This window comes from Arthrobacter sp. 8AJ, assembly GCF_902506025.1.
Taxonomy (GTDB): domain Bacteria; phylum Actinomycetota; class Actinomycetes; order Actinomycetales; family Micrococcaceae; genus Arthrobacter.
This window is the reverse complement of sequence record NZ_LR733289.1, coordinates 3,176,819-3,231,871: the sequence shown is the minus strand read 5'-3', so window position 1 is coordinate 3,231,871 and position 55,053 is coordinate 3,176,819. Positions and strand designations below refer to the sequence as shown.

Here is a 55,053-nt window from a genome sequence, read left to right as displayed (position 1 = left end):
GAACTGGTTCGCACTGTGCTGACCCAGGCTGGATTTGAGGTAACCGTCGCCAGCGGCGGCGCCGAGGGCGTCCTGATGGCCAAGAGCCTTAATCCCGATGTCATTACCCTGGACCTGGGGTTGCCCGACATCGACGGCTTTGAAGTCTCCCGGCAGATCCGCGAGTTCTCGGATGCGTACATCGTGATGCTGACGGCGCGCACCGAGGAACTGGACACCCTGATCGGGCTCGAATCGGGGGCCGATGACTACCTCACCAAGCCGTTCCGCCCGCGGGAACTCCGCGCGCGGGTTGCGGCCATGATGCGCCGGCCGCGGTCCGTTCCTGACCCGCACGAAGTTTCGGTGGATGCCTCCGCGGACAGCGCGGCCCATCCGGAGCGCGGAAACTTCACCCACAACGGCCTGGAGCTCAGCTACGCGTCCCGCACTGTCACCGTTGACGGCAAGGAGATGAACCTGACCCGTACGGAGTTCGAACTCCTCTACGCGCTCCTGGAAGCAGGACGGACGGTCAGGACCAAGTCCGACCTGGTGCGGCGGCTCCGCGACGAGGATTACGACGTCGGCAGCTACATCAGCGAAGCAGACGAACGTTCCGTGGAGGTCCACATGGGGAACCTGCGCAAAAAGCTGGGCGACTCACCGCAGCAGCCACGGTGGCTGCAAACCGTTCGCGGGGTGGGTTACCGTTTGGCCCCGGGGCAGCACTGAGCCTGCAGCCGGTGCATGGTCTGCCTGCTGCACTGGGTGATGGGCCGCAGGTAGGTGGCGGCCAGCCTGGGCAGCGCCACCGCCATGTCAGCGTGGCGAGCCTCGGCCCGGATCTCGTTCTCCAGCTCCAAAGCCAGTCCGGCCAGGCGCTCTGCTCCCACCATCTGGCTTGACGTCTTCAGGCTCAGGACCGCGTCCATGGAGCCCTCCAGGTCCCCCGTGGTCAGGGCCAGCCGCAACCGGCCCAGCCGCTGGGGCAGGTACTCGATGAAGTTCCCCACGAAGACGCGGCTGTAGCCTTCCTCCTCCTCGAGTTCATCCCGCAGCCGGTCCAGGACGGACTGGTCTACCAGCGGCCTGGGGGCATCATCTGATGTGCTCATGACACTCCTTTCTGCTGGTTTTGTAGACTCGGGAATCTGGGCGCTGAGCCCGGAACGCTTGCTCTTTTTCAGGTTAGGACTGTTCCCAGGACCTCGCAGAAGACTCGGCAAGAATTGTGGTTTTCTTGATCGGAGTGCGGATTTTTGCCCATAAAATCAAGGCCAGTGCTTTCTGCATTGACGCCACCGGCGGCCGCGGCCGCCTCTCAATCTGGGGATAGATTGCCGTGTTCCGAATGCTTAGGTCCTTATTTGTCGCGCTCATAATCGGGGTTGGATTGGCGGTTTCCGTCATCCAGCCGGCCAGCGCAGCAGCCACGTCACCGCAAGTTTCGCTCAATCCCACCTCCGGACCGGCCGGTTCCGCCGTGACGGTCGCCGGAACCGGGTTCAGGGCCTCCACCACAGGCACCGTGATCGTCGGGTCCACCACGTTCGCGTTCCAAACAACCTCGACGGGTGCGTTCAGCACAGGCATCACCATTCCGGCGGCGGCTACCGGGAACCTCACCATCACCGCCAAGACGTCGTCCATCAAGGCATCCGCCACATTCGTGGTCCAGGCGGCTCCGGCTCCGGCTCCGGCGCCCGCACCGGCGCCGGCCATCAGTTCCGCCGCCCTGCGTTTTGGAGCGGCAACGCCGGGGGGACCCCTGGCCAGTTCGGAACTGGACGAGGTTGCCACCGTGTCCGGGGAAATCCCTTCCATCGTGATGAGTTACAAGGATTTCCTGCAGCCCCCGCCCATCACTGAGCTGGACGCTGTCCGCTCCCGCGGAGCCACGCCCCTGGTTACCTGGGAGCCGTGGGCATGGGGAGGTGGCGTCAACCAGCCGGCGTATTCGCTGGCCCGGATTACTGCCGGGGACTTCGACGGGTACATCAGCCAGTGGGGCCAGTCCCTCGCGGCATGGGGCAAACCGGTCATGCTGCGCTTCGCCCACGAGATGAACGGCAACTGGTATCCCTGGGCCGAAGGCGTGAACGGTAACCAGGCCGGAGATTACGTAGCCGCCTGGCGGCACGTGCACGACGTCGTTGCCGGCACGGGCGCCGCGAACGTCCAGTGGGTCTGGTCGCCCAACGTGCCGTACTGGGGCTCCACTGACCTGGCAGGCCTGTACCCGGGCCCGGGCTACGCGGACATCGTGGCCCTGGACGGCTACAACTGGGGCACCTCGCAAACCTGGAGCAGCTGGGTTTCCCCCGTGGACCTCCTCGGCCCCGGCATCTCCCAGCTCCGCACCCTGGCCCCCGGGAAACCCGTGCTGGTCGCGGAAACGGCGTCCAGCGAACTGGGCGGTTCCAAAGCGACCTGGAATACGGACCTGGTGTCCTACCTTGCCGCCCAGCCGGACGTGATGGGCTTTGTCTGGTTCCATATGCAAAAGGAAACAGACTGGCGCATCAACAGCAGTGACTCGTCGGCGTCGGCGTTCAAGTCCGCCCTGTTGGCTCGAAGAAGCTAGGGGATAGGGGATAGCTGCTCCGAAACTGTCAATGGCGGCTGCCTGATCGCCGGCAACCCGTTTATCCTGCCGCGCCAGGATCAAGGACAGTGGCCGGAGCAGCGAAAGATTGCCTCAAGATTGGCTGTTTACAGGCCTTCAGGCGCCGGCTTCGAGGAAGTGCACCAACTGGGCTTCGAGTGCTGATCGATCCTTCAGTTCGCACTCCCAGACCGTCAGCACTTCCCAGCCGGCGTCTTCCAGCTTCCGGCGCTGGCCGGCGTCGCGTTCCCGGGTCCGGCTCCGTTTCGCTGCCCAGAACTCGGCGTTGGCCTTCGGGGCGTGCTTGCCAACCCTGCAGTCGTGGAAATGCCAGAAGCAGCCGTTGACGAAGATCACCTTGTGCCGGGCGGCGAAGACGAGGTCAGGATTGCCTGGCAGCCTGGTGCTGCCGGACCTGCCGTGCAGCCGGTACCGGTAGCCCCTGGCGTGCAGGAGCTGCCGCACCAGCAGCTCGGGTTTGGTGTTCTTCCCACGGATCCGGGACATGTTCCAGCTGCGCTGCGCAGGAGTGAGTTTGTCTGCAGTGGGCTTGGCAGCGCTGGAGTCGTCCGGCATCCTTCCAGTCTAGGAGGGCCTAGATCTCCCGTTCCGGCTGTTCGCCGAACACGAAGTGCCGGCCGCTGACGGAGGTTGGGTCGATCTCCACGTAGAAGTCCTTGAGCGTGGGGACCCAGGTCTTCAGGCCCAGTTCTTCGATGGCAGCGAGCTCGTCCGAGTTGCTGAGGACCCTTGCCGTCCCCCGGAGGACAACGGACCAGGCCTCCTGCGACAGGATGCCGTCGGTTTCGAACAGCACCTTGGCGTTGATTGTGAGTTGCGCCAGTTTGTTTCCAGGTGCCGTGCGCAGGTAGAGCTTCCGGTTGGAGGTCACGTAATTCACCGGGAAGATGTCCGGTTCCCCTGCGACGGAAACCACCAGCCGGCCATGCTGCGTTGCCGCCAGAAGCCGCCACGACTGCTCATCTTCGAGTTCCAGGACAGGATTGCCGTCCGCGTGTTCAAACATCATGCGGCCATTCTTCTACGTGGAGTAGAAAAGCGCCAGAGGCTTTGTGCCCCATTTCCTCCGCTTTATGACAGCACAGTCAAGGCTTAACAGTTCGGAAACAGGTCTGTGACCGGGCTGTATTTCCCGCTGGATAGCGTCGCACGCAAGGCCATGACGGCTGAAGGCAAACGAAAGCGACGCACCCAATGGGCAACGACACAGACACAACGCAACTGCTGGAACCGGCGGCACCCGCTGGTGCCGCCGTCGTCGGACGTTCTCCGGCAATCCCTACGGCCGGCAACACTGCCGCCCTCAACGCCACCAAGGAAAGCCTGGAGGACTACACGCTGCGGTTTGCGCCGCGGTCCTACCGCAAGTGGAGTGCGGGCGTGGTGGCCACGAGTGCGCTGGGCGGCATCGCCTACCTGGCGGACTTCTCGATAGGGGCGAACATCGGCATCTCCTACGGGACGGTCAACGCGATCCTGGGGATCCTGGTGGCGGCCGTGGTCATCTTCGCCACCGGCTTTCCTTTGGCGTACTACGCCGCGCGCTACAACATCGACCTGGACCTGATCACCCGGGGCTCCGGCTTTGGATACTACGGGTCGGTGGTCACCAACGTCATCTTTGCCACGTTCACTTTCATCTTTTTTGCGCTGGAGGGCTCCATCATGGCGCAGGGGCTGGAGCTGGGGCTCGGCATTCCGCAGTGGCTGGGATACGCCGCGTCCACGGTGATCATCATCCCGCTGGTCATTTACGGCATGAACACGCTGGCCAAGCTCCAGGTGTGGACCACCCCGCTCTGGCTGCTCCTCATGGTGGTACCTGTGGGATACCTGCTGGTCTCGCACCCGGAGAGCATCGACAGCTTCTTCGCCTACACCGGAGCAACGGGCGACGGCGGGCCCAACCTTGCGTCCGTGATGCTCGCCGCCGGGGTGTGCCTGTCCTTGATGGCGCAGATTGCCGAGCAGATCGACTACCTCCGGTTCATGCCGCCGCGCACCGAGGCCAACCGGAGCGCCTGGTGGCGCGCAGTGATCCTGGCCGGCCCGGGTTGGGTGATCTTCGGGGCCATCAAGCAGATCGTGGGCCTGTTCATCGCCATCTACCTGATCGCCACGCTGGATCCTGCCGCCTCCGCCACGGCCAATGAGCCCGTGCACCAGTTCCTGGGCGTGTACCAGGAGATGATGCCCGCGTGGCTGGCCATGACGCTGGCCGTGGTGCTGGTGGTCATCTCGCAGATCAAGATCAACGTCACCAACGCCTACTCCGGCTCGCTGGCCTGGACCAACTCCTTCACGCGCATCACCAAGACCTACCCGGGCCGGATGGTGTTCGTGGTGGTGAACCTGCTGATCGCACTGGTCCTGATGGAAGCGAATATGTTCGATTTCCTCAACACCATCCTCGGGTTCTACGCCAACTGCGCCATGGCGTGGGTTGTCACCGTGGCGTCCGACATTGCCATCAACAAGTACCTGCTCAAGATTTCACCCAAGGTGCCTGAGTTCCGCCGCGGCATGCTGTACGCCGTGAACCCTGTTGGCTTCGTGTCCATGCTGGTCTCCGCAGGGGTTTCGATTGCCGTGTTCTTCGGGGCATTTGGGACTGCGATCCAGCCGTACTCGCCCATCTTCGCGGTGGGGCTGGCGCTGGTCCTGCCACCGGCGCTCGCGGTCCTGACCCGCGGCCGCTACTACCTCCGCCGGACCGACGACGGGATCGACCTGCCCATGTTCGACGCCGACGGGAACCCCAGCGACGCCAAGCTCCTGTGCCACGTGACGGGGTTGGAGTTCGAACGGCCGGACATGGTGCGGTCCGCACAGGACGCGTCCGACGGCGGCCCGCAGTATGTTTCGTCGCTCGCCTTGTCCACGGACAAGACGGGGGAGTTGGTCCTGCCCGCACAGAAGTAGGGTTTTGTTTTCTTGATTCTTTATTGACAGGGAGCCGGTGCACTTTATGCACCGGCTCCCTTTACGACTTTTTGCCGGCCGGACCGGTGGTAGAACGGTGGGCGGTGCCTGTGGATAAGTTTGATCGCCACATTGTGACGTGGGCTACCCTTAAGGCACTGTTCGGAGCAAGCCGTCTTGAAACTACTGGGGGAATAGCGGCCCATGACATCACAGAACTCCTTTACGTCCCGCGCTGTGCCGTCGGGAGCAGCAGCCCTTGTTATTGGTTTGGCGCTCGCTTTGTCCGGCTGTAACTCCGGAGGGTCGCCGGGGCCGGGCGGCACTTCGTCCCAGGTAGCGGAGGAAAAACCTACTGCCAGCGCCACGGCCACTCCCACCCCAACGCCGAATGCCGTCTACAAGCCTGCCGACGCCTCCGGACCCGCCCAGAACGTTCCCGTGCCCGTGCTGCCCGAGGTAGCTAAGACGGAGACGAAGGAAGGGCTCGAGGCGTTCGCTAAGTACTGGTTCCAGCTCCTCAGCTATGGATACGAAACCGGGGATACAAAGCCCGTATCCGCGCTCACCAGTCCGGCGTGCACCATGTGCGAACGAGCAAAGCAGGTTCAACAAGGCTGGCATCAAGAGGGGCGGTGGTTGGTCGGTGGCAGGGTGACAACGCCATCCGTTAACACGACATTTGTCGTGGCGCCTGATGGTAACTACCAAGTCGCCGTGCAGGTGTCGCAGGAAGCGCTGAGCTACTACAACGCAGACAAGTCCCTCGATAGTACTGATCCCAAGCCTGCAGACTCGGGCAGCCTGATGTTGGTCGTGTTCCGCGAGGGGTCATGGTTCGTCCAAACTGTTGAGCCGATCGTCGGTTGACGATATGAAAGTCCTGTTCCAATTTTGCGTGCTGGGCTTTCTACTGGGGTCCTTCCTCGTACCGGCCGCAGCAAGTGCGGCTACAGAGCACGGCAACGCGCCCATAATCGGTCGCGAAAACGATGGTTCATCCCCGCCGAAAATGGGAAGCGCACCACCGAAGGGTCATTGGAATTCCGGAGGAGCGGACGTCTCTGGATGGCAATTAGATCTTGGGACAGGCGACTTTTCGAGGCCTGAACCCGGCACCGTGAGTACCGACCCCAACGAATACAAGTACGAACTTCAGTGTCATCTTGGCGGAGGCGACTTCGATACGCCCTGCCTCGCCCGTCAGCTCGACTGCAAAGACCGTGAGGACGGCGCCAAGGGCATTCCGGTCATGTGGCTGTCGCGGCCCCGGGGTGTGCCGGGGGCTGTTTGGGCGCATCACTCGGGCCCCACCTGCCTTTACGATCCGAAGCCCGAGGACCTCCTGCCCAGGATCGCCGCGGATATCCAGCGGCAGTTCCAGAACCTCCCTGTCAGTGCCGGGGCGGTCGTGGCCCAGCCCAGCCCCAACACCCTCCGGGGCGCTGAGACGAATTTCTACGCGGAAGCGGCTGAACAGCAGTTCGACATCACCATGTTCGGCCAGAAAGTCCACGTGGTGGCCACTCCGGTGCAGTACACGTGGAACTACGGAGATGGCACAGTCTTCGGCCCGCAGCCTTCCATGGGCGGCCCGTTGCCGCAGGACCGGTGGGGCGAAAAGACCCGCACCAGCCACGCGTATGCCTCCACAGGCGATTTCCAGGTTGTCCTGACCACCTCGTTCCAGGGTACGTACTCGGTGAACGCCGGGCCGCCGCTGCCGATCCCCGGTCAAGGCCAGTTCAACGCACCACCGCAAACCATCAGTGTGTGGCGTTCGCTCACCCGCAACTACGCCGACGACTGCAACGCCAATCCGCAGGGCCAGGGCTGCCCCGGTGTCGGAGGATAGCGCGGGGACCGAGGGAAAGCCTGTGATCCCCGTCGCACTGGCGGAAGTCCGGAATAGTTGCACGCGCCCCACAGTTGGCAAAGACAGTACGTCTTAAGCCTTCGAAAGGAACTGCGCATGCTGTTTTCCCCACTCACCCTCGGCGAACTTGAACTTCCCAACCGCCTGGTGATGGCACCCCTCACCCGCCTCCGCGCAGGTGAGAAAGGCATCCCCGGACCGCTCCTGGCCGAGCACTACCGCCAGCGCGCCTCCCTGGGCCTGATCGTCAGCGAGGGCACGTACCCCACCCCGGCCGGCCAGGCCTACCCGGGCCAGCCCGGTATCGTCACCGAAGAACAGGTTGCCGGGTGGAAGACGGTTACCGAAGCCGTCCACGCCGAAGGCGGACGCATGTTCGCACAGATCATGCATGGCGGCCGCGTTTCCCACTCCGACATCACCGGTGGGCTGCCTATCGTCGCTCCCAGCGCCGTAGCCATCGACGGCGTGGTCCGGACACCGGCCGGCAAGCAGCCGTACCCCGTGCCGCACGCCCTCACCACGGACGAACTCCCCATGGTCATCCAGGAATTCGTCAACGCTTCGCTGAACGCCATCGAGGCAGGGTTCGACGGCGTGGAACTGCACGCGGCCAACGGCTACCTCCTGCACGAGTTCCTGGCGCCGAACTCCAACGTCCGGACGGACAGCTACGGCGGTTCACCGGAAAACCGCGCCCGCTTCGTCATCGAAACCATCAACGCCGTGGTGGCAGCCCTTGGCGCGAACCGCGTGGGTGTGCGCATTTCCCCCGAGCACAACGTGCAGGGCATCGCCGAGATGGACGCAGCGGACGTTCGTGCCACCTACGAGGTCCTCGTGGACAGCATCGCACCGCTCAACCTGGCATACCTGAGCATCCTGCACCACGAGCCCACCGGCGAACTTGTCCAGGACCTTCGTGCACGCTTCGGCGGAACCTTCCTGGTGAACACCGGCTTCGGCGTGATCACCACGCGCGAAGAAGCCGTGAACCTGGTGGCGGAAGGCCACGCAGACGCCGTTGTGGTGGGACGCCCCGCCATCGCCAACCCGGACCTTGCCCGGCGCTGGAAGGAAAGCCTCCCGCTCAACGAGCCCGACGCCTCCACGTTCTACGCGGAGGGCGCCACCGGTTACACGGATTACCCGCTGTACCAGGGCTAAACGGCGGCCCACCGGCCAACCCGGATGAAACAACGACGGCGGCACCCATCATGGGTGCCGCCGTCGTTGGCTGTCAGGGGTGCTGGTCCCCGACAGCGGCGCCGGAGGCCATCCGACGACCCCCGGCTGAAGACTTGTGTGGCCCGCCGGACTCCACTGGAAGCCGGCGGTGATCAGATGCTACTCCATCGAATGGACTCTTACCAGAGCCAGTTTTGCCACCTGGGAAGTTAGCTACAGAACGGCCTCGCGGCCTGTGCCTTCCTTCATCAGCAGGCGCCCATCCTCGATCGAAACCAGCACGCTCTTGGGTTTTCCGCTGACCTTGGTAATGGCTTTCAACCCCCGATTCGTGACCTCAACTCCCACCTGTGCGCCCTTTGCCGGCAACTCCACAGACACCTCGGATGCGATGCCGAGCAGCGGATTGGTCGAGATCCCCAGGTCCCGCCGCACCTCCTTGCCGTTGACTGTCACGGTGACGTTAGCCTCATCGAATCCCTCCTGAAACACCACAAGCAGTTCCCGCATGATGGCCTCTTCCTCGAGCATGGGCGCCAGTAACGGCATGTCCACTACAGCACTTTGCCGGGCCCAGCGGAATACCCTCCCGTCCCCTGCTGAATCCCCATCCGCACGGCGTCCGGTGGAGCCCTGCAGCGCGGTAAGGCAAGATGTTCTGGTGACTCAACTGCCTGCACCTTCCGCTGCCTCCGCCCCCTCCCGCGCATCGGAGGACGATGCGATCTTCGCCCAGATCGCTGCCGAATTGGGGGTCACGGCCTGGCAGGTAAAGGCCGCGGTTGGATTGCTCGACGGCGGGGCAACGGTTCCGTTCATCGCCCGGTACCGCAAGGAAGCCACCGGCACGCTGGACGACACCCAGCTCCGTGACCTCGACGAACGCCTGCGCTACCTCCGCGAACTGGCAGACCGCCGTCGCGCAGTCCTCGAAGCGGTCGAGGCGCAGGGCCAGTTGACGCCTGAACTGCGCAAGGCGATCCTGGCCGCGGACACCAAATCGCGGCTCGAAGACATCTACCTCCCGTTCAAGTCCAAGCGCCGGACCAAGGCCCAGATTGCCCGGGAGGCCGGGCTGGAGCCGCTCGCCGATGCGCTGCTGAAGCGGCCGGACCTGGACCCCGAACACGAGGCGGGGAAGTACCTCAACAGTGACCACGCCATCGGTGACCCCGCCGCCGCGCTCGCCGGTGCCCGGGCCATCCTTGTGGAGCGCGTGGCCCAGGACCCTGACCTCGCCGCAACCCTCCGGGACAGGATGTGGACGCAGGGCCGGATGGTCTCCCGCGTCAAAAAGGGCAAGGAAGCCGAAGGCCAGAAGTTCGCCGATTACTTCGAGTTCGCGCAGGCACCGGACCGGATGCCGTCCCACCGTGTGCTCGCGCTGTTCCGCGGGGAGAAGGACGGCGTCCTTGAGCTGGACCTCGCCGAAGCCGACCCATCGGACGACGACGCCCTGACCGCCGCCCGCGCCCGCTACGAGTCCGCAGTTGCCAGGTTCCTCGGGGTCGCCGACCGTGGCCGTCCCGCCGACGCATGGCTGATGCAGACAGCCCAGGTGGCCTGGCGTTCACGCGTGCTGGCCCGCCTCACGTCCGACCTTCGCACCAGGTTGTTCGCCGCAGCGGAGGACGAAGCGGTCCGGGTGTTCGCCGCCAACCTCAGGGACGTCCTGCTTGCCGCCCCCGCCGGAAACCGTGCCACGCTGGGCCTCGACCCGGGACTGCGGACCGGGGTGAAAGTCGCCGTAGTGGACGGCACCGGGAAGGTGGTGGCCACCGAGACCGTTTACCCGCACGCCCCGGCGCGGAAATGGGACGAAGCGCTGGCCACCTTGGTGCGTTTGGCGCGGCAGCACGCCGTCGAACTTGTGGCCATCGGCAACGGGACCGCCTCACGCGAAACGGACAAACTCGCTGCCGAACTGATCAAGCTGCTTCCCGAGGTGGACCGGAAACCCCAGAAAATCGTGGTGTCCGAGGCCGGCGCGTCAGTCTATTCCGCCTCCGCGCTCGCCGCCGCTGAACTGCCGGGAATGGACGTTTCGCTTCGCGGCGCCGTGTCCATTGCCCGCCGCCTGCAGGATCCCCTCGCCGAACTCGTCAAGATCGATCCCAAGTCCATCGGCGTAGGCCAATACCAGCATGATGTGACTGCCTCGAAACTGGACCGGAGCCTGGACGCGGTGGTGGAGGACTGCGTGAACGCAGTCGGTGTTGACGTCAACACTGCCTCGCCTGCGCTGCTGAGCCGGGTTGCCGGCGTTGGGCCCCTGTTGAGCGAAAACATCGTGGCGTACCGGAACGAGCACGGACCCTTCAACAAGCGGACCGACCTCAAGAAAGTGCCGCGGTTGGGCGCCAAGGCGTTCGAGCAGTGCGCAGGATTCCTCAGGATCACCGGCGGGGCCGAGCCGCTGGACGCATCAAGCGTGCACCCGGAGTCCTACGCCGTGGCAAGGAAGATCCTCGTGGCCGCCGGTTCCGCCCCGGCTTCCTCCCTGGACCCGCAGAAGTTCGTCGACGGCACGTTCGGCCTGCCCACCGTCAAGGACATCCTCGCTGAACTGGACAAACCCGGGCGTGACCCCAGGCCCGCCTTTGCCGCCGCCACGTTCTCGGAAGGCGTCGAGAAGATCTCGGATCTGGTGCCGGGCATGATCCTCGAAGGAACGGTAACCAACGTCGCGGCCTTTGGGGCGTTCGTGGATGTTGGAGTCCACCAGGACGGCCTGGTCCACGTTTCCGCCCTGTCTAACCGCTTTGTGTCCGATCCGCGCGAGGTGGTGAAGTCCGGCCAGGTGGTCCGGGTGAAGGTACTTGAGGCTGACCCGGAACGGAAGCGGATTTCGCTCACGTTGAGGCTCGACGACGAACCCGCCGGCGGCGGCGCAAGTTCAGGCCGGCGCGATTCAGGGTCCGGCCGGCGCGATTCCGGGAGCCGAAAGACCGAGCGTGCCGGGCGTCCGGACCGCCAACAGCAGGCGAAGCAGGGATCGGGCACGTCCGGTGGGAGTGTCAGGTCCAGCCCCGCACCCCAACCTGTCAACACGGCCATGGCCGAGGCACTTCGGAAGGCCGGCCTGGGCAAGTAGTTTCCACCGGGTCTTTGGCGGTACCGAGGTCTTTAGCCGGCATGCTCCAGTGTGCGCGGCCTGCCGAACCTTGTCCGGACTCCCGGGGAGTAAAGGACGGACTCTGGCGGACCGCTGACACTGATCCCGGCGGCTCTTACCAGCCCATCACTGAGCTGGTGGACCTCAGCGCCGAAGAGCGGCCACTCGTGGTGCGTGTTTGGAACGTAGATGGTTCTGCCGTAGAAGCGGCCATGCATGCCGTATCTGGCGGTCAGGAAGATGGATAAAGGGTCGGCTGCCGCGGCGTGCAGCTTGGGGATGACCCCAAAGGTGCTGCGGGCGGCAGTGGCGCCCAGCCGGCGTACGGAGTAACCAACGGCAGATCCATTCTGGCCGCCGGGTATTCCGGCCGTGCCGGTGGCGTGCTGCCGTCCACCGCCGTACCCCGGAAAGAGTGACCATTGCCGGATGCGCGACCACACGTAGGGAATCCCGGCAGCGCGGGTCGCCAGGACAACGGGCAGCCGGTCTGCGTCCAGGCTCAGGAACACCACTCCGCGGGTGCCGTCCGGCTCGCGGGAGTAAAGCCGGACGTTCACCTCGTTGAAGCTCCCCAGATACGGGATGCCGGGGCCTCGCCCAAGCGCTGCCTGCTCCATGCGAAAGCCGATCAGGCCAACCCATGAACTGCCGTCGAACACATCGGGTTGAACCCCGTCCGGCATGAACGCCGCGGCAGTGGCCTCCGGAATGCGCCAGTGAAGGAAGACGGCATCAAGCCACCGCTGGTCGGAAAATACCGGCCTTGGAAGTGCCGGCGGCCGCGGCCACACTCCCGCGGCATATAGGTTTCCGGTCAAGGTCCTCCCACTCCTTCGCTCGGTTTGGGTGACGAAGCTCCTGGCTTCCGCCCCGCAGCTCTCAGTTCAGCGGGCGTGTGTCTTCGGGAAGCTGGCCACCGGCGAGAAGCTTCGCAGCGGTGTCAGCCAGGGCAGTCAGCGCCACCCTCTGGGTCCAGGGACCATACGAAATACGGGCCACGCCCAGTTCCTGCAGCGTCGCCGGCGGCAGGGACCCGGGCACATTGATGACCGAGACCTTGTTCCAGCCGATGCCTTCCACCAGGGCAGTAACCGTGGGCTCGTCCAAAAGGCCGGGGACGAAGACCGTGGTGGCGCCGACGTCCAGGAAGGCCTTGCCGCGCGCGATGGCATCCGCAAGAACGTCTTCGGGGTCCCGGTCCTTGCCCTTGAGGAAGGCGTCGGTCCGCGCGTTCAGGACGAAGTCGATTCCCTCTGCAGCGCCGGCATGCACAACGGCTGCCATCTGGTTCACCGCGTCCTCGAGCGGGCGCATCTGGTCCTCGATATTGGCACCAACGATTCCGACTCCGATGGCCTTGCGGGTTGTCTCCCCAGGGTTCCCGTAGCCGGACTCAAGGTCAGCGCTGACCGGCAGGTGGGTAGCAGCCGCGATGCGGCCCACAAAGCTGACCATCTCGTCGACGGGAATGTTCTCGCCGTCCTCGTAGCCCAGCGTCGCGGCGATCGAGTGACTTGCCGTTGCCAGGGCAGTGGTGCCCGGGATGTCCGTGATCACTTTGGCCGTGATGGCATCCCAGACGTTGACCACCTGCAGGATCTCAGGGGCCTGGTGGAGGTGGAGAAGTTCGGAGGCTTTTGCGCTGCTGTTTTCGGTCATGGGTGAAGCCTAACGGACTGTCTTTGGACACTCTTCGCGTGGTGGGTGGGGTGGCGGGGTGGTTTGAAGTAGTGGTTTTGTTGGGGTGTTTGGGCTGGAGTGCCGGGGGTGGTGGTGATGGTCCATTGTTCTTTGTGGACGAGGTGGTGGTGGTGGCTGCAGAGCAGGACGCCGTTGTTGGTGGTGGTGGGCCCGCCGTGGGACCAGTAGGTGATGTGGTGGGCTTCGCACCAGGGTGCGGGGATGGTGCAGTTTGGGGAAGGCACAGCCTTGGTCGCGGGCGGTGAGGGCGGTGCGTTGGGCGGGGGTGAAGAGGCGGGTTTTGCGGCCGAGGTCGAGGATTTCGCCGGTGGTGCCCAGGAGGGCGGGGATGATGTCGGCGTCGCAGGCGATTTTGCGGAGCGTGGCGGCGGGGACGGGTCCGGTGAAGGCGAAGGTCCCGGTCCCTGTTTCCACGCTGTGGTCTTTTCCTGCCGAGGTGGCGGGCGTGACGGGGTTGGTGGGGAAGAGGTCTTCGTAGTTGATGGTGGCAATGATGTGGGGTCGATTGCCGCCGGTTATGGGCAGGGTGTTGGTGGCGAGCGCGGTTTTGGCGGCGGTGATGAGGCCGTCGAGTTGTTTCTGGGCGCGGGTGCGCCGGTCCAGGTCGGGAAGCGGGGTGTGCTCGGATATGCCCTGTTCTGCGGTGTGGTTCGCCGCCGGGGTCTCGGAACTGCCTGGACGGCCTGGATTGCCTGAACTGCCTCGGCTGGCTGGACTCGTTGCTGTGCCGGTGGTGGTGCGGGGGTTGGTGGCGGTGTTCATGACGGTGAGGAGGTGTTCGTATTGGTCGGTGGTGGCGAAAATCTCGAGGTGGTGGAGGCCGTGGCGGGGCTTGCGGATGAAGGCGCCCTGGGTGTGGCGGAGGGCTTCTTCGGTGGGTTCGCTCCCGTCGGCGTCGATGGTGTCGGTCCAGCGTTGGGCGAGGCGGGTCAGGAAGTCAGGGTCGGTGGTGGTGGCTGTTGTGGTGAGGTGGTGTTCGATCGCGTCCAGGGTCTCGGCGGTGGTGTGGTGCTGGAGCCGGTCGAGGGTTGCCGTGATGATGGCCGCAGCATGCGAGGACACGGCAGGTCCGTACCCCGGGGACGTGATCCCGGTGTCGGAGTCGGTGTCGGTGGCCCCTGTGGTGGTGGGGGTGATTGCGGCGGCGAGATGGGGCCGGGCTGGTGGGAGTGGTTCGCCGGTAAGGCTGGTGGCTGGGAGGACGTGGTGGGCGAGGGCGAGGCGGCGGCGGGCTTCCCTGATGGGGATGTGCAGGCGCAGGCGGAGGAACTCTGCGGTGTTCCGGCACCCGTCGTCGGCCGGTGACACCACCGGGTGGCCGGGACCGGCGGGCGGATTGGGCCAGTTGGCGTCGGTCTCAACCATGGCGGCGGACCGGGCGGCACGGGTCGTGGCTGCGGCGTCGGTGGTGGCCTGGGTGCGGGTCCGGTCCACCGCCCCGGCGCCCAGGAGCTGCAGGTACTCCACGCTCCGGGCGAGGTCCTCCGCGCGGGCGGCGAACTCGGCGGCCTCGAGATAGGAGGCAGACGCCAGAACATCCGGGGCGGCCACGGCAATGGCCGCGATCCGGACCGCCATCCCAGCCAGGAGGTCCTGGTGGGCAGGGCCTGTGGCCCGGTGCTGTGAAGCCTCCCCTGGGACCGCATGAAGGTGGGCCGGGCGCGGCAGCCAGCTGCCGGCGTCGTACGCTTTCCCGCCGTACGCCGCACCTAGATGCTCCCCAATGGCCTCCATAACCACACTCTGCCAGCCACCCCTGACAATGAAGAGACCCAAAGACCCCTATGTGGAAAACGTGGGCGGCGGACCTCAGCTCGCGGCGGCGGTTGACCCGGCACGGGCCGCTGAGGGTTCCTTCTGCCACGGCCAGCGCCCGGTGATTTCCAGCTCCAGGGAAAAGCTGAGGAACGTCCTGATCAGCACGATGATGGCCAGCACCCCGACGCTGGCGAACGTAGGCGTGACGGCAACGGTGCGGATGATGTCGGCAGCGACGAGCAGTTCCAGCCCCAGCAGAATGGATCTGCCCAGCAACTGCCGGTAGGAGCGGTAGAAACTCAGCTTTTCAGCACCTGGCGGAAGAAGCCGGGGCTGATGGCCACGGATCGCCAGCGGGAGGGAGACCACCGCGCCGATCACCATCACAGCAACTCCGGCGAAGTCGACCAGCTGCCCAACCGTCTCAATAATCTGCCGGAATTCCATGCCCTGCCTCAACTCAGGCCAAGGCCCGCTGGGCGGGCCGTGGCAGTGGTCAGGGGACGGCGGACGCACTCACGGATGGCGGACGCCGTTCCCCGCTATAACGTCCTTGTACCCTTCCCGGAATGTCGGAAACGTGAAGGAAAATCCCGCGCTGCGGAGGAGACCGTTACTGCAGCGCTTGTTTCCCCCGCGGGCAGGTCCTGCGTCACCCACCTTGGGCTCAGGGAAACCAAGTTCAGCTGCCAGGAATCGCAACACCGCGCCGAGGTCGGCCGGCTCATTGTCCACGCCGATGTATACGGGGCCCGGTACAGCTGCCATCCCGGCAAGGTGCACGATGGCAGCCGCGGCGTCATCGCGATGGATCCGGTTGGTGTAGCGCACGTCTTCAGGGATCACGGCAGAGCCCGTCTTCACCTGGTCAATCAGGCGCGTCCGGCCCGGCCCGTAGATGCCTCCCAGCCTGAGTGAGACGCCGGCCGTGCGGGTCCCCGAGAGCCTGGCCTGCAGGAGCCCCTCGGCTTCCAACAACACCCGGCCGGAAAACCCGCCCGGCTCCGCGGTGGTGGCCTCATCCACCCAGCCCCCACCCGCGTCCCCGTATACGGCAGTGGAGGACACAAAGATGATCCGCTCCGGCGACACCTGGTCACGCTCCAGGGTATCAAGGACATTTTCCACCCCGCGTACATACGCAGCGCGGTATGCCTCCTCGGTAGGAGAGTCAGCAGCAACAGCGATGACGACGGCGGTGGTGTCCGCGGGGACGGGCGGCAGGTCTTTCGATCCCAAGTCAGCCGCGGCACCTTCGATGGCCGCCGGCAGCTTGGCGGGGGAGCGGCGCCAGCCCACAACCCGGTGGCCCAGGGCAGCAAACCGCAGGCCCGCCTCGGTGCCCAGGTCCCCACACCCCGCCAACAGAACCGTCATGGCCTACGGTGCCTCTACCGGGAAGAACACGCGGGGATCCTGCAGCAGGGCAGGGTACGCGAATGCCGAGCGGTCAATGATCTCCGTGACTTCGAAATTCCTGCCGAAACGGCCGTCATCGAGAGTAAGGGGGCGCCCAACCACCTGTCCGACGGCGAACCTGGCCCCGTTCTCGAACGGAACAGCAACCGGCGTTTTTCCCGGAAGGGTCCGGAAGGCCTCCTCCTGCGCCAGCCGCTTACGGGTGGGCTTCTTCATCTGCGGCCTGGGCGCCGCCTTCTTGGGGGCCCGGGAAGGCCGACGGGAGCCATCCTCCACGTAGACGGGAGAGTAGCCGTCGTCCCCGGCCGCCGCGGCGGCAGCAGCATTCCGGTTCACGGGCGGAAGCGCCACGGTGGTAAGGGGCTGGGGGTCGACGTCGTCGTGCGGCTCCCGCAGGATCCACAGAATGTCCCCTTCCGGCTCCTGCGGCAGGAACTCGTGCCGCGGCTCCGGCCAGACGTAGTCCATATCCGGGACCGCGTCCGGGAAAACGCGGGTATAGAACTTGGGCTCCTTGTGCACCAGCTTGGAACGGTGGCTCAAGTGGAAGTCGGGGTCCCCGAGCCACGGCGGCATCACGATTTTGGCGGCGTAGTCAGGGTGGGCTGCCTGCGGCGCGAACTCCGCGATGTTCGCGCGGGTGTTGTCCGGGTGGCCGCGCTCGATCCATTCGTCCGCCATGGCCAGGCCATACATGGTGAGGGCGGGAACGTGGCCCATCCACATCCGGATAGCGGGATGGGTCTGCCAGCCGTACTCCGGAATCACCAGGGCGCGAAGGGTTTGCAGCGCTTCAACCCGCTGCTTGCCCAGCCGTGCGGTGTCCAGGGCTTTGGCGCTTTCGCGGAAGTCAGGGTACGGGAGGAAGGTTTGCATCTATTCAGTCTGACGGCATGCGCCGGATGTTCCAATTACAGTGCGCAGGACCACTTGAGGCAGTGCGACCTGTCCAAATAATGGACGCCTGCATACGGCTTTCAGGTTAAACCACTAAGATCACCGCAACCACCCCCGCGTTTTGGAAGCTCTCTCATGACATCTACACCTGACAAAGCCGTCGACCACGCCCGCACCGCGCTGCCCCGCTACGGGCAGATGCTGGGCCCGGAAGCCCAGGGAATCCTGGTTCTGGACGAGTTCATTATCGATCCCGCCGCCGCGCGCAAGGATCAGCACCGGTTCCGCGATGGCATGGCTGCCGTCGCCAGGACCGTCCGCCGCATCGCCGCCCTCCGGGTGGTCATCGCGCTCGTGGCCATTGGAAACCTGCCCCTGTTCCTGCTCTCAAGCGGCTGGTGGATCTACGGCGTATCGCTGACCCTCGTGGTTGCAGTGCACACCGCCGTGACACTGCTCAACCGGCACGAGCCGCGGCTCAAGCAACGCTCCGCGCTGGAACTGCACATGCACCGGGAACGCAGCGCCAACTACCGGCAGTTGCGCGACGCGGTGAAGTACATGATCGACACCCCCAGCCGGATGAACGAGCACCTCTACCTGGAGCTGCTGGCCGTCAAGCGGGTTGCCCTGAATCTGGCACATGGCACCGTCGCTCTGCTGGACACCAGCGACGAGTCCGCCTGGAAGGTGCGGATCGTCCGCGAGCTCCCCGCCAGCTGACCGTCCGGTCCCTGCCGCCCAGGGCGGCAGGGGCTGACTGATTAAAGTACGACGCCGGCACATCCCTTATGGGGGTGTGCCGGCGTCGTTCTTTGGTCAACGGAATTTGTCTATCGCCGACCTGTCTATGGCGCCTGTGAAAGGGCGCGGCGGCCGCAGCCGCTGGTGGAACGTCCCCAGATATTAGGCGGGGAGCTGGATGACCTGTCCCTCGAACACGAGGTTCGGATCCGAAATGGTGTCCAGGTTTGCGTCGGCAAGGTGCTGCCAGCCGCCCTGGATGCCGAGCTTCTGGGCCACGATGCTCAAGGTGTCCCCGGCCTGCAGGGTGTAGGTCTCGCCGCTGAGGGGAACCGAGGTTGCATGCCGCGGCGCAGGTGCCTGCTTGACCGGAGCGCTTTGGACCGGAGCGCTCTGAACCTTGGTGCTCTGCACGGGGGCACTCTGAACGGGGGCACTCTGGACCGGTGCTCCGCCGCCGCCGCTCAGTCCGAGCTGCGACGAGCAGGACGGCCAGGCGCCCCAGCCCTGGGATGCCTGGACCCGCTCGGCGACAGCGATCTGCTGTTCACGGCTGGCGTTCTCCGGGGAACCGGTTCCGCCATAGGCTGACCAAGTGCTGGAGGTGAACTGCAGGCCGCCGGAGAAGCCGTTGCCCGTGTTGGTGGACCAGTTCCCGCCGCTCTCGCACTGGGCGAGTGCATCCCAGGTGGACGTGGGGGTCGCTGCGTTGGCCGCCGTGGCTGAGAGGGCCAAACCTGCCGCGGAGACGGCGGCCAGGGTGACTCCGCGGCGTGCGGCAGTACGGAATTTGGTGTTTTTCATGATGGTGATGCTCCTGAAGGCCACCAGCGCTGGTTCCGTCCCCGGAGATCGTCGCGCCACTGCCCGCCCCTGACGAATAGAGGTCACTATCGGTGGCTGCCGCTGGGCAGTTCTGGTGAAGGCAGCACCGGGCAATCAAGAAGCCCGCCGAACGGGCATGCATTTCACGCTAAGACATCGTTTGGGTGTTATCAAATCGAGATTCCAGCGGGCGTGTTGAGTGTGGGCCATGGCACGCGCCACGTGTGGGACCCATCCGCTTCCAGAGGCCCGGGCAGGCGCGAAACCGGGCGGGGCACTATCCTGACCGGATGGACAACTTTCCCGGCGGCAGCACCATGCCCGAAACCGAAACGGACTTCGCGGAACCTGCGGTCCCTGCCAAGCCCCTCCCGGTGGCCGAACTGCACCTGCACATTGAGGGCACGCTGCAGCCCGAGCTCATCTTCGCCCTGGCCGAACGCAACGGCATTGCGCTGCCGTACTCCGGCCTGGACGAACTGCGCGAAAAGTACGAGTTCACAGACCTGCAGTCCTTCCTGGACCTCTACTACGCCAACATGGCCGTCCTGCGGACCGAGCAGGACTTCGCGGACATGACCCGGGCATACCTGGAGCGGGCTGCTGCCGCCGGCGTCCGGCACGCGGAAATCATGATGGACCCGCAGGCGCACGTATCCCGCGGGATTCCCCTGGAGGCCTGCGTCCAAGGTGTCGCCTCTGTCCTTGCCACGTCGGAGGAGGACTACGGCATCTCCACCATGCTGATCGCTGCATTCCTGCGTGACCTCCCGGAGGACTCCGCCCTCGAAGTCCTGGATCAACTGCTGGCCATGAATGCTCCGATCGGTGCGATCGGCCTGGACTCGGCCGAAGTGGGCAACCCGCCTTCCAAGTTCGAGCGGCTGTACGGCAAGGCCCGTGAAGCTGGGTTGCGGCTGACGGCCCACGCAGGGGAGGAGGGCCCGGCGTCGTACATTATCGAAGCCCTGGACGTCCTGGGCGTGGAACGGATTGACCACGGCATCCGCTGCATGGACGATCCCGACCTGGTGGAGCGCCTCGTGGACGCACGCATTCCCCTGACGGTCTGCCCCCTGTCCAACGTCCGGCTCCGCGCCGTGGACACCCTCGCCGATCATCCCTTGCCCGCCATGCTGGCAGCCGGCCTGAATGTCTCGGTCAATTCCGACGACCCTGCGTACTTCGGCGGGTACGTGGATGACAACTTTGCGCAGCTCACCGCGGTGTTCGACCTCTCCGATTTCGACAAGGCACGCCTGGCCGCGAACTCCATCCACTCCTCCTTCGCGTCGGAGGAGCGGAAGACGGAACTGCTGGCGGAATTGAACGGCAGGGAAGTGTCCGACTGACCCCCGCTGTGTCGGGCGCAACAGCGGTGCTTTTCGCCCGGTAAACTAGGTGCCGCAGGCGTGTCCGGGGAGTGCAGGGCGGCACCCATGCCAGCGCTTCCAGGGTTATGCAGACAGCCCTTACCCGAGACCTCCGCCTCACTTGCGGCACCATCCGCTTCACAGTCGGTCACGACACGCAGAGTTAACCAATTAAAGTCGCGCGATTTAATGGGCAGTTGGCAAGATGCCTAAGACCGATCGCTTTTATATAAGGGGAATCATGGCCAAGTCCACCGCAGAAAACACCTACCTTCGACTCAAGACCGTCCTGGATGTCCTGACCGAAGGCGTGTGGTCCGGCGATGCACTGAATGCGGGCCAGGTCCTGGCGGAGGCAACCGCCCGCGTGCCCTTCAACGACCATGAGGCCGAACTCCTCAGCGGCGGCATCCCGCGCGGCCACAAGACCCTCACCTCGGCCACCGCCAAGCTGGTGAAGGCCGGCTGGCTGATCAAGGGCCGCACCGGCTGGACCATCACCGAGGACGGCATGCGCGCCACGGTCGCCTTCCCCGACGCTGACTCCTTCGCGGCCGCGCTCGACGCCGGTACTCCCGTCCCTGCCGACACCCCGGTCCCCAGCGCTCCCGCAGGCTTTGTCCGCCCGGTCTCTGCCGCCGCGGCCACACTTGAGGTTCCGGCCAAGACGGAAGCTCCGAAGAAGACCGCCAAGAAGGCCCCGGCCAAGAAGGCAGCCTCCGTTGTGGGCAAGGCAGCCAAGGCGATCGAAGACGCCGTCGAGCCCGTGGTGGCAGCCGTCCGCAAGGGCAAGACGCCCGCGAAGGACAAGGCCGCTGCTGCACCTGCTGCCGATGTTGCTGCCGAACCGCTGGAGGGTCCGGACGTCGAAACCCTGCCGCAGCCCGAAGCCGTGGCCCTGGCCGGCGACTTCAACACCATCCTGGGTGCACCCGAGAACTGGGCGCCGCAGTATGACGAAGCACAGATGGAGTTCGACTTCCTGGACCAGCTGTGGAAGAAGAGCGCCGAGCTTCCCGCCGGCTTCTACACGTTCAAGATCGCCCTCAACCGCTCGTGGACTGAGAACTACGGCGCGTTCGGCACCTTCGATGGCCCCAACCACGAGCTGCACCACGCCGGCGGCACCGTGACCATCCGTTACAACCACGCCACCCGCGACATCACCATCAACTAGCCCTTACGCAGCCCCCATCGGGTCGTAAGTAACCGTCTCCCGGGTTGGGGGACGCGGTTACTGCGACCCGATGGGGGCAGCAAGGTTTGGAGAAGGAGCACCATGGGCAGGCACGCAGGCTCAGCGCACGATTCCGCGCGGGGCGGTTCGGCCCAGGACGCTGTCCGCCTGGACGCCCGGGTGTTCGGGATGGTCCAGGGTGTGGGCTTCCGCTACTGGACCATGGGCACCGCGGAGGAACTTGGATTGTCGGGCGAGGTGAGCAACCTCGACGACGGGTCGGTGTCGGTCATTGCCGAAGGCGCCGAACCGCAGGTCCGGAAACTGCTGGACTGGCTCAAGTCGGACCGGACCCCTGGGCGGGTGGAGCGGGTTGAGTCCGGCTTTTCAGCTGTCCAGGGGACCTTCGGCGGATTCCGGGCGCACTGACGGCACCCGTTTCTGTGCGGCTACTCCCGGGGGCTTAGGCCGATGAAGGCGCCAAGTTCCTCCAGCGCCGCGGGCTTGTGCGGCATGTAGCTGGTGAGCTCGGGGGAGCGGATGATCACGGCACGCCATTGTCCGCGGGATACGGCCACGTTGATGCGGTTCCGGTTGAGCAGGAATTCCGCACCGCGCGGGGCCTCGGCCACCGCCGAGCACGCCATGGAGACCAGCACCACCGGAGCTTCCTGGCCCTGGAATTTGTCCACGGTTCCCACCCGCACCCCCGGCAGGCCGGCCTCTGCCAAATGCTTACGGATCAGATGGACCTGGGCGTTATAGGCAGCAACCACCAGCAGGTCCTGCTGCTCGAGGGGGCGGGCTTTGCTTTCCGGGCCGCAGGTCCACTTCAGCCCAAGATGGCGGCGGGCCTGGCGCACAACTTCCGCCGCCTCCTCCCGTGACGCTGTGGTGTTGCCCGCGTGGTTGACCAGGACCGTCTCCACGCCCGGGGCCATCTGCTCCAGTTCGCGGAGGGCCGCAGCCGGAGCGGAACGCAGCTTTCCTTCATAGCTGAGATTGGACACCGCCCGGCACAGCTCCGGATGCATGCGCCATGTATCTGCCAGGAAGTACCCAAGGTTGGCGGGCAGGGTAGCGTGGCCGGCGGCAAGCCAGCCAAGAGCGGATTCATCCACGGGTTCGGGGTGCGTGCCCTGCGTAACCTGCGGGAGCTGCTGCGGGTCGCCCAGCAGGAGCAGCCGCGTGGCTGCCGCAGAGACCGCCAGGGTGTTGGCCAACGAGAACTGGCCTGCCTCGTCAATGACCAGAAGATCCAGCGACCCTGCCGGGACTTCCTTGCCCGTCACGGTCCATGCCGTGCCTCCGATCAGGCATCCGCCCGGCGACGCCAGCAGCCGGGCCACATCGCCTTCTGACGTATGGCTCCAGGGAACCTGGTGTGGAGCGGCCAGTTTCTTGCCCACCACCTGCGGATCCACTCCACCGGTTTCAATGGCCCGGCACAGCAGGTTTTCCACCACGTTGTGGGACTGGGCCACCACACCGATTTTCCATCCCTGGGCCACCAGCCTGCCGATCACATGGGCACCCACGAACGTCTTGCCTGTCCCCGGCGGCCCCTGGACGGCCAGATAGGAATGGTCCAGGTCCTGCAGTGACTCGGTGATCGCCCGTGCATAGTCAGCGGTGCCGTCCTCACCAGGCAGCACTTCGGCTGGTCCTTGCCGGGAGCGGAACCGCGGCGGCAGCTTCCGCAGGATGTCCAGGCCCGGCTGCGCGGGGAGGGACGGCACGGAGGAGCCGACAGCCTGCGCTATCGCCGCGATGGCGGCTTCAATACTGGCGGTCGCGAGGGGCTGGTCCTCGGTGAGGGCCACCGGCAGGTGCGGGTAGGCGCGGACCTTTCCGGTCTCCCGCTCCGCAATGGTGATCAGGTGTTCCGGGCTGTCCGGCGCCGCTTCCAGCTCACTGATCCTGGTCCCGAACGTGAATGCCCGCGCACCGGACGCGGCCGGCGGATCGGTCATGCCATCGGGTCCAGGCGCGTCATACAGGCGGCACCAGCTGGAGTCGGGGCGGAAATCTGAGCCCTCGGTCATGGTTCCCCGGAGCTTGAGTATCCGTGTGCGCATCCGTTCCCGGGGCTTTGCCAGGGCCCAGTCCGACACAACTTCCGCCGAGGACACAACGAACACGTTCCGTTGGTCGGACCAGTTGTCCAGCGGTGCCTCGACCCGGTCGAAATGCTGCCACCAGAACTGCTTGCGCTCGCGGCGGTGGTATCCGGTGGCGGCGGCAACCATGGCGATGGCGCGCTCGTCGTCGGTCCACGGACGGTTGTCCGGCAAGGCTGCAAGGTACTCCCGCAGCCTGGTTTCCTCAGGCGACTCACCGGCGTGGGCTGAACCGTCACCGGCAGTTCCCTCGCCGGCCGCTGACAGCACCTGCCCGGGCAGAGTGGCCTGTCCGCCCGCAGCATCCACCGCTCCCAGGGCCTCCTGGCTTGGCTCTCCGGGGACACCGGCTTGTTGGCCCAGCTGAAGCAACCAGTCCCGGAGCCGGAGGGTGGAGAGGCAGTCGTACTGGTTGTAGTCCGAGATCGAGGCCAGGATGGCGTCGGCGTCGTCCTGCCGCCCGTCATCACGGGCGGCGCAGTAGGCGGCGTAGGCAACCACAGAGGCCCCGGCGTCCTTGACTTCCCCGGACCGGAGGTTGTCCCCCATGTAAAGCGGTTCCAGCTTCTTGATGGAATAGGACGCTTCCGAGACCCGGATGGAGTGCCGGACCGTGGCGTACAGGTCCACCAGCAGCCCCTGCCGGAGCCAGTCGTCTACTGTGTCCTCACCGGCCTGGTGCGCCAGGGACAGGTTCCGCAGCGCCGTTTTTTCGTAGGCGGCGTAATGGTAGACGTGCATGTCCGGGTACATGGCGCGGCGTTCCTCGATGTAATCCAGGAAGTCGAGGAAGGCACGGCGCTCGCCGGAGCGGGAATGGGCCCAGAACGGCCGGAACACCGGATCCCCGGGGGCGCCCGCCACCGGGGCCTCTATGACACCAAACAGGTATTCGATGCCCCAGGCGCCGGTGGCGGGATCCTGCCAGAGCGGATCGCCCTCGAAGTCAAAGAAGATGTCGCCGGCACTGGGGGCAGGAAGCGAGCCGATCGTATGGTCGGGAAGGACGCTGAACGACACTGTATGCGGCTGTCCATCCTTGGTGAACGTCCGGGAACCTGCAGTCGGGTCCAGGCCAAGCTGCATCCGCGCCTGGGCGCGGAGCCTGGCCACCGAGTTCCTGGCCTCGCCGGCAGGCATGGCTGCCAACTCGTCGATGGTGGTGATGCCGGCCCCGTGCAGCTTCCGCCGCTGGACCACGGACATGCCAGCCACCATCAGGAGATCCCGGTGAAGCTGCACCTGCTCCGCGCAGTAGTCGCAGCGCCCGCAGTGGACGACGCCGGGCTGTTGCCACTCCACTGCGCCGTCACCGGCGCGGTGGCTGGCTGTGAGGTGGCGGAAGCGCCGGCGTCGTTCCCGGAAGACGGGCAGGAGATCCGGCAGGGAATGGCTGCTCCTGAGCCAGTCATCGCCCACCCGCGTTCCGAGTACCAGCGTGACAACCGGTGAGGGCTCCAGGCCCATCCCCAGGAGTTGGTCGCCGTAGGCGGCAAGCTGCAGCAGCGCCTCCACTTTTGCATGCCGGGCAAGTTTGGTGTCCCACACCTCGTAGCGGCCGGGGTTGCCGGTCCCGGCGGCCTCGTTGACCAGGAAGTCGGCGTAGCCCAGGAATTCGCCGTCGAAAAAGGTGGCCTGGAAAACCACGTCTGCCCCGGAACGGAGGGCGAGTTCGGTTTCGGCGTGCTTGGCCTGCAGTTCGCCGCGCAGGTTCTGGCCGCGGTCAAGGGAATAGACCCCTGCGCCGCGGCTGGCGTCCCATTGGCCGTACTTGGCCACCAGGCTGGCAAGCACGGTCCGCTCATGCTGGTCGCCCAACTCGCCGGCGCGTTTCTGCATCTCGTCAGCGGGAAACTCCGTCTTGGCGGTGCGGCCCAGCTTTTCGTCCAGGATGCGGAGCGTGCGGTACTCACACTCGCTGGCTGCCACCAGGTCGCTGGCCGAAAAGACCAGGTCCGGCGGTGTGCCGGGTCCGGCATCCTGGCCGGCAGCGTCGAGCAGAAACACGGGGCCTCCCCAACTGTTCGCGGGCCGGAGGACGGTTCCCCTGGCCTGGGATCAAACGTAGCAAGAGGGGCTGACAAACACTCCAGCAGGCCCCGGTGATGGTCCCGGGCAGGGCTCTTTCCAGGCGCCGAACGGAGCCGCCGGCGTCAGCCCTCCGTGGCGGCAGCCCGCACCTGGGCTTTGTCGTGCTGGTCGTGGGCGGTCCGGATCAGGTCCAGGAACTCGGTTTCATTGCGGATCAGCCGCTTGTACTTCTCGGGGAGCTTGCGGATCTGGTCCTCCTCACGGACCATCCTGGCAAAGATCTTGTCCCGCTCCGCCATGTCCGTCTCGTAGTTGAGGTCCACGTACTCGGTGGCATGCCGCCTCGCCCCCGAGACCGCGTTCTTGGCCTTGCCCTTGGGGCTGAAGACAGACGCCAGGATGGTCACCACCAGCACCCCGAGGATCACGCTGAGTGACAGGCCGGTGCTGACCTCCACCACGTTGACATGCTCGCCGTCGTTGATGAACGGCAGGGTGTTCTCGTGCAGGGCATGCAGGATGAGCTTCACGCCGATGAAGCCAAGGATGACCGCCAGGCCGTAGGAGAGGAAGATTAGCCGGTCCAGCAGGCCGTCGATCAGGAAGAACAGCTGCCGGAGGCCCATCAGCGAGAACGCGGTGGCGGTGAAAACGACGAAGACGTTCTGGGTCAGGCCGAAGATGGCCGGGATCGAGTCCAGGGCGAACAGGATGTCCGTGCCGCCAATGGCCACCATGACCAGCAGCATCGGGGTCAGGACCCGCTTGCCGTTCTCCACTGTGAAGAGTTTGTCGCCGTCGTAATGTTCGGAGGCGGGCAGCAGTTTCTTGGCAAGCCGGACCACCAGGCCGTCGGAGTCGTCATCGTGGTCGTCCGGCTTGAGCAGGTTTCCGGCCGTGAGGAGGAGGATGAGCCCGAAGATGTAGAACACCCAGGCAAAACTGTTGATCAGTGCCGCGCCCAGGAAGATGAACGCCGTGCGCGCGATCAGGGAGAACACGATGCCGAACAGCAGCACCTTCTGCTGGTCCGCGCGGGGCACCTTGAAGCTGGCCATGATGATCAGGAAGACGAAAAGGTTGTCTACTGACAATGCCTTCTCCGTGACGTAGCCGGCAAAGTATTCGGTGCCCATGTCGGCGCCCCCGAACAGCAGCACAACCAGGCCGAACACCACCGCGATGGTCACGTAGATGGCGGACCACGTGGCCGATTCCTTGAGGGAAGGGGTGTGCGCCTTGCGGACGTGGAAGAAGAAATCGAAGGCCAGCAGCCCGATGATTCCCGCAATGGTCAGTGTCCAGACATACGCAGGTACTTCCACGCGCAGGGCCTTTCGTCGGAGGGTCCCCTCAGCCTACCTAAGCGGGCTTCAGGAGTTGATGCTCCACGACGGCCGCCCGCGAAAGCGTCTTGTACCCCTCCTGCTCAAAGAGCACCGTGATGACATCGTCCTCGTGCCGCATCACCAGGCCGGGGCCCCACTCCTTGTGGACCACCGTGGACTGCAGCGGGAATGGCTCGTCGGCTGCGGAAGCCGGGACCCCGCCGTCGGACTTTCTCACCTCCGCCTGGTTGGCGGCTTCGGCGCACCCGTCGCAGTTTCCGCAGGGCTCCGGAAGCTCCTCGCCAAAGTAGCCCAGCAGGAACTGCCGGCGGCAGCCGTCGGTTTCCGCGTAGGCGCGCATCATGGTCAGCCGGGACTGGTCCACGCGTTGGCGGGCCTCGGCCAGTTCGACGGCGTCGGCCACCAGCGTGGGCAGCTTTGCCTTGGATGTCAGCCGGACTCCCCGTTTGCCGGCACTGACGGCGCCCGTCTCCTCCAGCTGGTTCACCAGCCCGGTAATGCGCCGGGCCTTGAAACCCGTCAACTCAGCGAGGGATGACCTTGGGGTGGGGGCATGGGCCGCCTTGAGGACCTTCAGTACCTCAAGGAGCGAATCTGGATCAGGGGAGTGGGTGCCGAAGAATTTCCGCAGGCCAAGGTCCTCGGAGCGGTAGTGGAGCACTGCGGAAGCGGGCTGGCCGTCCCTGCCCGCGCGTCCGATCTCTTGGTAGTAGGAGTCCAGCGACTCGGGAATGTCGGCGTGGACCACGAAACGGACGTTGGGCTTGTCGATGCCCATGCCGAACGCGGTGGTGGCCACCACCACGTCCAGCTTGTCGTTCAGGAACAGCTCGTGGATATGTTCGCGGTCCCTGGCGGAACGGCCAGCGTGGTACGCCTCGGCGCGCAGGCCCTCCTTGGCCAGCCTGGCGGCGTACTTTTCCGTGTCCTTCCGCGTGGCGGCGTACAGGAGGCCATGCCCGTTCCTGGCCAGCGCTGCCACCTGCTCAAGCACGGCCTGGCGCTTGCCCTTGTCTTCGTGGTGCCGGACCACGTCAAGGGTGATGTTGGGCCGGTCGAAACCGTGCACCAGCACCAGCGGCTTCTTCATCCCGAGCCGCTCCACGATTTCGTCCCGGACCGGCGGGGAGGCCGTGGCTGTCAGGGCAGCCACGGGCGGGTTGCCCAATTGCGCGCGGACATTTCCCAGCGCGAGGTAGTCCGGCCGGAAGTCGTGCCCCCATGAGGAGACACAGTGTGCCTCGTCCACCACGAACAGCGTGATGTCCAGGGCTTTGATCCGGTCCACGGTTGACTGCTTGGCCAGCTGTTCCGGGGCGAGGAACAGGAACACCGCCGTACCTCCCTCGGCGGCCCGCCAGGAGGCTTCCACGTCGGCGTCGCTGTGCGAGGAGTTGATGGCCACCGCGGCGTCCCGCCCGAGGACCTGGGACAGGCCATCCAGCTGGTCCTCCTGCAGGGCAATCAGCGGAGAAACCACGACGGCGGGACGTCCTGTTGCCTTGTGCAGGTGCAGGGCTGCGACCTGGTAGATGGCGGATTTGCCGTAGCCAGTGGGCATGACGGCCAGGACGTCGCGGCCGTCCGCGAGGGCGGCCATGCCGGCCAGTTGCCCGTCCCGGAGGTCCGGCAGGTTGAAGGATGAAGCAGCAAGGGCCCGAAGGGCAGATTCGTCGGACATGGAAACGGAGCTCCGCACAGAAGAAAACAGCAGCCGCTTGCTTCAGCCGTAGGACCACCCTACGCCAGCCCCGCCCCGCCGTCGTAAACCATTGCCCCTGGCCGGGGCGTGGACGGCCCGGGCCCGCATAAGCGGTGCTGGCCGGCAACGCTTATGCGGGCAAGGGCCGTCCGTGCGTGGTTCCCGAAGGCTACGTGTCGATGGTGGACATGTTGGGGTAGCGCGCGCCCGCAGTGGACCCAGCCGGTGCCAGCTGGTCCAGCAGCTGAAGCTCGTCCTGGGTCAGCTCCACGTCCACGGCGCCCAGGTTCTCCCTCAGCCGTTCACGCTTCTTGGTCCCCGGGATCGGAACAATATGCTCACCCTGCGCCAGCAGCCAGGCCAGGGCCAGCTGGCCGGGAGTGCACTGTTTCCGGTCCGCCAGCTCCTTGACCCGGTCCACCAGTTCCAGGTTCCGTGTGAAGTTCTCGCCCTGGAACCGGGGGGAGTGCCTGCGGAAATCGTCCTCCGCGAAGTCGTCCGCGCTGCGGATCTGGCCGGTGAGGAAGCCACGGCCCAATGGGCTGTACGGCACGAAACCGATGCCCAGCTCCGCGAGCACGGGGAATACCTTGGTCTCGGGCTCGCGCTCCCACAGCGAATATTCAGTCTGCAGCGCGGTGATGGGGTGCACGGCGTGGGCCCGCCGGATGGTTTCCGCCGACGCCTCGGAGAGGCCCAGGTAGCGGACCTTGCCGGCCTGGACCAGTTCCGCCATGGCGCCCACTGTGTCCTCGATGGGAACCGTTTTGTCCACCCGGTGCTGGTAGTAGAGGTCGATGTGGTCCACCCCCAGCCGCTGCAGGCTGGCGTCGCAGGCGGACCGGACGTAGTCGGGCCGGCCGTTGATGCCCACCCACGAACCGTCCTCGCGGCGTTCGTTGCCGAACTTGGTGGCGAGCACCACGTCCCCGCGGCGGCCGGAAATGGCCCGGCCCACGAGCTTTTCGTTCGTGAAGGGCCCGTACATGTCTGCCGTGTCCAGCAGCGATCCGCCGGCGTCCAGGAATTCGTGGATGGTGGCAACCGACTCCTGTTCGTCGCCGCCGCCGTAGAACTCGCTCATGCCCATGCAGCCAAGGCCAAGGGCGGAAACTGTCAGTTGTCCAATAGTGCGCGTTTTCATGCCGTTCTCCTCAACGGTAGAACTTGCCTGGGGACCGGCCAGCCTGCGTTCCTGGAGCCGGTTGGTACAGCCTACGCCGCGGATAACACTTCCCCACCTGAAGCCTCCGGTAAACAAGGGGCTCCTACCCCTAGACCGCTCTGTGGGCCGTGCCTAGACTGGGCGGATCCCCACCCCGGGAACCGGTACCTGACCATGCCAAACATCAGGATGCACCAACCGGCCAGGACTGTTCCCCTCCGCGGGATGTCTCACCTACCCAGATCACGGCCGTCCCACCGGACGCCTGACTACAGGAGCGATAGATGACAGGGAACAAAGCCGTTGCCTACAAAGAAGCCGGCAAGGTCGAAGTAATTGACATTGATTATCCAACGTTCGAGCTCAAGGACGGCCCCGGGGTCAACCCCGCCAACGTGGGACGCCCGGTCAACCACGGGGTCATCCTCAAAACCGTGGCCACCAACATTTGCGGTTCGGACCAGCACATGGTCCGCGGCCGCACCACGGCTCCACCCAACCTGGTGCTGGGCCATGAAATCACCGGTGAAGTGGTGGAAGTGGGCCGTGACGTCGAATTCATCAAGGTGGGCGATCTCTGCTCGGTGCCGTTCAACATCGCCTGCGGCCGCTGCCGGAACTGCAAGGAGCGCAAGACCGGCATCTGCCTGAATGTGAACCCGGATCGCCCCGGCAGCGCCTACGGCTACGTGGACATGGGTGGCTGGGTGGGCGGCCAGGCAAATTACGTCCTGGTGCCGTACGCGGACTGGAACCTGCTGAAGTTCCCGGACAAGGACAAGGCCATGGAGAAGATCCTGGACCTGGCCATGCTCTCGGATATCTTCCCCACCGGGTTCCACGGTGCGGTCACAGCCGGTGTGGGTGTCGGCTCAACCGTTTACGTGGCAGGGGCCGGTCCTGTTGGCCTCGCAGCGGCGACCAGTGCGCACCTGCTGGGTGCCGCCGTCGTCATTGTGGGCGACATGAACGAGGGCCGGTTGGCGCAGGCACGCAGCTTTGGCTGTGAGACCGTGGACTTGTCCAAGGGCGATCCGAAGGATCAGATCGAGCAGATCCTCGGCGTCCCCGAGGTGGACTGCGGCGTCGACGCCGTAGGGTTCGAGGCGAAGGGCCATGGGCACGACGCCAAGGAGGCGCCCGCGACGGTCCTGAATTCCCTCATGGAGCTCACGACGGCCGGCGGTGCCCTGGGCATCCCGGGCCTGTATGTCACGGGCGATCCGGGCGGCATCGACGAGGCCGCCAAGAAGGGTGCGCTGTCGCTGAGCCTTGGCACCGGCTGGGCCAAGTCGCTGAGCTTCACCACGGGCCAGTGCCCGGTGATGAAGTACAACCGGCAGCTGATGATGGCCATCTTGAATGACCGGGTGCACATCGCCAAGAACGTCAACGCAAAGGCAATTCCGCTGGAGGACGCACCGAAGGGCTACGCGGAGTTCGACGCCGGCGCAGCCACCAAGTACGTCCTTAACCCGAACGGCTACCTCAGCTGACGCGACGGCGGGCGGGGATGTCGCCAAGGAACCTTCACTTGCGGAAATAAGAGCGGACCGGGCCGGGTTAGGCTTTGCACGGTCAGCACACCCGCAACTGAAGGAGTTCCCTTGAGCGACATCACCGTCCGCCACACCCCTGGGCGCGAACGCTTCGAGATTCTTGATGCCGGCAATGTCATCGGCAAGGCGGCGTACAAGGAGTACGACGGCGGGGAGTCGCCGCAGCGGATTTTCTACCACACGTTGATCAACGAGGAATACGGCGGCCAGGGCCTGGCGGGCCGGCTGGCCGCGGTGGCCTTGGACAGCACGGTGGACGCGGGGATGGGGATCGTTCCGGTCTGCCCGTTCATCAAGAAGTTCCTGGCCAAGCACCCCGAATACCTGGGCAGCGTAGTTGCAGTTGCCCCCGCGCACCTGGAATTCCTGGAGACCGCGATCGCCGCCCGCACCCGCGGCTAGGTTTCGACGCGCAAAGGCTTGCCCTTTTGAACCCCGGTTCCGACGCGCAAAGTGGTTCCCGAGGCGCCGGCTCCCTGGCGCGGACGGCGTTCGGAACGCGCGAGGAAATTTGTGCGTCGACAGCGGATTTCCGCGTCGGCAGGACCGCCCGGTGGAACACCCGGCAAGCCTTCAGGAAGCTCCCAAACTCCGGTGATTTAATCAGCATTTGTCAGCGCGGCTCAACGCCGCGCTGACGTTGTTTTGTGATTGCCTAGGCGGGACAGGAGCCCTTGTATGTCCATGCACCCCGTGGTGCCCAAACCAGGCCGGGACGCTCCGCCGCCGGCACCGGGCAAGCCGTCGTCCGGCAAGGCACGGGGCAACAGAAGGCTGCTGATCCTGGCCCTTGCCGTGGTGCTGGTCATCGTCGGCACCATCACCCTGGCCGTGGTCCGGTCCGAGCCGCCGACGGGGGCAGTGGTTCCCACCGAGCCGGCGGTTCCCGCGGCACCGGTGGCGGCAGCCCCGCCGTCGTTGCAGGACAGCGTGGACAGCATCCTCAGCGAAGCCGACGAATACCGGATTGGGCTGGCGCTCGCCGACGTGTCCGGGGGCGCCGAGCGGACGTTCGGCGATGAAAACACCTTTACCGCGGCCAGCACGGCGAAGATCCTGACCGCCGCCGCCTACTACCACCTGGTGGAGAACGGGCAGGCAAGCCTCGACGAACCCATGGGCGACTACGACGCCGCGTTCCAGCTCAAAGCCATGGTCAACGACAGCAACAACGATTCCTGGCTGCTGCTCATGGACGCGGTGGGACACCCACAGCTGACCGCCTACGCGGCCTCCATCGGCGTCGCGTACGACCCCGAACAGAACCTGCTGACCGCCGCGGACATGGCCCTGATCCTGAAGAAGCTGTACGCGGGGGAGCTCCTGGACAAGGACAACACGGAACAGCTGCTGAGCTACATGCAGGACACCAACAACGAAGACCTCATTCCCGCCGGGTCACGGTCCGGCGTGGACGTGCACCACAAGTACGGGGAAGTGTCCGGGGAACTGCACGACGCTGCGCTCCTGAGCTACCGCGGGTCGACGTTCGCGCTGGTGATCTATACGGAGAACCCGGAGGGCGTTCCGGATGACGGGCAGGCAGAGGTGATCCGGGACCTTACGCGGGCAGTCGAGGACGCGCTGTTCCCGGTGGGACTGACGGGCAAATAGCCAACGCCACACCACGCCGGGATCCGGCCAAGTCGTCCCCGGCGTCCGCTGTGGGCCAGACTGTTACCGTGAGCAACAACCCCCGGACTGCCCTGGCCGTCGCCGGCCTCAGCCTGGGCACGGCACTGAACCCGCTGAACTCCTCCATGATCGCCGTGGCCCTGGTGGTGCTGCGCGCTGACTTCGGGCTCGACGTCGCTGCCGTCACCTGGGTGGTCACGTCGTTCTACCTGGCCTCTGCCGCCGGCCAGCCCGTCATGGGCCGGCTGGCCGACCGGTTCGGCCCGCGGCGGATGTTCCTGCTGGGCATGGGGCTGGTGGCCATCACCTGCGCCCTGGCTCCGCTGGCCCCCAACTTCGCCCTGCTCTGCGTCGCTCGGGCGGTCATGGCCCTCGGCACGGCCACCGCGTATCCCAGCGCGGTGGTGATGGTGGGGGCGCTCGCGCACCAGGCAAAGGTGGATACGGCACGTCCGCTGGGCCGGCTGCAAATGGCCAACACGTCCGCCGCCGCGGTGGGTCCCGTGGTGGGCGGCCTGTTGGTGGGCTTCGTGGGCTGGGAGTCCCTGTTCCTGGTCAATGTCCCGCTGGCCCTGGCGGCGCTGCTGATCGTGCGGAAGGCCGCCCCGCCGGACAAGGCCCGGGAGCGCGGCAGCGTGGCGGAGCTGGTGCGGGACTCGGATCTGCCGGGCATCGCCGGATTCATCGGCGCGCTGCTGCTGGTCATGATGGCCGCGCTGAACGTGGCACCGGACTACCGCTGGCTGATGCTTGCCGGTGGAACCGTCATCGCAGCGCTGTTTGCCTGGCGTGAGCTGCGCTTCGCCAAGCCGTTCCTGGACCTGCGGCTGCTGGGCCGGAACAGGCCGCTGATGCTGGTGTACCTGGCCTTCGCCGTTTTCAGCAGCGTCTACTACTTCGTCTTCTTCGGACTCCCACAACTCCTGCAGGAAGCCGGCGGATACGATCCCGGCGTGGTAGGCCTGCTGATGCTGCCGCTGGCCGGCATGTCCGTGGTGGCCACCCCGTGGGCAGTCTCTGCAATGGGAAGGTTCGGGGTCCGGCGGGTGCTGCTTGCCGGCGTCGTCCTTTTGACGGTGGTGGCGGCCCTCATGTGGCTGCTGACCGGTACGCTGGCCATCCCCGTCGTGGTGGTCCTCACGGCCCTCATGGGCATCCCGTACGGGACCGTGAGCATCGCCTCCAACCAGGGCATGTTTGTGTCCACCCGGCCGCAGGACCGGGGCGTCGCTGCCGGGATCTACCAAACCTGCCGCTACGTAGGGGCGATCACCGCCACCGTGATGATCGGGGTTTTTGCGTCCGGCGGCGTGCACCAGGACAGCTGGATGAGGATGGTCCTGGCCATGCTGGTTCTCTGTGCGGTGACATTGGGGATCTCCGTATTCTGGCGGCAGCAAAAGGCGTAGCCCCACCTCTGGAAGGGCCCGGGGGAGCGTGCCATGCTGGCCCCATGGGAAACATGATGACTCTGGGCAACGCCCAAACCGCCGTCCAGGCGTACATCAGTGAACCGGCCGGGATTCCCAAAGGCGGCCTGGTGGTGGTCCACGAAGTCTGGGGGCTGGTAGGCCATACCAAGGATGTAACTGACCGCTTCGCGGCGGAAGGCTACCTCGCAGTGGCCCCTGACCTGCTGTCCGGAGCCGGGGGAACGTCCGACCTGACAGGGGAGCTGCAGGAGGCGGCGTTCGATCCGGAACAGCGCAGCAACGCGCAGCCACGGTTGCGCAAGCACATGGCGCCGATGCGCTCCCCGGAATATGCCAAACACGCACTCGCCGCCCTCCGCGTGTGCTTTGACCACCTGGAAGGCCTCCCTGGGCTGGCAGGGCGGGTGGCCGCGACAGGCTTCTGCCTGGGCGGGACGTACACCTTCTCCCTCGCCGTTGCCGAGCCGCGGCTGCGCGCCGCCGTGCCGTTCTACGGGCACGCCGAGTTCAAGGACGCAGAGCTGCGCGCCATCAACTGCCCCGTCCTGGCTTTTTACGGCGAGCAGGACGAGGCACTCATGGAGGAGCTTCCCGGCCTGAAGTCACGGATGCGCTCAGCCGGCGTGGACTTCGAAGCCGTTGTCTACCCGGACACCGGCCACGCCTTCTTCAACGACACCAACAGGTATACCTACAACGCCACTGCGGCCGCCGACGCCTGGGCACGGACGCTCACCTTTTTGAAGCAGGGGCTTGGTACCCAGGCATGACCTGCTGCCGCTGATCTAAGGGCAGTAATGTGCCTCGCGGTCGTACTGGACGGAGTTCCGCACCCGGTGGGAATCCTCCCTGTCCCAGCACTGCCGGGTGCCGTCCGGGCCTGTCAGCGTGGTTTGCTCACGGTAGTGCTGGCCCATCTCGAAGACCTGCCCGTCGCGTATCAGGAAATGGGAGTGCGTCTGGGTGCTGATGGTCGTGGACGTGCTTCCATCATTGGAGCTCAGGGCGTCCGTGTAGTTGCTCGAGGACGAGGAAGACTCGATCCCGCTGGGCGTTGAGACGTGGTTGCTGACCACGATGCCCGTGCGGCAGGTCTGGACCTCGCCGTAGGGCCTTTGGTCCACGGCAAGGCGCCTGCCGCCGTCGTGCGTTCCAGTTTTGTCAGCCGCCCGGCCCGGTCACGGGTGTGACCCGGATGCGGGCGATCCGGAGCCTGTCCATGCTGAGGACCGCCAGCACGTAACCCGGGATCTGCACCCGGTCGCCTGCGCGGGGCAGGCGCCCCAGCCGGTCCATCATGAACCCGGCCACGGTCTCGTAGTGGCCTTCCGGGAGGGCGATCCCGGTGGCTGCCTTGAACTCCTGCAGGATCAGGCCGCCGTCCACGTCGATGAAGCCGTTGGCCACGTTGACCCGGTCCTCATGCTCGGCGCCCGTGTCGTACTCGTCATAGATCTCGCCCACCAGTTCCTCCACCAAGTCTTCGAGCGTCACCACCCCGTCAGTGCCGCCGTACTCGTCCACCACCAGGGCGATGTGCTGGTTGGTCTTACGCATCCTGGACAGCGACGGCAGTACCCGGTTGGTCCCGGGCAGCGGAAGGATCTCCCGGGCAAGAGTCCGCACCGGGGACTGCTCCTGGACTTCGTCCCGGGGCATCAGGTCCCGGATGTGCACGAAGCCCAGGACATCGTCCGGGCTCCTCCCGATCACCGGGAACCGCGAATACGGGCCGTCCCTGACCATCCTGCGGGCGTCGGCAACGCTCATGGCACCGTCGATGAAGGTCACCTCCGTACGGGGGCGCATCACCTCCTGCAGTGTCCGGTCCCCGGCGCCGAACACGTCGGCCACGATGTTCCGGCTGCTCTCTTCGAGCAGTTCGCTGTCCGCCACCATGTCCCAGAGCTCCTCGGAACTGATGCCCTCCCGCTTGGCCCGGGGGTCGCCGCCAAGGAGCCTGACCACGGCGTCGGTGGACACGGACAGGAGCCAGATGACGGGACGCATGACCCGGGCGAGTCCGACCAGCGGCGGGGCGAGTACTTTGGTGAAAGCGACGGGACGCTGCAGCGCCAGCCGCTTGGGGGCGAGCTCACCCAGGACCAGGGACAGGTAGGCCACCAGCAGGGTCATGCCGATGAAGGACACCGGCCCGGCCGCCGCGCCCAGCCCCAGGGCTTCGAGGAGGGGGACGACGGCGGGGGCGATCGCGGAGGCGCCATAGGCCGCCGAGAAGAACCCGGACAGGGTCACTCCGATCTGGACGGTGGAGAGGAACCGGTTGGGGTTGCGTGCCAGGGCGGCGGTCCGGGCGCCGGTGCCACCTGACTTCTCGATCCCGCGCACCTGGCTTTCGCGCAGGGACACCAGGGCCATCTCCGCCGCCGCGAACACCCCGCCCAGCAGTACGAAACCGAGTACCAACCCAATATTGACCAGGGCGCCACTGTCCATGACATGACCTTACCGATCCGCGGACCGGTTGGCGCGGCCCCTACGTGTACATCAGGGACCCGGGCGTGGTGAGCTTTTCACCGGTTTCCAGCCACGTCTTCAGGCCCGAGAGGATCATCGGCCAGCCGCCGTAGAGCTGTTCGTTGGCGCCCTCGCGGAGGTCGCTGTGGGTGACCGTGAGGTGGCAGGAATCGCCTACCGGTTCGATCTCCCAGATGACCTTGGACGTGCCCTCGGCCTTGACGTCCTCGCCCCACAGCGCGCGCATGGTCTGGACCAGGCGGCGCGGCGGGTCTACTTCGAGGTTTTCGCCTTCGCCCAGGATTTGCCCGGCCTTGGGATTGCCCATTTCGAAGCGGCCGCCGGGCGTCCAGTCAGACTGCAGCGTATTGCCGAACTGGTACTTGCTGCGGATGTCGCTGTCCGTGATGGCTTCCCAGAGCTTCTCCGGTGTGGTCTTGATGTAAATTTCGAAGATCTTTTCCATGGGACTTTCCAATCTGGATTTGAGGTCGCTGAGGGCAGCGGCCCATGGTTCTGCGTATTTGCTGACCCAGCGGTCGTGGACCAGGCGGATGGGGACCGGGTTCAGGAAGTGCAGCTTTTCCCGCCCGCGACGGCGGGCCACCACCAGGCCTGCGTCCTCCAGGATGCGGAGGTGCTTGGCGATGCCGAACCGGCTCATGCTGAACCGTGCCTCAAGCGCACTCAGGGTCTGGCCGTCCTCGCGGAACAGCTCGTCGAGCAGGTCCCGGCGGGTGGGGTCGGAGAGTGCTTTGAACACGTCGTCCATGCCCTCAATGATAGGTGACCATATGGTCACCTATCAAGGGTTTTTAGTTATGGGATGCCAGGTTCCGGTCGCGCTCTTCGAACACCTCGTCGCCGGGACCGGTGAAGGCCCGCGAGCGTTCCACGGCCTCGATGGAACCGGTGAACAGCTGCGATTCGTGCGGGTCCGCCGGGGCATGCGCACCCGCCGCCCCCGACGCACCCAGCCCGCGCAGGGGTGCCTTGCGCCGGGCGGCCGTGCCGCCGTCGTCCGCTGCCTGCTCCCATCGCTGGTGCGGCAGCGCCTGCGGGTGGTTCTGCTGGAGGAACGTGACCATGGTTTCGCGGACCAGGCAGCGCAGGTCGAACAGCGCGGCACTGTCCGCGGCGCTGACCAGGATGCGGACGCGGACAAAGCCTCCGGTGGCATCGGTGATCTGCAGGACGCCCACGCGCTCATCCCACAGTTCGGTGCCGGCCAGGACCCGGCGCAGTTCGGTCCGCATGTCCTCCACGGGGGCGCGCCAGTCGAGGTCGAACTCCACGGTGCCCATGACCTCGGATTGGCGGCGGGTCCAGTTCTCGAACGGGGTGGTGGTGAAGTAGGTGGAGGGCAGGATCAGTCGGCGGTCGTCCCAGAGATGGACCACCACATAGGTGAGGGTGATCTCCTCGATCCGGCCCCACTCCTTCTGGACCACCACCACATCGTCCACGCGGATGGCGTCGGTGAACGCGAGCTGCATGCCGGCGAAGACATTCACCAGGGACGTCTGCGCGGCGAGGCCAGCCACGATCGAGATCACGCCCGCGGACGCCAGCAGCCCGGCCCCCAGCGCCTGGATCGCGGGGAACGTCAGCATGGCAGTGCCGACGGCGAGCACCACCACCAGCGCCACGGCGATCCGCCGGGCCAGGATCATTTGGGTGCGCAGCCGCCGGGCACGCCGGTTGTCCGCCACGTCCACGCTGTGCCGGTTCAGCACCACGGCTTCCACGATCAGCAGGACGGCGATGGCAAGCCACGCGAACGCGCCGATCATGGCGATCAGCAGGAGATGGTCGACGCCGGCATGCCAGCTTTCGCCTGCAGCCGTCAGCCCCAGCGCGGCGCGGACGCCCACCAGGCACAGTGCCAGCCGCAGCGGCTGGCGGGCCACCCGGGAGGTGGCCTGCAGCTCGGGCCGCTTGCGGTTGAGCTTCAGGACGATCTTGCGGAGCAGCCAGGACAGGGTGAGTCCGGCCACCACCGCCAGGGCCATGGCGATGAAGGGCAGGGCGGGATTCAGGAAGTCAGGCATCCTTTAACGTCTATCAAGCCTTTGCCGGGCTCCGAAATCGGGTACCCCCGGCGCGGGCCGCTTTAAGGCTGCAGCGGCCGCTGTGGACCGTGCCCCGGAGAAGCTACGGACCGAAGGGCAGCAGGAGCAGGGCCACCAGGGCAGGGACCGTTGCCGCGAGGGTCCCCGGCACGCTGTCCCACTTCCGGGGATAGTGCCCCTGGAGGTCTGCGAGCAGCATGGTGGGAGCAGTGAGGACCATGTTGGCGCAGCAGTAGACCACCAGCGTGTAGCCCACCACGAGGTGGCCGGAGTTGGCGGCGACTACGCCCGCGATCACCCCCAGCGCAACCAGCAGGTTCCGGTACCCGGTGGGGATGGCCCACATCATCACGGCGGGGACGTTCTCCGGCGGCGTGCTCAGGAATTTCTGCGCCCACCTGCTGCGGCGGAGGAGGAAGCTCTCCACCGGAAAGACGAAGATATAGATGGCCGCGGCCATCACCGCGAAGATCTGCGACACGGTGTTCATGCTCGAAGGGTAGGCCCGGCCTCACCGGTGCTCCATCCCCTCCCAAGGGGATTTCCAGCCTGCGCCGACTGGAAGAAACCGGCCCCCAGGGGCCGTGAACGCGGGTAGCCTTGGGCGCATGCAGAAGATATCGATCGACGCGCTGGCCCGGCAGCAGCTCGAGGCGGCGGTTACCTCCAGCACTGGGCGCGCTGCGGACACTGTGTACGGCGGCCACGAAAAGATCCTCCGGCAGACGGTCATGGCCATGAAGGCCGGAACCCAGTTGAGTGAACACCAGAACCCCGGCGACGCCACGGTCTTCGTGATCCAGGGCTGCGTTAGCCTCGAGGCCGGCGGCGAGTCATGGCAGGGCAAGGCCGGCGACCTGTTGATCGTCCCGCCGGGCCTGCACAGCCTGCACGCCGAGGAGGACTCAACGTTCCTGTTTACCGTGGCCAAATACCGGGATTGAGCCCTGTGGCCTGGACGGACGACGGCGGCTGCCGGGCTTCCCCCAGCGGAAGTCCGGCAGCCGCCGTCGTGCCTTGATGTATGGCCCTGATCCTCGGAACTATGCCTGCGGGGCGTAGGCCTTGGGCAGCTTCAGGCCGCGCTCATCCATGAGGGTGCGCAGGCGGGTGGGGTAGTCGGTGATGATGCCGTCCACGCCCTGGTCCATCAGCCGCTCCATGTCCGCGGGCTTGTTGACGGTCCAGGGGATGACGGCGAGGCCCAGCTGGTGCGCGTCAGCGATCATCTGCGGGGTGACGGAGCTGAACGTGGGGGAGATGACGTTGTACCCCTGGGCGGCTGCGGCCTTGGCAAGGGAGCCGCCGTAGGTGTCGATGTCGATGCCGCCCAGCTCGGGCGCGGCACCGGGCTGGCCCACCTGCATCCACTTATCCCCGCTGGAAAGCGCAACGAGCGTCAGTTCCGGTGCCAGTTTTTTGGTGAGGTTCAGCGAGGACCAGTCGAAGGACTGGATGGTGGTGCGGTCCGCAGCGCCGGACGCCTGCACTTCTGCCACCACGGCCTTGGTCAGCGCCACCATGCCGTCGCCGCCGGCCTTGCCGTCCTCCACCTTGGTCTCCACGTTGAAGCGGACCTTTTTGGCGTTGTACTGCTCCGCCAGCTGGTAGACGTCCTTGAGCTCGGCGATGCGGTTCCCTTCGATCACGTCCTGCTCCGGGAAGCCGGGCAGCTGGGTGAAGCCGCAGTTGAGGGTCTTGACCTGGGCCAGGGACAGTTCCGCCACCCTGCGGCCGACGTACGGGAACTCCGGGTCGCCGGCGGTGGCCGCGGCGGTGTCGATGCACTTGTTGGCCTGGATGGTGTCGTCATGCCAGACGATGATCTTCCCGTCCTCCGTGAGGTGGGTGTCCAGTTCCAAGGTGCTGACGCCGAGCTTCAGGGAGTTGCCGAACGCCGCCAGCGACTCCTCGGTCCACTCGCCGCGCCCGCCCCGGTGCGCCTGGAGGTCGAAGGAGCCGTTGCGCTCGTTCGTTGTGATGGCTGAGCTGGCGGTGCCGGCAGCGTTCGACGACGGCGTGCCGCCCTCGGAGGTTTCGGCGGCGAAGGCGGCGCCGGGGGAGGCGATGGCTGCGGCGAGCAGGGCGGCGGTGGCCGCAGCGGTCAGGACTGTGCGCATGGGGATGGTTCCTCCTGGTGACGGGTTCCGGCGGTGCCGGGTGACCCGCCAACGTTAGGGCGGCCAGGTTGCGCCAGGGATGCACCCAGTTGGAGGGGAGATTAACGCCAGGTTCTGCCTTGCCCCCGCATCGATTGCTCCGTAAACGTCGTTTTGGCGGCTCAAAACGACGTTTACGGAGCAATCGATGCAGGGATCAGGCGGGGTCCTTGACCTTGTCGGTGACCGGCCGGGGTTCCAACCAGATGCGCTCGCGCGGGCCCGGCGGGTAGGCGTACCGCTTGCCGGCGAGGGTGATCACGAATGCGGCGACCACCGGGATTGCCGCTGCGGCCGGAACCAGCAGCGGGCCGCCGACCACCAGGGCCGCCGAGCCGTAGAGAGCGCCGATGGTGATGCCCAGTTGGATGGTCAGGACCGTGAGCCCGTTGGCGGCTTCGCTGTACTCCCCGCCGGCCCGGAGGATCGCGGACTGGTTGTAGATGCCGATGGCGCCCAGGCCCGCCCCCCAGATGGTCATCAGCACCAGGGCCACGGGCAGGTTACCCACGGCGAGCGGCAGGAGGAACATCGATGCGGCGATGGCCGCCGTCGTGATCATCAGCGAACGGCGGGGACGCGAATCCACGGTGAGCCCCGCAATCCAAATGCCCAGCAGGCCGGACCCGCCCAGCACCGTGAGCGAGAGGCTCGTGGCGTAGTCAGGCAGGTTCGCCTCGCGGATGAAGGGTGCAATGTAGGTGAACAGGGCGAAGTGCGCCAGGACCAGCAGCGGCCAGGCGACCGCCACCGACTTCACGCCTGGCTGGCCGATCGCCTTGCGCAGGGACGGGCGGGCCGCGTCGGAAATGCGCTGGACGCGGGGAAGCAGCCAAAACGCGAGGACCGTCAGCACCACGCCGAACCCGGCGAGGACCAGGAACGCGGCACGCCAGCCCAGGAATCCGCCCAGGGCGGTGCCCACCGGCGCGCCAATGGCCAAGCCCAGGCTGTTGCCGCTGAACACGATCGCCAGCGCCTTGCCCACTTTGTCAGCCGGAACCACGCGGGAAACGAACGGCGCCATGGTGGTCCAGAGCAACCCGTGCGCCAGCCCGCCCACCAGCCGCGCGATCATCGCCGACGTGAAGTCCGGTGCCAGTCCCACCAGTGCGTTGCTGAGCGCGAAGGTCAGGACCAGCCCCACCAGCAGGGCATGCCGCGGGATCTTCCCCAGCAGCCGTGCCGCCGGAACCACCGTGACAACAATGACGGCGGCGTAGGCAGCGGCAAGATAACCGGCCACCGGCTCGGAGACGCCAAGGCCGGTGCTGATCTGCGGCAGCAGCCCGGAGGGGAGGAGTTCGGTGGTGATGGCCGTGAACGCAATGGTGGCCAGGACCACCATTGCGGCGTAGGGAAAACGGGCAGGGGACGGCGCGGAAATCGCGGAAGACATGGGGGAGCGTCCATTCAAAGGGTGGGGTTGGAAAGCGGCTCGCTGGCCGGACAATTCCTCCCTTAAATTTACAGGATTGAAGGGCCTGTCATGGACGTGACAGGGTCCGGCGGAGGCGTGTTGCGTAGCGAAAAAGAATCGGCGAGGGCGGTGCCGGAGGTAGGTTGGTTGTGGAACTTTAACGCCCGCTGCAGCTGCGCCGGGCCCGGAACCCTGGAGACCCCCATGAGTACTTGCTGCCCTGCCCAATGGCACATTCTGATGGTCGCCGCGTGACGGCCCCGCTGCGCGTCTGCCTGCCCGCCCAGAACCTGCTGGACGCGCTCACCCCCATTGACGGCGTCGAATTTGTCCTGTGGGACCTGGACGGACCCGCGCCGGAGGGCCGGCTGGACCTGCTGGTGCCCGGCTACATGGGCAAGCCGTCGGCGCTCGCCGCATTGGAGGGCGTTGACGTGGGCCTGGTGCAGAGCCAGTCCATCGGGTACGACGGCGTCGCCGCGGTTCTGCCCGACGGCGTCACCTTCGCGAACGCGGCCGGAGTCCATGAGACGTCGACGGCGGAGCTCGCCGTGGGCATGATGGTGGCCTCCCAACGGGGCATCCCGGACTTTGTCCGGAACCAGGACACCGGAACGTGGGACAACAGCCCGCGGCCCAGCCTGGCCGACCGGCGCGTGCTGCTGGTGGGTTACGGGGGAGTGGGCAAGGCCATCGAGGCCCGGCTCCTGCCGTTTGAAACCGACGTCACCAGGATGGCCAGCCGCGCCCGTGAGGACGAGCGCGGGACCATCTACGGAATCGACTCGCTCTACGAGCAACTGCCGCTGCACGAGATTGTGGTGGTCAGTGTTCCGCTGGCTGAGCAGACCCAGCAGCTGGTGGACGCCAAGTTCCTCGCGGCCATGCCGGACGGCGCCCTCTTGGTCAATGTGGCCCGCGGCCCCGTGGCGGACACCGACGCCCTGCTCGCCGAGACATCCAGCGGCCGGCTCCGGGCCGCCCTGGACGTGACCGACCCGGAACCCCTCCCGGCGGACCACCCGCTGTGGACCACACCGGGCGTGCTCGTCACCCCGCACGTCGGCGGCGCCAGTTCGGCCATGTTCCCCCGGATGGTCCGGCTGCTCAGGAAGCAGATCGGCCTCCTGCTCGAGGGCAAGGACCCCGTGAACGTCGTCCTCCCTTAACGCCAGCGGCTCCCGCCCCTATGCTGGGGCCATGTCCACTTTTGAAGTCCGCCGCAGCGCCGTCATTCCCGCTTCCGCAGAAGAGATCTTCCCGCTGGTGAACAACTTCCATGAGTGGACCGCCTGGTCCCCATGGGAAACGATCGATCCGGGCATGAGCCGCCGCTACTTCGGCAACGAAGCCGGCCCCGGCGCGGGGTACGAGTGGAGCGGCAACCGCAGGGCCGGCAGCGGCACCATGGAACTCACAGAATCCATACCCGCCAGCCTGATCCGGATCCGGCTGCAGTTCACCAGGCCGTTCAAGGCACTGAACCCCACCACGTTCAGCTTCACCCCGGTGGACACCGGTACCGAGGTGACCTGGCGGATGACGGGCGAGAACAAGGGCCTGGGCAGGGTGTTCGCACTGTTCATGGACATGGACAAGATGGTGGGCGCCGACTTCGAGCGAGGCCTCGCCGCACTGGCCTCCACGGTTGCGGCCAGGAAGAGCTGAGGTTCCCGTTGGGCGCCGTGGACGAGGCGCTGGCTGCGCTGGATGAACCCGACCGGAGTTGCCTGCAGCATGTGGTGGAGACGGTACGCTCTCTGGCTCCCGAGGCCACGGAAGGGATGAGCTACGGCATGCCCGCCCTGAAACTCGACGGCAAACCGCTGCTGGCAGCCGTCGCGGCGGCAAGACACCTTTCGATCTTTCCCTTTTCCGGCGCGGTGGTGGAAGCGGTGGCCGGACGCCTGGAAGGGTACTCGCTGTCCAAGGGGACCATCCGCTTCACCGCGGACCATCCCGTGCCCGACGACGTGCTGGAAGACATTGTTCGGCTGCGGATGGCCGAGATCCGGAAGTAAAGAAGCAGACGACGCCGGCCGGCACGGCAGGGGCCCCTGCCTCCCGGTGCATCAGGACGCTCCTCAGGACTTATGGTCCTACCTGCAGCCACGCCTGGCCATCTAACGTGAGGCCATGGCTGACACTCTTGCGTCCCTTGCGGAATCCTTCAAGAACATGGGCGTGACGCGCGCCTACGGCACCCCCGTCAACCTGGGCGGGGAGGAGATCGTGCCCGTGGCGCTGGTGTCCTTCGGTTTCGGTGGTGGCACCGAAGCGGAGGATGGCGCCTCCGGCGGGGGCGGCGGCGGGTTCGTTGTGCCCCTGGGAATTTACCGGACGGTTAATGGGCGTCCGGCCTTCCGCCCCAACACCATCGCCGCGCTGGTATGCCTGGTGCCCCTCGTATCCGTAGCCGGCGCTGCCCTGCGTAAAGCAATCTGGGTGGCACGTAAGTAGCAGGGGGAGGCCGTTTCCGGGCCGTTTAAATCCCCTATTCCGTCGTGGGATTTTCGGTCCCATAATGGCCTCGTAGACTTCGGGAACCTCCCGCTGCTGTTCTGCGCCGCGGCGGACCCAGGGGTTCCAGGCGGCCGCCCCGGCAATCGGCGGGAAGGACGGCCACGACGCCCGGCGGGGGACGGCCGGACCATTTCAGGGGGAGAGCAACGCCATTAGAGCACAAGGAGATTCGTCATGCTCAAAGATATGGAAGTCATGGCTGTGCTGCCGGCCAAGGACATCGACCGGGCGCGGGATTTTTATCGGGACAAGCTGGGGTTTGAGCCCGAGCGGACAATGGCGGACGGCGGCCTTGTCTACCGGTGCGGAAAGGGAACCTCGTTCCTGATCTACCAGACGGACAACGCCGGTTCGGCCAAGAACACGCAAATTGGCTGGGCCACGGACGACGTTCAGCGGGACGTGGACGAACTGCGGGCCCGCGGCGTCGTTTTCGAGGATTACGACATGCCAGGGCTGAAGACCGAGAACGGCATCGCAACGATGGAGGGGTACGGCCAGGCAGCGTGGTTCCTGGACAGCGAGGGCAACATCCTGAACATCTCCTCCATTCCGTCCTGACGGCCAAGGCTTGCAGCAGGAGGTCCAGCAATAAAACGGTCGACGCCGGCACTTGCCGCCCAAAGCACCCGCACCCGGGCGCGTGGCAGCGGCAGGCCGGCGCCGCCGTCGTCAGCGGTACGGAAGGAAGGGATGGCATTGGGTGCGGAAGAGGCGGTGCCGGAGACGAAGGGCGTCTCCATGGAGCTTCTGGCAACGGTGGACCTTGCCGGGGAGATCGAGGGCATGGAAGGGCGCCAACTCCGCATGCGGATGGTGACCATCGAACCTGGCGGAGTTTTCGGGCCCCTCCATGACCAGGTGGGCCGGCCCGGGACGGTTTATGTCCTGCAGGGGACCATCACGGAGCACCGGGACGGCCGGGTCACCGAGTACGGGCCGGGGGTGGGCTGGCAGGAGGACCGCCACACCACCCATTGGCTCGAGAACAAGGGAACGGTGCCGGTCGTCGAAATCTCGGTGGACATCGTGGCCGCCCCGCAACAGTGAAGCCCCGCCACCGCAGCAGTGGGCTCAGACTGCGGGCTCGCGCCTGCCGAGGGCCATCCGGAGTGCGCCGCGAAGGGTGAGCCGGTTGCGCCTGGTGACCGCGATGACGGCGGCGATGCCAGCGAGCAGCACCACGATGCCGCCTACCGCGACGGACCAGCGGGCGCCGAACTCGCTGCCGATCCAACCCACCAGCGGCGAACCGATGGCGGTGCCGCCCTGGAGGATGGCCAGGTAGAGGGCCAGTACGCGGCCCCGGAACTGTGGCTCCACGGAGAGCTGGATGCTGGTGTTGCAGCTGTTAAGGAAAGTGATGGACGCCAGGCCCACGGGAATCAGGATGGCCGCGTACACCCAAAAGTTCGGCGCGATGCTGCCCAGTATGGTGAAGACCCCCAGTCCCAGTGCCCCGCCCAGCAGAAACCGCAGCCGCGGTCCGGAACGGCGCGCCGCCAGGAGGGCGCCGGCCAGCGTGCCCACCGCCATGATGGAGCCGAGGAGCCCGAATTCGCTGGGGCCCATGCTGAATTCCGTGGTGGCCATCAGTGAGTTGATCACCGGGAAGTTCATGCCGAACGCGCCGAGGATGCCCACCAGGACCATGATCAGCATCAGGTCCGGACGGCGCCGCACGTAACGGATGCCCTCGGCCACCTGGTGTTTGTTCCGGTCTCCCTTGGCAACGGGGGCAGGCTGCGTGGTGCGGATCCGGAACAGCGAGACCAGGACGGCGGCGAAGCTCGCGGCGTTCAGGAGGAACACCGGGCCGGTACCCACCCAGGCGATGAGCACGCCGGCGATCGCAGGACCGGTGAGCCGGGCGGTGTTGAAGGACGCCGAGTTAAGCGCCACTGCGTTGGAGATGTTGTCCTGGCCCACCAGTTCGGAAACAAAGGCCTGGCGTGCGGGTGCATCCACGGCGCTGGCCACGCCCAGGCAGAAGGCGGCAACGTAGGCGTGCCACAGCTGGGCGTTGCCGGTGACCACCAGGAGGCCGATGGCGAGGGCCGTGAAGCCCATGGCCAGCTGCGTCCACATGAGGATGATGCGCTTGCGGTAGCGGTCCGCCAGTACCCCGCCGTAGGGCCCGAACAGCAGCATAGGCAGGAACTGCAGGCCCGTGGTGAGGCCGACGGCGGCACCTGAGTGGTCGGTGAGGACGGTCAGGACCAGCCAGTCCTGGGCCACGCGCTGCATCCAGGTGCCGATGTTGGAGACGATCGCGCCGCTGGCCCAGATGCGGTAGTTGGGGTTCTCCAGGGCCCGGAACATCGCGCTCATTTGCCGCTCATTTCCTGCATGATGCGGGCCGCGCGGCTGAGGGTGAGCCGGTCTTCCTCGCTGAGTCCGGCCACGCGCTGGGCCAGCCACGCGGTGCGCTGGCTTCGGGCCTCTGCCAGGACTTTCCTGCCGGCACCGGTGATCTCCACGCGGACCTGCCGGCCATCGTCGGGATTGGCTGACCGGGTAACGAAGCCCTGGTCGGCGAGGGCATTGACGATCCTGGTCATGGACGGTGCCTGGACGTGTTCACTTTCGGCCAGCGCGCGCAGGGTGCTGGGACCGCTGCCGTTGAGCAGTGCCAGTACCGTGTACTGGCCGGGGGTGATGATTTCGCCTGTTGCCTCAACGCGGAGCCGGCGCGAGGTGCGCATCACGGCGGTGCGGAGATCGATGGCGAGGGTATCCGGGGCGGTGGGGTCTGCGGTTGCCTGGTTCTGCGTCTGGGTGGGGGACATGTAGGTGGATGCGCCTCCTGCGGTGTTTATTAGCAATGCTAATTAGTTCTGCTAACTATTATGCTCCGGCTGGTTGCCGGAGGCAATGGATGCGGATGTGGTTTTGGTGACAGCTCCGGCACAATGGGAGCCGTGACTGGGCGCAGAACTGACGGAAACCGTAAGCCGTGGCTGTCGTGGAAGGGGAAACTGAACCTGGCCGTGACCGTCCTGGTCCTTTGCTTGGGGCCGGTGATGATCGGCGTGGGCAGCTTCATGATCAACTCTGATCAAGAGCTTGCACGGACCGGGGCGCAGGCCACCGGAACGATCGTCCACTTCGACGACGTCACCAAGGCTTCGGAGCGCAGGATCAGGGTCGACTACACGGCCGCGGATGGGGTGCCCCGCAAGACGTTCGCGGCCGTGGACCACGACCAGCATCCCGTGGTGGGCAACACCGTCACCGTCACCTATGCCGAAAATAATCCGGGCCGGGCGATTGTGCCCGGCTACGAGAGCGACGGGGTGTGGCTGCGCGGTGCCGGCGTGGTCCTGACGGTCATCTTCGGTCTCATCGGGCTCCTGTTCGCCGTCCTGGTCGGCAGCGCTGTCCTGCGGGCTAAATTCCGGGCGCGCCGAACGCAGCAGGTGGTGTAGCTGGGTCTTGTGGCGGTCCCGTGCCTGTCCCGGGTCTGTCCGCAGCTGCCGGACCGGCGTAGGCTGTGCGCACCATGACTGAACAGCAGCCCTATGAGGTGGTCCGGCGCTATCCGCACTTCGAGCTGCGCCGGTATCCGGACTACGTGGTGGCCGAGGTAACCGTGAACGCGGATTTTGACCGCGCCGGCAACGCAGCCTTCCGGTATCTCTTCAACTACATCAGCGGCAGCAACACTGCCCGGCAGAAACTTGCCATGACCGCCCCGGTGATCCAGGAAGCGGGACCGCAGAAGCTCGCCATGACAACGCCCGTACTCCAAAGCGGTCCGCTGCCCGGCGCCGGGCAGGCCGCCGAATTTTCGGTCGCCTTTGTCCTGCCCGCCGGCGTGACCGCGGACACTGCTCCGGTGCCAGACGATCCCAAGGTCAGGGTGCGGGCGGTGCGCGGTTCTTTGGCCGCAGTGCTGGGCTTCTCCGGCAGCGGTTCGGCATCGGCCTTTGAGCGGCGCAACAACGGACTGCAGGCGGCGCTCACCCTGGCCGGCCTGACTCCCGTGGGCGCGCCCAGGTTCGCCCGCTTTGACCCGCCGTTCAAACCCTGGTTCCTGCGCCACAACGAGGTGGTCCAGGACGTGCTGGAACTCCAGCCCGGGGAGGCGCCGCCGCCGTCGTAACGGCGTGCCGCTGCTGACGCCCGCTCAGCTTTGTGGGTTTGTGGCTGACGCCCGCTCCGCCGTCGGCCCGCTCTTCCTACGACCTGTGTGCGTCCCGGACGTGCTCCTGCGTCTGGCCCTGCATGACCCAGCGGTTGCCGTCAGGATCGCTGAAGTAGGCGAACAGGACGCCCCCAAGGTCCTGGATCTCGCTGATATCTGCACCGCGTCGAACCAGCTCGCTGCGTACTTCGGTGAAATCGGGAACAACCAGTTGGAGGCCCTCCAGGCTGCCCGGCGTCATGGTGGTCATGCCGGTGCCGATCACCACCGAGGTGGCAGAACCCGGGGGAGTCAGTTGGACCACGCGCATGCCCGGGATGTGCTCCACGTCGTGGTCCAGAATGAATCCCAGTTTTTCCGTGTAAAACGCTTTTGATTTGTCGACGTCTGAAACCGGGACCTGTACAACCTCAAGGCGCATCTGCATGCTGCCACTCTATCTTCGGGTTTGTTCCAAGGGAACGGCGGCTGAAAACCCCGTTCATCGTCTTGTCATTCGTAAATTGTTAAGCAGCGACACCGTATTACGACGGCCTTTCCTCAAGTTCGCATCAAGACTGCCTGAATGTTCACTGAGGATCCTGAAATGCCCCCTATGCCCTACTCCATGCGGCATAGGCTCATCGACGATGAGTTTACCGGGCTAAGCAGCAGGCCCGGCAAATGCGGGGGCGCCGTTTTCCGGGCCTCCTGTAAATGGGGAAAGAATGTCCGACTACGAAACCCTTATGGGGTTTGTTCCGTCCGCTCCGGCACCGAAGCCGGCGCGGAAACCACGCTATTCAACGTATATTGTTGGGGCGATTACCGCGCTGTTCATGCTTTTGGCAGCAGTGGACAGCGGGTTGGCGGGGGCCCTGGTTGTCCTGGCCATCTCGCTGGCCCTCACCGGCCTCTACGTCCTCATCACGGGACGCCGCTCCTGGGCATGGCTGCCCGCACAACGGAAAGCCGGGGCCGTCGCGATGGCAGCGTCTTTGGCGCTCTTCGTCGGCGGTGCCGTCGCAATGCCACGGGTTGCCGGCGCTGACCTGCAGGCCGCCTCATCGGAGAGCACCGCCAAGGCCACCCAAGCGACAGCGAGCCCGACGGCGACAGCCAAGGCGTCGCCGTCGTCCACGCCAAGTCCCACTGCCGACGCCACGGGCGAACCACTGGACCCGGAGAACCCATACGCTCTTGCCGCCGGCGTCACAGCAACCGCGCCCAACGCGCAGCCTGCCTACGCCACCAAGGCGCTGGATCTGCTGGCTGACCTCCCCATCAAGGGCCGCGCGCCGAAGACCGGATACGACCGGGCGCAGTTCGGCCAGGCGTGGGCGGATGTGGACCGGAATGGCTGCGATACCCGCAATGACATCCTCAAACGCGACCTCACCGGCATTTCGTACACGAACAGTGTGCCGTGCAAGGTGCAGTCGGGAACGCTGGCCGATCCTTACACGGGTAAGACCATCAGCTTTGTGCGGGGTTCCGCCACCAGCAGCGCCGTCCAGATCGACCACGTGGTGGCCTTGAGCGACGCCTGGCAGAAGGGCGCGCAGCAGCTGACAGTGGAGCAGCGGACGGCCTTTGCCAACGATCCGCTGAACCTGCAGGCCACGGACGGGCCCACGAACCAGCAAAAGGGCGACGGCGATGCGGCCACCTGGTTGCCGCCGAACAAGGGCTTCCGCTGTGAGTACGTTGCCCGGCAGGTTTCGGTGAAGGCGACCTACGGGCTGTGGGTCACCCAGGCGGAGCACGATGCAATTGCCCGGATACTTGGCGACTGCGCCGGGCAGTTGGCGCCAACAAACCAGCAGGCTCCGGCTCCTGTTGCGGCTGCCCCGGCACCTGCTGCGGTTGCGCCCGCACCTGCGCCGGCTCCAGCACCCGCGCCGGCTCCAGCACCCGCGCCGGCACCCGCACCTGCTGCAGTGGCGCCTGCGCCTGTGGTCCCGGCTGCACCAGCGCCCGTGGCCCCGGTTCCTGCCGCGCCGGCACCTGCTGCTGCCTACTACGCCAACTGCGCGGCGGCGAGGGCTGCAGGCGCCGCGCCGCTTTACGCGGGGCAGGCCGGCTACCGCCCTGCGTTGGACCGTGACTCCGACGGCGTCGCCTGCGAGTAGGCCTGTCACGTCCGGTCATTCCGTGCCCCGATTTTTACCACCATCACAAGCATTCCCAGGGGGAAACATGAAAGAAAACACCGTTCCAGCGATGGGCAGGATGAAGGCTTCACTGGCTTTGGTTCTGCTGACCGGCCTCATGCTGACAGGGTGCGGCGGCAAGCAGGCGGCGACGCAGCCGACCGGGACGGCCACCGCTACGGCTGTCTCGCAGACAACCGAGACCGTCGTCGTGCCGGCCGTGGTGAATCTGACGTTGGACAAGGCGAAAGAGCAGTTGGAAAAGCTGGGCTTCACTGTTGAGGCTGTGGATAGTGCGAAGGGCAAATCGATCATTCTCAAGAGCAACTGGCAGGTGATCTCCCAGGATCCTGCCAACGGGGCGCAGGCTGCCAAGGGCTCCACAGTGCACCTCGGCGTCAAGAACCTCGACGACGTGGCGGCGGAGAAGGCCGCCGCTGAGAAGGCAGCAGCTGCGAAGGCGGCTGCTGACAAGGCCGCAGCTGACAAGGCCGCCGCTGAAAAGGCAACAGCTGACAAGGCCGCCGCCGACCAGGCTGCCGCTGCAAAAGCTGCAGCCGATCAGGCGGCCCGGGACGCAGCTGCCAAGGCAGCAGCCGACCAGGCAGCGCAGCAAGCGGCAAAGGCTCCGGCAGTCACTGTGCCCAATGTCGGGGGTGCGATCATCTGCAGTGACGGCTACGTGTGGCCGTCCACGACGAGGCAGGGCGCCTGCAGCAAACACGGCGGTATTGCCAAGTAGCAGGTAGTCACCAGGTAGAGCTGTGGACGCTTCCCGTTTGGGGAGGCGTCCACAGCTCGTTCGGTTAGTGGGTACATCGGCGCTCATGGCCGGTGCGGCACAGTGTGCGGCAGCACACACAGCGCAATTACGGCGCCGGCAGGCTGCTTGGGTGCCCGGAACGCCCGTCCTGCCCCGGAATTCCGCGGATTGTCCACCTCCTTCCGCCCGATTTGCGGTGGGGGTTGTGTGCGGGTATTGTTTTCTAAGTCGCCGCGGGGGAGACAGTGAAGAACTGTTCACCGGGTGGCCAAAACCCCCAATTCAAAGCCAAAATCTGGTTGCTCTTTAGGGCGCTGGAAATCGGTATGGGGCGGTCTTCAATTCGATGGGAATCCTGAAAGATGGATTTGCTTCGGAGGCGGGGATCGGGTAAGTTTGAAAAGTTGCTCCGGAGCGATCCTGAACGTTGGTTTGGGTGGTGCCGGGTGTGTCTGTTGTTTGAGAACTCAATAGTGTGCCAAGTTTGTTGATACCGATTATGTATGTAATTGGTTGGAAACGCCCGGTCCCATTCCGAACCCGGAAGCTAAGACCCACAGCGCCGATGGTACTGCACCCGGGAGGGTGTGGGAGAGTAGGTCACCGCCGGAACAACTATTAATGGTCGAGGCCCCAACCACACGGTTGGGGCCTCCCACATTTAACACACAAAACACCCCATGCCGCAGCGAGCGGAACCCCGTTCCAGGGAAACCCTCGGGCCAGTGCTCCAACGCGCCATCCCATCCTGCCCGGATTCTTCGGACTCGCCATCACTTCCCGCCCACTACCTGACAGCAGGTGATGCTGAAGGGGGAGAAGGGGCAGGATGTGATGCCGCGTTGGGGGAGAAGGGGCAGGACGTGATGCCGCGTCGCGGAGAGGTTCGTAACGAGGATGATGGATTGTTGAACAATCCGGCTTTTTAGGGCATTCTTGAAGGACACCAATCCGAGACGGAGATCACAATGCCCAGCATCGACCTGAACAGCGACGTCGGCGAGTCCTTTGGGAACTGGTCCTTCGGCGATGACGCCGCCATTTTCGAGAGTGTGTCCAGTGCCAACGTAGCCTGCGGCTTCCACGCGGGCGATCCCGTGGGCATCATGGCCACCTGCCAGGCCGCCGTGAAGGCCGGCGTCACCGTCGGCGCACACCCCGGATACCGGGACCTGGCCGGATTCGGCCGCCGCTTCGTGGACATGACCCCGGAAGAGCTGACCGCTGACGTCGTCTACCAGATCGGCGCAGTCCAGGCCGTAGCCCTCGCAGCCGGAACAGCCGTGCGCTACGTCAAGCCCCACGGCGCCCTGTACAACACCATCGTCAACCACCCCCAGCAGGCCGGCGCCGTCGTTGCCGCCATCCTGGCCGTGGACCCCACCCTGCCCCTCATGGTCCTCCCCAACTCCGAGATCCAGCGCCAGGCCGACGCCGCCGGGCTGCGGACCGTAGCCGAAGCCTTCGCCGACCGCGCCTACAACCCCGACGGCACCCTGGTGTCCCGCCGCGAGCCCGGCGCCGTGCTGCACAAGGTGGAGGACGTCGTCGAACATGTCCTGCGCCTGGCCGGGGACGGCGTGGTCCGGGCCATCGACGGCACGCTGGTCCAGGTCAAGGCCGAAAGCATCTGCCTGCACGGTGACACGCCGGGTGCCGTTGCCATGGCCGCCGCCGTCCGCGCCGCGCTGCTGGACGCCGGCATCCAGATCCAAAGTTTCGCCTAGCCATGCCCACCAAACAGCAGCAGGCACAGAAGCCGCCACACGCCGCACTGACCGGTGTCCGGGCCGCCGGAGACTGCGCCATTTTGGTGGAGCTCCCCACCCTGGACTCCGTCCTCAGTCTCCAGGCGCAACTCACCGCACACCCCCAGCCGGGGCAGGTTGACGTCATTGCCGCAGCCCGGACCGTCCTCATCACCACGGACTCGCCCCACGCGGCACGGGCCCTGGCCACTCACGTGCGCAGCATCGACCTGGAAGCCCCGGCCGGCACCGAGAGCACGCTGGTCACCATCGACGTGGTGTACGACGGCGAGGACCTGGACGAGGTCGCGAAGCTCACCGGGCTGGACCGCCAGGGAGTCGTTGCCGCCCACACAGGCCAGCTCTGGACCGCCGCCTTTGCCGGCTTCGCCCCCGGCTTCGCCTACCTCACGGGCGAAGATTCCCGCCTGGAAGTGCCGCGGCGCCACTCACCGAGGACGGCTGTGCCCGCCGGTGCCGTGGCACTGGGCGGCGCGTACTCGGCGGTCTACCCCCGGCAGTCGCCCGGCGGCTGGCAGCTGATCGGCCGGACCGAAGCAGCCATGTGGGACCTGGACCGCGAAAACCCGGCCCTGATCCGGCCCGGCGACACGGTCCGCTTCAACGCGGTGCGGGCGCAGGCCACCGTGGCCGACCACGCTGTGACCGAACAGCGCGGGCCGGACGCGGCCAGCACCGCGGCAACAGACCCCGCCACCGCAGGGCTTGCCGTCCGGAAGCCGGGACTCCAGGCCACCATCCAGGACCTGGGCCGCCCGGGCTACGCCTCCCTCGGCGTCAGCAGCGCCGGCGCCATGGACCGGGCGGCCCTCCGCCGCGCCAACCGCATGGTGGGCAACGCCGAGGACGCGGCCGGCATCGAACTCCTCTTCGGCGGCCTGGAACTCGAGGCCCTCTCGGACCAGGTCCTGGCCGTCACCGGCGCAGAGGTTCCACTTGGGATCACGCCGCCGGAAGACGCGGCAGCAGGTACGACGGCGGCCCGGCACC

At 66.0% G+C, this 55,053-nt stretch carries 54 protein-coding genes, 1 rRNA gene and 1 pseudogene (2 of these 56 only partly in view); 30 read left to right on the top strand and 26 right to left on the bottom strand.

Annotated features, from left to right (window positions below; genetic code table 11):
* A protein-coding gene (locus tag BACI349Y_RS14985) for a response regulator transcription factor (protein ID WP_201302455.1) crosses the window boundary here: on the top strand, window positions 1-714 show its 3' portion. It extends 51 nt beyond the left edge of the window; only the last 714 of its 765 coding nucleotides appear in the window; its start codon lies beyond the left edge, outside the window; the stop codon is at window positions 712-714.
* Here the strand turns inward: BACI349Y_RS14985 and BACI349Y_RS14980 are convergent.
* Entirely contained in the window at window positions 687-1,097 is a 411-nt protein-coding gene (locus BACI349Y_RS14980) for an Hpt domain-containing protein (RefSeq protein WP_159632795.1), read from the bottom strand. The genes BACI349Y_RS14985 and BACI349Y_RS14980 overlap by 28 nt on opposite strands.
* Before the next feature lie 236 nt (window positions 1,098-1,333).
* Between BACI349Y_RS14980 and BACI349Y_RS14975 the strand changes: the two genes are divergently transcribed.
* The gene (locus tag BACI349Y_RS14975) at window positions 1,334-2,566 is read left to right on the top strand and encodes a glycosyl hydrolase (RefSeq protein ID WP_159632794.1); all 1,233 of its coding nucleotides are present in this window, start codon (window positions 1,334-1,336) and stop codon (window positions 2,564-2,566) included.
* Between the two features lie 138 nt (window positions 2,567-2,704).
* Here the strand turns inward: BACI349Y_RS14975 and BACI349Y_RS14970 are convergent, their stop codons facing one another.
* Together BACI349Y_RS14970 and BACI349Y_RS14965 are read right to left on the bottom strand one after the other, a co-directional pair.
* Window positions 2,705-3,163 carry a very short patch repair endonuclease gene (locus BACI349Y_RS14970; RefSeq protein ID WP_159632793.1) on the bottom strand — a complete coding sequence of 153 codons (459 nt, stop codon included), beginning with the start codon at window positions 3,161-3,163 and terminating at the stop codon, window positions 2,705-2,707.
* A 19-nt stretch (window positions 3,164-3,182) separates the two neighbouring features.
* Entirely contained in the window at window positions 3,183-3,617 is a 435-nt protein-coding gene (locus BACI349Y_RS14965; RefSeq protein ID WP_159632792.1) for a pyridoxamine 5'-phosphate oxidase family protein, read from the bottom strand.
* 185 nt (window positions 3,618-3,802) lie between these two features.
* Between BACI349Y_RS14965 and BACI349Y_RS14960 the strand changes: the two genes are divergently transcribed.
* The 4 genes from BACI349Y_RS14960 (at window position 3,803) to BACI349Y_RS14945 (ending at window position 8,573) form a co-directional block, all read left to right on the top strand.
* Entirely contained in the window at window positions 3,803-5,530 is a 1,728-nt protein-coding gene (locus BACI349Y_RS14960; protein ID WP_159632791.1) for a purine-cytosine permease family protein, read from the top strand.
* Window positions 5,531-5,734: 204 nt separating this feature from the next.
* Window positions 5,735-6,400: a DUF6318 family protein gene (locus BACI349Y_RS14955; protein ID WP_159632790.1), complete on the top strand. Its 666-nt coding sequence runs from the start codon at window positions 5,735-5,737 to the stop codon at window positions 6,398-6,400.
* A 250-nt stretch (window positions 6,401-6,650) separates the two neighbouring features.
* A complete protein-coding gene (locus BACI349Y_RS14950) occupies window positions 6,651-7,385 on the top strand; it encodes a PKD domain-containing protein (protein WP_236560851.1) in 735 nt (244 codons plus the stop codon).
* 117 nt (window positions 7,386-7,502) lie between these two features.
* Window positions 7,503-8,573 (top strand): alkene reductase, encoded by a 1,071-nt coding sequence (locus BACI349Y_RS14945; protein ID WP_159632789.1) that lies wholly within the window; start codon window positions 7,503-7,505, stop codon window positions 8,571-8,573.
* 234 nt (window positions 8,574-8,807) lie between these two features.
* On the opposite strand, the gene BACI349Y_RS14940 is transcribed toward BACI349Y_RS14945, so the two are convergent.
* Window positions 8,808-9,125, bottom strand: a complete 318-nt coding sequence (locus BACI349Y_RS14940) for a hypothetical protein (RefSeq protein WP_141157959.1) — start codon at window positions 9,123-9,125, stop codon at window positions 8,808-8,810.
* 139 nt (window positions 9,126-9,264) lie between these two features.
* Between BACI349Y_RS14940 and BACI349Y_RS14935 the strand changes: the two genes are divergently transcribed.
* Window positions 9,265-11,688 carry a Tex family protein gene (locus tag BACI349Y_RS14935; protein ID WP_442858427.1) on the top strand — a complete coding sequence of 808 codons (2,424 nt, stop codon included), beginning with the start codon at window positions 9,265-9,267 and terminating at the stop codon, window positions 11,686-11,688.
* 32 nt (window positions 11,689-11,720) lie between these two features.
* Here BACI349Y_RS14935 and BACI349Y_RS14930 read toward each other — a convergent pair whose 3' ends face one another.
* The 7 genes and pseudogenes from BACI349Y_RS14930 to BACI349Y_RS14905 all read right to left on the bottom strand — a co-directional run bounded on the left by BACI349Y_RS14930 (window position 11,721) and on the right by BACI349Y_RS14905 (window position 17,466).
* Window positions 11,721-12,530, bottom strand: a complete 810-nt coding sequence (locus tag BACI349Y_RS14930) for a YqjF family protein (protein ID WP_159632787.1) — start codon at window positions 12,528-12,530, stop codon at window positions 11,721-11,723.
* A gap of 61 nt (window positions 12,531-12,591) precedes the next feature.
* On the bottom strand, window positions 12,592-13,371 hold the full coding sequence (locus BACI349Y_RS14925; protein ID WP_159632786.1) for an isocitrate lyase/PEP mutase family protein: 780 nt from the start codon (window positions 13,369-13,371) through the stop codon (window positions 12,592-12,594).
* Entirely contained in the window at window positions 13,368-13,637 is a 270-nt protein-coding gene (locus BACI349Y_RS20340) for an HNH endonuclease (RefSeq protein ID WP_236561053.1), read from the bottom strand. Before BACI349Y_RS20340 ends, BACI349Y_RS14925 begins: the two co-directional genes overlap by 4 nt.
* A 67-nt stretch (window positions 13,638-13,704) precedes the next feature.
* Window positions 13,705-14,778 (bottom strand): annotated as a pseudogene (locus BACI349Y_RS20335) (DUF222 domain-containing protein); the annotation flags it as partial.
* Between the two features lie 444 nt (window positions 14,779-15,222).
* A complete protein-coding gene (locus BACI349Y_RS14915) occupies window positions 15,223-15,618 on the bottom strand; it encodes a DUF1622 domain-containing protein (protein ID WP_159632785.1) in 396 nt (131 codons plus the stop codon).
* A gap of 69 nt (window positions 15,619-15,687) precedes the next feature.
* Entirely contained in the window at window positions 15,688-16,548 is an 861-nt protein-coding gene (locus BACI349Y_RS14910) for an SDR family oxidoreductase (RefSeq protein WP_159632784.1), read from the bottom strand.
* Between the two features lie 3 nt (window positions 16,549-16,551).
* On the bottom strand, window positions 16,552-17,466 hold the full coding sequence (locus tag BACI349Y_RS14905; RefSeq protein WP_159632783.1) for an MSMEG_6728 family protein: 915 nt from the start codon (window positions 17,464-17,466) through the stop codon (window positions 16,552-16,554).
* Window positions 17,467-17,622: 156 nt separating this feature from the next.
* Between BACI349Y_RS14905 and BACI349Y_RS14900 the strand changes: the two genes are divergently transcribed.
* The gene (locus tag BACI349Y_RS14900) at window positions 17,623-18,210 is read left to right on the top strand and encodes a hypothetical protein (RefSeq protein WP_159632782.1); all 588 of its coding nucleotides are present in this window, start codon (window positions 17,623-17,625) and stop codon (window positions 18,208-18,210) included.
* A 183-nt stretch (window positions 18,211-18,393) separates the two neighbouring features.
* Here BACI349Y_RS14900 and BACI349Y_RS14895 read toward each other — a convergent pair whose 3' ends face one another.
* Window positions 18,394-19,035 (bottom strand): LysM peptidoglycan-binding domain-containing protein, encoded by a 642-nt coding sequence (locus BACI349Y_RS14895; protein WP_159632781.1) that lies wholly within the window; start codon window positions 19,033-19,035, stop codon window positions 18,394-18,396.
* A 311-nt stretch (window positions 19,036-19,346) separates the two neighbouring features.
* Between BACI349Y_RS14895 and BACI349Y_RS14890 the strand changes: the two genes are divergently transcribed.
* From BACI349Y_RS14890 to BACI349Y_RS14880, 3 genes are all read left to right on the top strand, one after another.
* Window positions 19,347-20,408: an adenosine deaminase gene (locus BACI349Y_RS14890; protein ID WP_374114989.1), complete on the top strand. Its 1,062-nt coding sequence runs from the start codon at window positions 19,347-19,349 to the stop codon at window positions 20,406-20,408.
* Between the two features lie 262 nt (window positions 20,409-20,670).
* A complete protein-coding gene (locus tag BACI349Y_RS14885; RefSeq protein ID WP_159632780.1) occupies window positions 20,671-21,606 on the top strand; it encodes a pullulanase X25 domain-containing protein in 936 nt (311 codons plus the stop codon).
* Between the two features lie 102 nt (window positions 21,607-21,708).
* A complete protein-coding gene (locus BACI349Y_RS14880) occupies window positions 21,709-22,035 on the top strand; it encodes an acylphosphatase (protein ID WP_159632779.1) in 327 nt (108 codons plus the stop codon).
* Between the two features lie 20 nt (window positions 22,036-22,055).
* Here the strand turns inward: BACI349Y_RS14880 and BACI349Y_RS14875 are convergent, their stop codons facing one another.
* The 4 genes from BACI349Y_RS14875 to BACI349Y_RS14860 form a co-directional block, all read right to left on the bottom strand.
* Entirely contained in the window at window positions 22,056-25,733 is a 3,678-nt protein-coding gene (locus tag BACI349Y_RS14875) for a TM0106 family RecB-like putative nuclease (RefSeq protein WP_159632778.1), read from the bottom strand.
* Between the two features lie 146 nt (window positions 25,734-25,879).
* Entirely contained in the window at window positions 25,880-27,082 is a 1,203-nt protein-coding gene (locus tag BACI349Y_RS14870) for a TerC family protein (RefSeq protein ID WP_159632777.1), read from the bottom strand.
* Between the two features lie 37 nt (window positions 27,083-27,119).
* Complete coding sequence (locus tag BACI349Y_RS14865; RefSeq protein ID WP_159632776.1) at window positions 27,120-28,787, bottom strand: RecQ family ATP-dependent DNA helicase; 1,668 nt, start codon at window positions 28,785-28,787, stop codon at window positions 27,120-27,122.
* A gap of 190 nt (window positions 28,788-28,977) precedes the next feature.
* Window positions 28,978-29,952 carry an aldo/keto reductase gene (locus tag BACI349Y_RS14860; protein WP_159632775.1) on the bottom strand — a complete coding sequence of 325 codons (975 nt, stop codon included), beginning with the start codon at window positions 29,950-29,952 and terminating at the stop codon, window positions 28,978-28,980.
* A gap of 305 nt (window positions 29,953-30,257) precedes the next feature.
* Between BACI349Y_RS14860 and fdhA the strand changes: the two genes are divergently transcribed.
* The 5 genes from fdhA (at window position 30,258) to BACI349Y_RS14835 (ending at window position 35,370) form a co-directional block, all read left to right on the top strand.
* The gene (gene fdhA / locus BACI349Y_RS14855) at window positions 30,258-31,469 is read left to right on the top strand and encodes a formaldehyde dehydrogenase, glutathione-independent (protein WP_159632774.1); all 1,212 of its coding nucleotides are present in this window, start codon (window positions 30,258-30,260) and stop codon (window positions 31,467-31,469) included.
* 111 nt (window positions 31,470-31,580) lie between these two features.
* Window positions 31,581-31,934, top strand: a complete 354-nt coding sequence (locus BACI349Y_RS14850) for a GNAT family N-acetyltransferase (RefSeq protein WP_159632773.1) — start codon at window positions 31,581-31,583, stop codon at window positions 31,932-31,934.
* 276 nt (window positions 31,935-32,210) lie between these two features.
* The gene (locus BACI349Y_RS14845; protein ID WP_159632772.1) at window positions 32,211-33,146 is read left to right on the top strand and encodes a serine hydrolase; all 936 of its coding nucleotides are present in this window, start codon (window positions 32,211-32,213) and stop codon (window positions 33,144-33,146) included.
* Between the two features lie 68 nt (window positions 33,147-33,214).
* On the top strand, window positions 33,215-34,576 hold the full coding sequence (locus BACI349Y_RS14840; protein WP_159632771.1) for an MFS transporter: 1,362 nt from the start codon (window positions 33,215-33,217) through the stop codon (window positions 34,574-34,576).
* 44 nt (window positions 34,577-34,620) lie between these two features.
* The gene (locus BACI349Y_RS14835; protein WP_159632770.1) at window positions 34,621-35,370 is read left to right on the top strand and encodes a dienelactone hydrolase family protein; all 750 of its coding nucleotides are present in this window, start codon (window positions 34,621-34,623) and stop codon (window positions 35,368-35,370) included.
* Window positions 35,371-35,385: 15 nt separating this feature from the next.
* Here the strand turns inward: BACI349Y_RS14835 and BACI349Y_RS14830 are convergent, their stop codons facing one another.
* The 5 genes from BACI349Y_RS14830 to BACI349Y_RS14810 form a co-directional block, all read right to left on the bottom strand.
* Entirely contained in the window at window positions 35,386-35,724 is a 339-nt protein-coding gene (locus BACI349Y_RS14830) for a hypothetical protein (RefSeq protein ID WP_159632769.1), read from the bottom strand.
* A gap of 37 nt (window positions 35,725-35,761) precedes the next feature.
* The gene (locus tag BACI349Y_RS14825) at window positions 35,762-37,057 is read right to left on the bottom strand and encodes a hemolysin family protein (protein ID WP_159632768.1); all 1,296 of its coding nucleotides are present in this window, start codon (window positions 37,055-37,057) and stop codon (window positions 35,762-35,764) included.
* Between the two features lie 40 nt (window positions 37,058-37,097).
* Window positions 37,098-37,850, bottom strand: coding sequence for an ArsR/SmtB family transcription factor (locus tag BACI349Y_RS14820; protein ID WP_159632767.1), 753 nt, complete (start codon window positions 37,848-37,850; stop codon window positions 37,098-37,100).
* 43 nt (window positions 37,851-37,893) lie between these two features.
* Entirely contained in the window at window positions 37,894-39,129 is a 1,236-nt protein-coding gene (locus BACI349Y_RS14815) for a mechanosensitive ion channel family protein (protein WP_236560850.1), read from the bottom strand.
* Between the two features lie 103 nt (window positions 39,130-39,232).
* The gene (locus BACI349Y_RS14810; protein WP_159632766.1) at window positions 39,233-39,640 is read right to left on the bottom strand and encodes a DUF1304 family protein; all 408 of its coding nucleotides are present in this window, start codon (window positions 39,638-39,640) and stop codon (window positions 39,233-39,235) included.
* A 118-nt stretch (window positions 39,641-39,758) separates the two neighbouring features.
* On the opposite strand from BACI349Y_RS14810, the gene BACI349Y_RS14805 reads away from it, so the two are divergent.
* Window positions 39,759-40,094 carry a cupin domain-containing protein gene (locus tag BACI349Y_RS14805; RefSeq protein WP_159632765.1) on the top strand — a complete coding sequence of 112 codons (336 nt, stop codon included), beginning with the start codon at window positions 39,759-39,761 and terminating at the stop codon, window positions 40,092-40,094.
* 99 nt (window positions 40,095-40,193) lie between these two features.
* Here the strand turns inward: BACI349Y_RS14805 and BACI349Y_RS14800 are convergent, their stop codons facing one another.
* Window positions 40,194-41,270 (bottom strand): glycerophosphodiester phosphodiesterase family protein, encoded by a 1,077-nt coding sequence (locus BACI349Y_RS14800; RefSeq protein WP_159632764.1) that lies wholly within the window; start codon window positions 41,268-41,270, stop codon window positions 40,194-40,196.
* A gap of 196 nt (window positions 41,271-41,466) precedes the next feature.
* On the bottom strand, window positions 41,467-42,708 hold the full coding sequence (locus tag BACI349Y_RS14795; RefSeq protein ID WP_159632763.1) for an MFS transporter: 1,242 nt from the start codon (window positions 42,706-42,708) through the stop codon (window positions 41,467-41,469).
* Window positions 42,709-42,980: 272 nt separating this feature from the next.
* Between BACI349Y_RS14795 and BACI349Y_RS14790 the strand changes: the two genes are divergently transcribed.
* The 6 genes from BACI349Y_RS14790 (at window position 42,981) to BACI349Y_RS14765 (ending at window position 46,302) form a co-directional block, all read left to right on the top strand.
* Window positions 42,981-43,898: a 2-hydroxyacid dehydrogenase gene (locus tag BACI349Y_RS14790; RefSeq protein WP_159632762.1), complete on the top strand. Its 918-nt coding sequence runs from the start codon at window positions 42,981-42,983 to the stop codon at window positions 43,896-43,898.
* 31 nt (window positions 43,899-43,929) lie between these two features.
* The gene (locus BACI349Y_RS14785; RefSeq protein ID WP_159632761.1) at window positions 43,930-44,397 is read left to right on the top strand and encodes an SRPBCC family protein; all 468 of its coding nucleotides are present in this window, start codon (window positions 43,930-43,932) and stop codon (window positions 44,395-44,397) included.
* An 8-nt stretch (window positions 44,398-44,405) separates the two neighbouring features.
* The gene (locus tag BACI349Y_RS14780) at window positions 44,406-44,750 is read left to right on the top strand and encodes an iron chaperone (protein ID WP_159632760.1); all 345 of its coding nucleotides are present in this window, start codon (window positions 44,406-44,408) and stop codon (window positions 44,748-44,750) included.
* Between the two features lie 115 nt (window positions 44,751-44,865).
* Window positions 44,866-45,189, top strand: coding sequence for a hypothetical protein (locus BACI349Y_RS14775; RefSeq protein ID WP_159632759.1), 324 nt, complete (start codon window positions 44,866-44,868; stop codon window positions 45,187-45,189).
* 237 nt (window positions 45,190-45,426) lie between these two features.
* A complete protein-coding gene (locus BACI349Y_RS14770; RefSeq protein WP_159632758.1) occupies window positions 45,427-45,813 on the top strand; it encodes a VOC family protein in 387 nt (128 codons plus the stop codon).
* A 132-nt stretch (window positions 45,814-45,945) separates the two neighbouring features.
* Window positions 45,946-46,302, top strand: coding sequence for a cupin domain-containing protein (locus BACI349Y_RS14765; protein ID WP_201302454.1), 357 nt, complete (start codon window positions 45,946-45,948; stop codon window positions 46,300-46,302).
* Window positions 46,303-46,326: 24 nt separating this feature from the next.
* On the opposite strand, the gene BACI349Y_RS14760 is transcribed toward BACI349Y_RS14765, so the two are convergent.
* Both BACI349Y_RS14760 and BACI349Y_RS14755 read right to left on the bottom strand, forming a co-directional pair.
* Window positions 46,327-47,583, bottom strand: a complete 1,257-nt coding sequence (locus BACI349Y_RS14760) for an MFS transporter (RefSeq protein ID WP_159632757.1) — start codon at window positions 47,581-47,583, stop codon at window positions 46,327-46,329.
* Window positions 47,580-48,041 carry a MarR family winged helix-turn-helix transcriptional regulator gene (locus tag BACI349Y_RS14755; protein ID WP_159632756.1) on the bottom strand — a complete coding sequence of 154 codons (462 nt, stop codon included), beginning with the start codon at window positions 48,039-48,041 and terminating at the stop codon, window positions 47,580-47,582. Before BACI349Y_RS14755 ends, BACI349Y_RS14760 begins: the two co-directional genes overlap by 4 nt.
* Before the next feature lie 132 nt (window positions 48,042-48,173).
* On the opposite strand from BACI349Y_RS14755, the gene BACI349Y_RS14750 reads away from it, so the two are divergent.
* Both BACI349Y_RS14750 and BACI349Y_RS14745 read left to right on the top strand, forming a co-directional pair.
* Window positions 48,174-48,680, top strand: coding sequence for a DUF3592 domain-containing protein (locus tag BACI349Y_RS14750; protein WP_159632755.1), 507 nt, complete (start codon window positions 48,174-48,176; stop codon window positions 48,678-48,680).
* Between the two features lie 74 nt (window positions 48,681-48,754).
* Window positions 48,755-49,357, top strand: a complete 603-nt coding sequence (locus BACI349Y_RS14745) for an SOUL family heme-binding protein (protein ID WP_159632754.1) — start codon at window positions 48,755-48,757, stop codon at window positions 49,355-49,357.
* A 76-nt stretch (window positions 49,358-49,433) separates the two neighbouring features.
* Here BACI349Y_RS14745 and BACI349Y_RS14740 read toward each other — a convergent pair whose 3' ends face one another.
* Window positions 49,434-49,826 (bottom strand): VOC family protein, encoded by a 393-nt coding sequence (locus BACI349Y_RS14740; protein WP_159632753.1) that lies wholly within the window; start codon window positions 49,824-49,826, stop codon window positions 49,434-49,436.
* A gap of 391 nt (window positions 49,827-50,217) precedes the next feature.
* On the opposite strand from BACI349Y_RS14740, the gene BACI349Y_RS14735 reads away from it, so the two are divergent.
* From BACI349Y_RS14735 to BACI349Y_RS14715, 5 genes are all read left to right on the top strand, one after another.
* Window positions 50,218-51,510, top strand: a complete 1,293-nt coding sequence (locus BACI349Y_RS14735) for a GmrSD restriction endonuclease domain-containing protein (protein WP_236560849.1) — start codon at window positions 50,218-50,220, stop codon at window positions 51,508-51,510.
* 67 nt (window positions 51,511-51,577) lie between these two features.
* Window positions 51,578-52,273, top strand: coding sequence for a PASTA domain-containing protein (locus BACI349Y_RS14730; RefSeq protein WP_159632751.1), 696 nt, complete (start codon window positions 51,578-51,580; stop codon window positions 52,271-52,273).
* Between the two features lie 518 nt (window positions 52,274-52,791).
* Window positions 52,792-52,906: ribosomal RNA gene (gene rrf, locus BACI349Y_RS14725) — 5S ribosomal RNA — on the top strand.
* Window positions 52,907-53,262: 356 nt separating this feature from the next.
* The gene (locus tag BACI349Y_RS14720) at window positions 53,263-54,021 is read left to right on the top strand and encodes a LamB/YcsF family protein (RefSeq protein ID WP_159632750.1); all 759 of its coding nucleotides are present in this window, start codon (window positions 53,263-53,265) and stop codon (window positions 54,019-54,021) included.
* Between the two features lie 2 nt (window positions 54,022-54,023).
* Window positions 54,024-55,053, top strand: the 5' portion of a protein-coding gene (locus BACI349Y_RS14715; RefSeq protein ID WP_159632749.1) for a 5-oxoprolinase/urea amidolyase family protein. 647 nt of this gene lie beyond the right edge of the window; the window shows 1,030 of its 1,677 coding nt (coding positions 1-1,030); the start codon lies at window positions 54,024-54,026; its stop codon lies beyond the right edge, outside the window.

Bases quoted from the DNA above. Each gene is read 5' to 3' on its own strand.
- BACI349Y_RS14980 (WP_159632795.1), bottom strand. From the start codon at position 1,097: ATGAGCACATCAGATGATGCCCCCAGGCCGCTGGTAGACCAGTCCGTC.
- BACI349Y_RS14975 (WP_159632794.1), top strand. From the start codon at position 1,334: ATGCTTAGGTCCTTATTTGTCGCGCTCATAATCGGGGTTGGATTGGCG.
- BACI349Y_RS14970 (WP_159632793.1), bottom strand. From the start codon at position 3,163: ATGCCGGACGACTCCAGCGCTGCCAAGCCCACTGCAGACAAACTCACT.
- BACI349Y_RS14965 (WP_159632792.1), bottom strand. From the start codon at position 3,617: ATGATGTTTGAACACGCGGACGGCAATCCTGTCCTGGAACTCGAAGAT.
- BACI349Y_RS14960 (WP_159632791.1), top strand. From the start codon at position 3,803: ATGGGCAACGACACAGACACAACGCAACTGCTGGAACCGGCGGCACCC.
- BACI349Y_RS14955 (WP_159632790.1), top strand. From the start codon at position 5,735: ATGACATCACAGAACTCCTTTACGTCCCGCGCTGTGCCGTCGGGAGCA.
- BACI349Y_RS14945 (WP_159632789.1), top strand. From the start codon at position 7,503: ATGCTGTTTTCCCCACTCACCCTCGGCGAACTTGAACTTCCCAACCGC.
- BACI349Y_RS14940 (WP_141157959.1), bottom strand. From the start codon at position 9,125: ATGCTCGAGGAAGAGGCCATCATGCGGGAACTGCTTGTGGTGTTTCAG.
- BACI349Y_RS14925 (WP_159632786.1), bottom strand. From the start codon at position 13,371: ATGACCGAAAACAGCAGCGCAAAAGCCTCCGAACTTCTCCACCTCCAC.
- BACI349Y_RS14915 (WP_159632785.1), bottom strand. From the start codon at position 15,618: ATGGAATTCCGGCAGATTATTGAGACGGTTGGGCAGCTGGTCGACTTC.
- BACI349Y_RS14910 (WP_159632784.1), bottom strand. From the start codon at position 16,548: ATGACGGTTCTGTTGGCGGGGTGTGGGGACCTGGGCACCGAGGCGGGC.
- BACI349Y_RS14905 (WP_159632783.1), bottom strand. From the start codon at position 17,466: ATGCAAACCTTCCTCCCGTACCCTGACTTCCGCGAAAGCGCCAAAGCC.
- BACI349Y_RS14900 (WP_159632782.1), top strand. From the start codon at position 17,623: ATGACATCTACACCTGACAAAGCCGTCGACCACGCCCGCACCGCGCTG.
- BACI349Y_RS14895 (WP_159632781.1), bottom strand. From the start codon at position 19,035: ATGAAAAACACCAAATTCCGTACTGCCGCACGCCGCGGAGTCACCCTG.
- BACI349Y_RS14890 (WP_374114989.1), top strand. From the start codon at position 19,347: ATGGACAACTTTCCCGGCGGCAGCACCATGCCCGAAACCGAAACGGAC.
- BACI349Y_RS14885 (WP_159632780.1), top strand. From the start codon at position 20,671: ATGGCCAAGTCCACCGCAGAAAACACCTACCTTCGACTCAAGACCGTC.
- BACI349Y_RS14880 (WP_159632779.1), top strand. From the start codon at position 21,709: ATGGGCAGGCACGCAGGCTCAGCGCACGATTCCGCGCGGGGCGGTTCG.
- BACI349Y_RS14865 (WP_159632776.1), bottom strand. From the start codon at position 28,787: ATGTCCGACGAATCTGCCCTTCGGGCCCTTGCTGCTTCATCCTTCAAC.
- BACI349Y_RS14860 (WP_159632775.1), bottom strand. From the start codon at position 29,952: ATGAAAACGCGCACTATTGGACAACTGACAGTTTCCGCCCTTGGCCTT.
- fdhA (WP_159632774.1), top strand. From the start codon at position 30,258: ATGACAGGGAACAAAGCCGTTGCCTACAAAGAAGCCGGCAAGGTCGAA.
- BACI349Y_RS14845 (WP_159632772.1), top strand. From the start codon at position 32,211: ATGTCCATGCACCCCGTGGTGCCCAAACCAGGCCGGGACGCTCCGCCG.
- BACI349Y_RS14835 (WP_159632770.1), top strand. From the start codon at position 34,621: ATGGGAAACATGATGACTCTGGGCAACGCCCAAACCGCCGTCCAGGCG.
- BACI349Y_RS14825 (WP_159632768.1), bottom strand. From the start codon at position 37,057: ATGGACAGTGGCGCCCTGGTCAATATTGGGTTGGTACTCGGTTTCGTA.
- BACI349Y_RS14820 (WP_159632767.1), bottom strand. From the start codon at position 37,850: ATGGACGACGTGTTCAAAGCACTCTCCGACCCCACCCGCCGGGACCTG.
- BACI349Y_RS14815 (WP_236560850.1), bottom strand. From the start codon at position 39,129: ATGCCTGACTTCCTGAATCCCGCCCTGCCCTTCATCGCCATGGCCCTG.
- BACI349Y_RS14810 (WP_159632766.1), bottom strand. From the start codon at position 39,640: ATGAACACCGTGTCGCAGATCTTCGCGGTGATGGCCGCGGCCATCTAT.
- BACI349Y_RS14805 (WP_159632765.1), top strand. From the start codon at position 39,759: ATGCAGAAGATATCGATCGACGCGCTGGCCCGGCAGCAGCTCGAGGCG.
- BACI349Y_RS14800 (WP_159632764.1), bottom strand. From the start codon at position 41,270: ATGCGCACAGTCCTGACCGCTGCGGCCACCGCCGCCCTGCTCGCCGCA.
- BACI349Y_RS14795 (WP_159632763.1), bottom strand. From the start codon at position 42,708: ATGTCTTCCGCGATTTCCGCGCCGTCCCCTGCCCGTTTTCCCTACGCC.
- BACI349Y_RS14785 (WP_159632761.1), top strand. From the start codon at position 43,930: ATGTCCACTTTTGAAGTCCGCCGCAGCGCCGTCATTCCCGCTTCCGCA.
- BACI349Y_RS14775 (WP_159632759.1), top strand. From the start codon at position 44,866: ATGGCTGACACTCTTGCGTCCCTTGCGGAATCCTTCAAGAACATGGGC.
- BACI349Y_RS14770 (WP_159632758.1), top strand. From the start codon at position 45,427: ATGCTCAAAGATATGGAAGTCATGGCTGTGCTGCCGGCCAAGGACATC.
- BACI349Y_RS14765 (WP_201302454.1), top strand. From the start codon at position 45,946: ATGGCATTGGGTGCGGAAGAGGCGGTGCCGGAGACGAAGGGCGTCTCC.
- BACI349Y_RS14760 (WP_159632757.1), bottom strand. From the start codon at position 47,583: ATGAGCGCGATGTTCCGGGCCCTGGAGAACCCCAACTACCGCATCTGG.
- BACI349Y_RS14755 (WP_159632756.1), bottom strand. From the start codon at position 48,041: ATGTCCCCCACCCAGACGCAGAACCAGGCAACCGCAGACCCCACCGCC.
- BACI349Y_RS14745 (WP_159632754.1), top strand. From the start codon at position 48,755: ATGACTGAACAGCAGCCCTATGAGGTGGTCCGGCGCTATCCGCACTTC.
- BACI349Y_RS14740 (WP_159632753.1), bottom strand. From the start codon at position 49,826: ATGCAGATGCGCCTTGAGGTTGTACAGGTCCCGGTTTCAGACGTCGAC.
- BACI349Y_RS14735 (WP_236560849.1), top strand. From the start codon at position 50,218: ATGCTTTTGGCAGCAGTGGACAGCGGGTTGGCGGGGGCCCTGGTTGTC.
- BACI349Y_RS14730 (WP_159632751.1), top strand. From the start codon at position 51,578: ATGAAAGAAAACACCGTTCCAGCGATGGGCAGGATGAAGGCTTCACTG.
- BACI349Y_RS14720 (WP_159632750.1), top strand. From the start codon at position 53,263: ATGCCCAGCATCGACCTGAACAGCGACGTCGGCGAGTCCTTTGGGAAC.